This is a genomic window from Lysinibacillus sp. KCTC 33748 (assembly GCF_002237755.1).
GTDB lineage: Bacteria > Bacillota > Bacilli > Bacillales_A > Planococcaceae > Lysinibacillus.
In genome coordinates, this window is the sequence record NZ_MWSJ01000002.1 from 1 (window position 1) to 57,671 (window position 57,671).

Sequence of the window (57,671 nt, forward strand, 5' to 3'; positions counted from 1 at the left end):
CGAAACTTTACATCGGAGGCACCTAATGAGAAATGGGTAACGGATATTACAGCGTTTAAATTATTTGGTGAAAAACTTTATTTATCGCCTATTTTAGATTTATTTAATGGTGAAATCATTACCTATACAATTGGCTTTAGACCAACGTACTCTCTTGTTTCAGAAATGTTAGAGAAGGCCTTAAAACATCTACCTGTGGACCATCAGCTACTGATGCATTCAGATCAAGGGTGGCATTATCAAATGAAGAAATATCGTCAGGCCCTTCAATCAAGAGGTATCGTGCAAAGTATGTCTCGTAAAGGAAACTGTTACGACAACTCGGTGATGGAGAATTTCTTTGGGATTCTGAAATCAGAATTCCTTTACCTAAAGGAATTTAAAAGTGTCGAGCATTTCAAAAAAGAATTAGAAAAATATATTGATTATTACAATACGAAACGGATGAAGGCAAAATTAAAAATGAGTCCGGTTCAATACCGAACTCATTTTACTCAAGCTGCCTAATGAAATAACCGTGTCTAACTTTTAGGGGTCACTTCAATGATTGTGGAGGGCTTTTATTATGCAAAAAAGGAAGGTGACAGATGAAAACAGACACATTATATACATCATTTATTGGCGGTGCAATGGCATGGATAGGATACCTTATCGGAGGTATTGACCACTTGATAAAAGCGTTAGTTATATTCATGACTATCGACTATGCACTAGGTTTTATGGTTAGTTTAGTCTTCAAGAAAACAGAAAGTAAAAAGATGTTTAAAGGCTTAATCAAAAAGACAGCAATGATATTGATGGTCTTTGCAGCAGTACAACTCGATTCAGCAACAGAGAGTGGAAATTTTATGCGTAATGCAATGATTCTTTTCTTAATCGGTATGGAAGGTATAAGTATGATTGAAAATCTAGGGAAGTTAGGCATTAAAGTACCTAAGTTTTTAGCAAATGCTTTTACACAGTTGCAAATAGATAACGATGATAAGAAGGGTGATAAATAATGAGTACAAGTGTAACTACTACATGTCGAGACATTAATGAGCTGTTACCACCAGCTAGATTAGCTATGCAACTCTTATTCCAGGAGTGTTGTAAAGCAGGCATCAAAAATATCTTCATTACTGAAACCTATCGCTCACAGGAACGGCAGAAATATCTATATGAACAAGGACGTACACGGCCGGGGCAAATTGTTACTTGGACTTTAGATAGCAATCATAAGTCACGTCTAGCATGGGATATTGCTGTTGGCCCTCCACAATCTTTATATGATGTGACTATACTTAGTCGAGTTGGAGCCATTGCACATAAGCTAGGCATTACATGGGGCGGTGATTGGATAGGAAGCATTGACCGACCTCATTTCGAGGTTAAATCATCTTGGGTTATCCCTAAAGGTTATAAGCTTGAAGGACAAGTAATTGTACCAACTAGTAGCGCAATAAAAGTTCAATTAATTGTGGAAGACAATAAGCCAAATGAAAAGGATGATGATACAATGCAATTTACAAACGAGACAACTAAAGCTGCAGTACGTGACTACCTTAAACAGGCGGTTGATAAAAAGCTAATTGATAAGTCGCACCTAGAAAAGTTTGATGCTAGAACATTGACAGGCGGAGATTTTGAAGGTCTGAAAATCATCATTGCACAGCGTAATAACTAAAATGTAAAGACCAAGATAGCTTAATTGCCGTCTTGGTCTAATTAGTGTTTATGTAAATCAATGATTAATCTAATTCAAACGGGGATCTTTCAATATTTTGTGACCAATACTTCGATATTAGTGCGATTTCGTGGAACCCTGCCATTCCTCTTAATTTACGTGGTTTTTCAGTAATACCAAACTCAATAAGTAGATCTTCTGCCTTAACATCATTCAAAGGTATAAACTTTACGCGTGCGATTTGTCCATCTTTGAATATAACACTAGCATTTTTATAACGATCAGTATCAGCCAGAGCATAATAATCCGCTGTATCTGTTTCACCATCAACAAATATATATGGGCCGTCTATGTATGGATCAATATCTGGATCAATTGTAAATTTATTTAATACCTCTTCTTTTGTTAAAGGTTTAATTTCGGATGGCTTAGATTCCTTATCTTTCGTAATCTCAGCATCTTTTTGTGATTTTTCTTCGTCCTTTACTATGGACGCTTTATTTTTATCTTGTTGTTCATCAGGCGCTTTAGCAACCTCTTTAGCTTCGGATTTTTCTTGAGGTGGTTCTGGTAATATTTTTCCTAGTAAACCTAAAGCAACAATTATACCTAACCACACTTGCCATCGCTTGTACCACGGTTTTTCTACATTATTCATAATACATCCTCCATTGATACTATTTAATATTTCCCATCAAATTTCCTTTGAAAGATTATTTTCCCTTAAATATATTACCATTTTAAGTGAAGCTCTGGTAATAAAATAAGTAATTTTTAGTAGTGCAGCGTAGCGAAAAAATTTTCCTTGCCAAAACAGAAACGAATGTTCTAATATAATTACAAACAAATGTTCTTATTTGAGGGGTGTAGAGGTTGAAAGAACAACTGATTAAAGCGATGCAACGTAATCAATTTTTAAATATGATGTACATGGATAAAGACGGTAATATGTCAAAAAGACGTATTAAAGTCATTAAAATCGTCGGTGATTCGTTTCAAGCCTTTTGCTTTACACGGCAGGCAAAGCGTACATTTATGATTGATAGTGTATTGGCAGTTGTTCCAATCATCCATAAGGAGCGCTCAGTAGTATGATAAGTTTTGAGCAAAGACGACTTCTTCATAAATACGTGGTTTATGATATGGCTGTTCAATCATTACAACGTGACTACAAGGTGATTGAAAACCTTAAATTAAGCAAAGTATATTTACCGATACTTGATAAGCTACTGAACGACATATCTCAAGAATGTTACAACTCAAAAAGGCTGTTGGCCAAAGATAAAATCAGAGTGGTAAAGTGGATAAAGACTGATGAATATTTTAGTGATCTCGTAGTTGCGACAGCCGGTGAGGACCTAGTTTTGACATATGCTAACATGGCATTGAAAACGCAGGTTGAAAAATTATTATTAAGTCACCAAAATAAATGACAGGCACTGATAAAAGAGTGCCTATTTTTTATGCAATGAAAAAAGCCACTCATTTGAGCGACTTATTTTAGTTTAGCTTGCAATATTGCAGAATCATTTTCAATGCTACTGTGGTATGCATACGTAACATTATTAAGAGTATAGACTTCTGTATGGTCAACCAATTTTCCGTCACTTGTAAAGCCGAGTTTCTCCATAATAGCTGATTGTTGCTGAGTACTTAAAGTTTTATCTGCACTCTGCAATAATGCTTCAAATGCTATTTTAACTTCTTTGTTTTGTGTCGATAGTGCATTCGAGGAAACTGCTGCGCTAATTTTTTCGATGTTATTTTCTTTATTCACATCTACAAAGATAAAAATATCACTTGTTAATTCAATGCTGTATTTTCCAGCTTCAATTATTTCTTTGTCTTTCATACTGATATTAGAATTACCCTTAGTTTTGGTGATAATTTGTTTTAATGTAGTTTCGTATTCATCGATTGGATCTGCTGAAGATTTACTTATTGCATTTGCTACGTTTTCAGCAATCTGTTCCTCTTGCTCTTTAGTGAACTTTATTTTTTCTTTCATTAATCCATTTTCCGAAATGCCAGTTAATTTTCCATCTTTAAAAGAAAGGGATACAGTAGATTCTTTGTCTACTCCATTTTCTCCATCATATTCTAAAAATAAATATAAATCGTCATCTTCTTTTGCATCTGGATTTTTCGATTTGCCACCTACAATTTCTTTTACCTCATCAGGACTCATTCCGTTTTCCAACTTTTTAAACTCGTCTGGAGTAACTGTAGCAGTTTCTTCTCCACATGCTGAAAGTAATAATGCCGATAATGCTCCGACATAAAATAGTTTTTTCATATATAAAATCCTCCCTCTATATTTCCATTTTAGGAAACTTGGTATCGAATGTACATATAAAAAAACAGACAACTGTATTTAGTTATCTGTTACTTGATCTCAAACATTTCGTTCATATCTGTAATCTCAAGAGCTTGTAAAACTTTGGTGATGTGTTCACGATTAATTGATGTTCTTCTATTAGTTGCGAGTTCACTAATTACTGTACGTGTTAGTCCTGTCTTTTCTGCTAATTCCACTTGTGACATTCCTCGTTCGTTTAACACTTCTTTTAATTTTACTTTCAGTTCCATGATTTCACCTCTTTAATTATATTCTTCTTAAATCCCATTATACACAAATCCATAAATTTAATAAATAATTTTTACGAAATACTTGAATTATTAAATTTAATAATTTATACTCAAATAAATAAATAACTAAATTTAATTATTTTGTATTCTGCAATGAAGAAGAGGTGAAAAACAAATGGCATTCGAATATCTAGCACAATACATAACATTCGACTCAGTAACAGATATGGATAAGAGTGTGGAGGACCACATGGCAGCACACTACTATGACTTAACAGAATCAGAACGAGCTATCGTTTTTAAACTTGCTTCACACAGCTTGGAGCATACAGGAGTCTGCCACTTAAAAGCTTCAACAATTGCTGCATCATTAGAGATTAGTACAAAGACTGTTTATCGTTCAATGAAAAAATTAACTGAGTTAGGCATCATTGAAAAAGTACCAGGTACAAAACTAAACGGCATCAAAGGGGCTAGTATTTATCGTATTTTACCTTATGTCCCATCGAGCGTGTCCCAACGAGAGACAGTCGATGAATCTAGTAATGACGAGGTTTGCCGTCCACAATCTGAGAATCAAGCATTTAACTCTTTTAATCTTTTAAGTTCTAAACAAGCAAATAATATTATGAGTCTTGGTAATGAATTAGCTTCGCAAGCTGAAAAGAAAAAAGAATACATGAATGAGTACCAAGTGATGCTATTTGATTTCATGAGTAGTTTGCCATTAGCAGATAACTTAAAAGATGAATTGCACAAAGTTGTATTAGCTACTCAGGTTCAAAGTGCACCTGACTTCATTAGAGTTAAGAACGTACTATTTAAAATTGCTATGGACATTAAAGAAGGTGTACTGACGGTTACAAGTACATTAAGAGCTGTATTTGTAGGTGCGTATAACAAGACTGTAGAGCGATTAAGTAGCAAGTTGAATAAATCGTTATCTATAGAAGAAACTCCTTCTAAAGAACGTCCAGTACCTTTTTATAACTGGATCAACGAGCGTAGCAAGTACCCACAATCTGTGGGGAGTAGAACAGGTAATTTAGAAAACTGGCTTGAATGGTAATCGCTATGAACTATGGGGATGCCAGAAAAAGGGGTTTAGTCAAAAATTATGTTCATAGCGATTCCCCCTTACTAATTTCAGTATTTACTTAACCGTTGTAATTTAAACAATTTAACATGACAGGAGAGGTAGATAAGAATGGAAGAACAAAAACAAATGACTATGGATGAATTTTTAGAACAACCAATTAAACAACCTTCCACAGATGTTAATAAAGCTGTTGATAAGAAGAACCCCGTAATAGAGTCTCGTATAAGAGTGTGTATTGTGCGGAGATAAGAAAAAGAGCACTTTTACAAATAGCACACTCATTAAATAAGGATACTGAAATGAAAAATAAAAATAATTAAGATGTTATTTATAATATAAGACCTCTTATATCTATTTTATTACCACTTATTGTGTGATGAGCAAATCTTATAAAATTTAATGTTATGTTATGAACAGAGAATAGAGTTTCTTTGATAATTCATTTAAAAGAAAGGGGAAGGACTCGTACTAGTAATAGGGATGTTTTATATAAAATTAAATTTTAGGAGACAGTAAAATGAATAAAAAGACTTGGTTTATATTTAGTATATTAGCTATTTTAATATCTGGATATTCCATTGTTCAGTATTTGATTATGGATGCACATCAAGCAGGGTTTGTTAGATTGAAACTTATGTTTATTTCTACATTAAATTCGTTTTGGTACATTATGCTTTATATACATATTGTTTTTAGTGTAGTGGCGTTAGTAATAGGTCCCTTTACACTATTCTCAAAGTTTAGAGAAAAAAATATCAATCGGCATCGAATTTTAGGGAAAATCTATATGATAGGTATTTTATTCGGTGGTGTTTCAGGGCTTTATTTAGCATTTTATGCTACAGGCGGATTTGTGTCACAGTTGGGTTTTGGCTTCCTATCTATATTCTGGATGATAACGGCATCCCAAGCGCTTGTTAAAATTAAACATAAAAAAATTCATAATCATCAAAAATGGATGATAAGAAATTACTCCTTAACTTTTGCAGCCGTAACATTAAGAATTTGGCTTGTTTTGTTTACTTTCCTATTTGGATTTGAAAATTTTAATCTTAGTTACGCTATGATAGCTTGGCTTTGTTGGGTGCCTAATTTAATCGTTGCGGAATTGCTTATACAACGAAAACTTCAAGTAACAGGTGTTTTAACTGAATAAAGTATAAAAAGACCACTCCGTGATGGGTGGTTTTAATTTATGTGTCTTACATAGGTGGAAGCGTTCCTCCTCCAACCCAGATCGCTGTTATTTGCCCTAAAGCTGTTAAAGTTGCAGTACCTCCATCAATAGCATTACCGAACAAACTACCGACTGAACCTGCTAAAGAAATACCTGAGAAACCAGAGCCATCTAAGCCTGTGATAGCGCCAACGACTGCTAAAGTGACGACTGCAATTTCCTTCGTTAATGGAACTACCGCAGCTAGACCCACACCAAGATCGTTGACGATACCATGCGAAGCGGCTGGTAAGTGATCACCAATAATTTGTGTAAATCCGGAATCTCCTAGATAGAAAAAAGCTGCAATGGGAATAACCGGTCCGAACACTTTAAAACCGAATTGGAATCCTTGAATTAAATAACTTGTTGTCTTTTCAAGCCCTTGTTTTTTGTGGGCTACAACGCAAAGCAACAGTAGGATAAAGACAGAGGTTCCTCCTATTAAAGCTGTTGCATCTCCACCTTGTAATTTTAATATAGACATTGCAATGACATCGAGTATAAAGGCAATTGGAATAAGTACTGCAAAAAAGCGTTTTTGTCCGAGAGTTAGCAGATTTTCAGGAATTACTGGTTCTACGTCTTCATTTGTATCGTTTGTAGCGTATAAATTCACTGATCCACGCTTCATATCCCGTCGTAATAAGATATAGGCTACTACTGTAGTAACAACGCCCATTGTAATAACAAGGGGGATACTAGCAGTCATTACCTCACTAACCGGAATACCAGCAGCATCAGCAGTTAACTTCGGAGCTCCTTGTATAACAAAATCACTCGAGAGAGCAATTCCGTGACCAAATAAGTTCATCGCCATCGCAACTCCAAGTGCTGGTAAGCCTGCACGTAGAGCAACAGGTAACAAAACCGCCCCTAACAGTGCCACAGCCGGTGATGGCCAAAAGAACCACGAAATAAACATCATTAACAGACCAATCGTCCAATAAGCGAGCGCAGGTGATTTAATGATTTTCGTAAAAGGAGCAATCATGACCTCATTAATACCAGAAATCATCATAACCCGACTCATGGCGACGATAATAGAAATAATAAGAATGATCGATAACAGCTCTGTAATGGCATAAATAAAACTGTTAAAAACACCACTAATAGATGCAGTTAAATCGCCTGTAGCAAAGATTGCTAGCATGAAGATGCCAAGTACACAAATGAGGGTGGTATCGCGACGTTTAACCATAAAGCCAGTGATAAGGACAATAAAAACAACGTAAATCCAATGGAGAGCTGTGAATTCAATCCCCATACGTTTCCCCCTCAATATTCAATCTGATTCTATAGAATATGAAGGGGGAAAAAAGTTGGTGATGATTTCGGGGAAGTTTGACACAAATAGAATTGTGAAATAAATTGATAATTGAAAAAGTATAAAGCTTAAATAATATTGTAGGTAATTTTTAAGATATGGGTCTATGTCTCAATAAAGAAATATACTATTTGATTTATCCTATGAAATGACACCTGAACTGCAAAACAAGTCTATAATTAACGTGTGGTAACTTGTAAAGCCAAATTAGCAGATTTTTCGCTGTTCAAGTTATCTATAGTATGAAGGAGAAGTGACCCCCCCAACAGTTAGTACAAGAATATTGTTTTATTTAAAACAAATACTACCTTTTAAAAAGGTAGGTAATTAGATGAAAAAGATATCAGTAATATCTTTATTGTTATTAATTAGTTTAACAAATGTTTTATATGTAACTTGGAAACCGCAGATAGCAGAGAATGTCAGTGCCGAAGAAATACATTCCGATTTTTATGATGTATTATTGGTTTTATTAGACCCATATGCAGGGAAAGTGATTAATAAGGAATATACAAGTCGTAGTTATGCATTTTGGGATGCAGGAATATAATCTACATGTAATGGCGGTGGCACTAATCAACCTTTAGTCTTATTAAGACGTAGTAGTTTAGCGCCGAGTTGGGCTTTCGAGCTTGCGCATAAGCAAGGTGGTGGAGTCTGGAAAAAGAATCACTTGTAGAAAGTAATCCTCATGCAATAGATTTTATTATTTCTTAAATTAAAAAAGCGTAAAAGCTTATGCCCTTACACTTTTTGTATGAATAATTAATTACTTTCTTTTGTTGATGTATCTGCATCTTCAGTCGTTGTATCTGTTTCAGTTGGTGTTTTAGTAGCAGCTAAAAACTTATCAAACGCTGTTTTTATATCTTTATCTTTAATCTTGATATCAGCATCTTTCATCATTTTCGATACTTTTGTTAATAGCGTTGAAGTATCCGCTTTTGCTAGCTTTAATTGCTTTTCAATCTCGGCTTTTTTATCTTCGTATGATTCTTCAATCTCACGCTTGTCCGTCACTTCAATGATATGATAGCCAAAGCTAGATTGAATTGGATCGCTGATAACATTTTTCTTCAATGCGAAAGCACCTTTTAAAAACTGTTGATCCATTTTAGTTGCTTTGTTAAACCAACCTAAATCCCCACCAGTTGTTTGTGCTGCTTGTTCAATAGAATACTTTTTTGCAACTTCTGCAAAAGCTTTTCCAGATTCAAGTTCCGCTTTCACCTTTTTAGCAGTCTCTTCATCTTCTACTACTATATGACGAGCTTGGATTTCATTTTTGATATTTTCGAATTCAGCTTTAATTTCATCTTCTGTTACTTCCACTTCTTCAACTAATACCTTTTCTTGCATCAATTTAAGTTCTAGGGTTTTTTTGTACGAAGATTCTGTATATCCTTGTTGTGCAATGAAGGTTTCGAAGTTATCGCCAAATTGCTTTTTGTCAGCTTCTAATTGAGCGTTTACTTCATCTTCTGTCACTTCATATTTCGCTGATAGTACTTTTTTAATCATTAGAAGTTGGAATGCTTGATCTCCCATAGATGCTTTCATTTCTTCATATAAATCATTTTGAGTGATATCTCCAACTTTAGAAGTAGCGATTACTTCGTCATTAGTTGCTGAATCATTACTACAAGCGCCTAATGTAAGAACTGATGCTGCAAGTGTGAATGTTAATACTGTTTTTTTCATGGAATATTCTCCTAACTTCTTGTTGGTTCAGTTGTAAAACAAAAACCCAGCTAATTATATTTCAGGACAACCGTTAAAAATTACCAGTCATTATACGATTTTCCATCCAAAAAGGTTTCTTATAAAAGATATTTTAAGGTTATTTTAAGATTACGGGGTTAGGGAAAGTTCAAAAGTTTAATAGTAGTGGAATCTTGATGGATGGGAATTCTAAGGCTGGATGGCAACACATAGAAACAAAATGAATGATATCTCAGTACTTCTACCTTAATTGGATACTGACATTATAAAGGTCAGATAGGTTAAAAGTATAAACTACCTCTAATCGAAGCTTTTGATAGGTAATTAAAAATAAAGGGTCACTTGAAAAAAACGTGACCCTTGTACAAAAAGTAGAAGAAAGGCTAGACATTTTCAATTTGCGATTAGTTAGAAATTAATCATTAAGTTTGTGTAACTATTTCTACAGCTTCTACTACTAATGGAGTTCCGGCTGAGATTGTGCCATTAACACCGTTAAAAGTTAACTCTGTTGCAGAAATTGTATATGATCCACCTTCTTGTAATACACCGTTGATATAGAAATTATAGTAGCCGTGTGTAACTACTGGAAAAGCAGTCGCAACAGTTCCACTATCATTTAGAAAGGCAGTTGCAAGGATTGTAGTACCATCAGCAACTGTTAAATCTGCTGCTAACACATCAAAAAATCTTGTGGAAGTACCATTAACGTTTACATGAATATTAATAATTGAAAGTGCCATTTTTTCACCTCCTTTCATGGGAAAAAGAATAATTAGCAGCTTCTCATATCACATTTGTTGGAAACCAAATGATTCAATAATGATTGGAGTTCCGGCAAAAATAGTTGCATTAAATGGATTAAGGATTAACGAATTTGGGATTACTTTATAAGCACCGCCTTCTTGCATCACAGCATTGATGTAAAGATTGACATATCCATTGGGATTAAAAAGTTTGAATTCTGTTACTGGATCGCCATTATCATCTGTAAATAAATTAGCAGGAAGAGTGGTTCCGTTTGTTAAATCAATATCTTCTGTAACAATATAGAAATATCTATTTATTGTTGGAATAATAGTTCCTTCAGGGATAACCACTGGCGGAGGTTGAATAGAACATATGTCAACAGCTTTTATACGGGGCAAAAATACTCGGTTATTTTCACAACAACTGTCACAAATCAAATTTTGTGGATCCATTTGTTTCATTATTTGTCACCTCCATTTCCTAATATGTTGGTAACCCCGTAAGTTATAGGCGTTTGTTACTTATTAATTAATAAAGCTAATTCACAAATATTTTATGAATTAATGTTGGAAGGTGATTGGTAATATGTCTATTAAAGAGAAATAAATAATTTTTTTTTAAATGAAAAGATGGGATTTTTTAAATACCTAAAATCAAATGAAAGCTATGAAAATGGAATTTTGAAGAATACGGGGAGATAGATTTTTACCTTGTTACTGACCAATCTGAGTTTAGAGCTAAGGGGAAAAAGTTGGTGATGGTTTTGAAAAATCTCACCTTAAGTTGAAATGTTATATGAATTGATAATTGGAAAAGTATAAATAATATATAGGGTAATTAAGTGGCATCGTACACTAAGACACATGGGGAAATATTTTATCTCAAAGTGGCTTCCATCAAACCCTACTGCTATCCTGGCTATTGTAGCGCTGTACAGGCTACACTAAGTTGGACAGATAAAATAAGGGGTTGTAAACTTTTATGCCAAACAAACCAAGTAAAAATTCAAAAAGGTTCCTTTGATACCGTTCGGTACTGAAGTGATCCCTAGAAGTTAGACGCGGTTATTTCATTTGGCAGCGGTTTGGGCATGAGTTCGATACTCGTGAAAATAACATGCGCATCTGTAGTAGTTTTTTAGATATATATAGCTCAATATCCAGAAGAAGCTATACAAAGAATAGGTGATTAACAACTGTTGAAATATGAAATTTAATATAAATAGTTTTATTAAAGTTGGTTATTAATATAATACTTAATTGTGATTTTGATGTGCTTAAAGAGAAAAAGAAGTGATTATATATAGTAAATTTACTTGAAATATATTATTATAGGTAATTTTTTTGTAGATTTGTGTAAAGATGTGTCATATGATAACTTGATAAAAAGGAGGAATATTATGAAAAAACTGAAAAGTAAGAATTTAACATTAATAGCCATTACTTCTATAGGTACTTCGTTTGCGATGACATCACCAATTTCTGTAAGTGCTACACAAAACACCGGCGAAAAAATCTATGCAATGCAAACGAAATATGAATTCAAAAAGGAGAGTATTAACCTTGCTTCGTAATCTATCCATTTTTAATAAACTAGTTCTTTTAATGTCTATAGCAATTTTAACGGTTGCTCTTATCCAAGTAAGTGGATATATTACTATGAAAAAATTGGAGAATAATACAGAGAATATTTTTATAAATCGTCTAGAACCAGGTATTGTTTTGTCGGATTATAGACTTAATAATCGGATTATTGTATCAGATATGTATCGTTCTTTACTTTTTACTGATGAAACAACTATTACTCAAATTAAAAATGAAGTAACTGATGCGTTTCAAGATAATGAAAAGAATCTTAAAATACTTGAGGCAGCCAATATGCAATCGGATGAGGATAAAATAATAAGTGAATTGATTCTGCTATATCCAAACTTTAAAGAAAGCATGGAGCAAGTCTTTCAGTTAAGTCTTGCTAATAAGAATGAGGAAGCAATAAACCTCTTTAATTCAAGTGCCGAGCCTGTACTTGACGAAATTATGTCAAAAGGTTTAGAGCTGACAGAATTGAATAAAAAAAATGCAAGTATATTGAATATGGAAAGTAAGGCCGAGGCAAGTGAAGGGGTCACGAACTCTCTAATTATATCCATTGTATTAGGAATTTCGTTTGTGGCAATCGGTTTTATCGGTGTACGAAAATATCTAATTTCTCCAATTGAAAAATTAAAATATGCTGTTCAACGAGCAGAGGCTGGAGAATTAAATTTTAGTGTAGACTATGATTCAAAGGACGAGCTAGGCGTCTTAACGTCTACTTTCAGCCACATGATTGCTCAATTACGGGATCTAATTGGTCAAGTGCAACAATCGTCCGAACAGATGGCAGCATTTTCGGTTGAGCTTTCGGCAAGTGCGGAACAAACGAGTGAGGCAAGTGAACATATTGCATCTGTTACGTTAGAGGTAGCAAGCGGCTCAGATGACCAGGTTAGAACGATTATAGAAACATCGGATGGTGTAGATCATATGGTAGAAAATGTCCGAACAATAGCTAAAAATTCTACTAACGTATCAGAGGCAGCTACACAAGCAAAACAACTTTCTGTAGATGGAGATGATATTATTCAAACTGCAGTTCTACAAATGAACTCGATTCAGACATCTATTGGTAGTTTAAGTGATGTTATTAGTGGTCTAGGTGAGCGTTCAGCTGAAATTGGAGATATTGTTGAAGTTATTACAAGTATTGCAGCACAAACCAATCTACTGGCATTAAATGCAGCGATAGAAGCAGCAAGAGCAGGCGAACATGGGAAAGGCTTTGCGGTCGTTTCGGAAGAAGTGCGAAAATTGGCAGAAGAATCATCGGAATCGGCACTGAGAATTTCTGAGCTTATTATAAGAATTCAAGGAGAAACGAAAAAAGCGGTAGACTCCATGCAGTTCACTACGAATGAAGTGAGAACGGGTATTAATAATGTGAACAGCGCAGGTGAATCATTTGAGAAAATTCTACATGCCATCAACGAGGTATCAGTTCAAATTCATGAAGTGTCTAGTTCTGTAGAGCAGATGGTTGCGGGTGCAGGTCAAATGTCCAAATCCATGGAACAAATGAATGGAATCGCCCAAAGCACCGCAGAAGGGACACAAAATATTTCAGCGGCTACGGAAGAACAATTAGCCTCTATGCAGGAAATTACTGCATCTACTTCGGCACTTTCTAAAATGGCGGAAGACTTACAAGAAAAAACGAATATGTTTAAAGTATAAGGATGCCGAATTATAATCACTAAGGATAACAATCGGCTAATATTTGTTTAAAAAGTAAATTCGTTTGCACAATTTGTCTTAAAATCAGCAGAAGAATGATCTGCTACTATGATATTGAGATGACTTTTAGAGCTGGTGTATTTTATATTTTAAAACATTAATTGATATTACAGGTAAACTTCACATTAAATTCATGCTAACTACAGATTAGCTTTATAAAATATTTAAAAAAGAAACTAATTTTTTGATAGAAAATGGAGGAGTAAACCGCCCTATTGGAGGAATTAGGATGGAGACTGGGATAACAAAATTTGAATCAAATCGAAAGTCTGTGTTAAAAAGTATTGAAGATAAAAAATCTTTCGCCTTAGTATATATTACTATTTCAAGTTGGCATAATTTGAATACTTCTAAATGTATAGATGTGGTTAAGAAGAAATTAGCTATGTATCAAACAGAAGTTGAATGTTATAGAGTATTTGATAAGGAATATATATTAGTCTGTAATGTTCAGTCGCAAGCTCATTTGATTATTCAAGATTTATCAAATATTGAATATTTGAAGATACATTATCTATCTGTTCAAGATAGAAAACTTCCAGCGTTAAATTACGTTAGACAAGTCTATTTGCAAAACACGAATAGTAATGCGATAAAAGAGTACATTTCACATAAAGGTTTATTAATGGATGAGTTTGAAATCGTTTTTCAACCGATATTACACAATAATAGACAAGTATCCTTTGAAGCGCTAAGTAGATGGAAATGTGAAGAACTCGGTCCAATGTCACCAGGTATATTTATGCCGATTTTAGATATAGAGAATTTGGTGGAATTAACCAAAAATATTATTAATAAAGCTGTGGATTTGTTGAAAAGGTATAATGATATAGTTTATGTCTCTATTAATCTAACAGCTTCATTAATAAAAGATATATCTTGGCTAATCAAGCATCTTAATGAAATTAATTTTAATAACAATAGCCGAATTGCTTTTGAAATAACCGAGGAAACCCTAATGGGGATAGAAGTAAGAGAAAATTTAAAAATTATTCGTGATCGTGGTCATATTATATTTATTGATGATTTCGGCTCAGGGAATCTGAATTTTCAATATATCTCTTTGTTCCCCCTTGATGGGGTGAAGCTCGATAGGTTGTTTATTAGTGGGCAATCAAATAAAAAGGTAATTGAAATGCTAACAAAGTTTATCAAAGCTTTAAATCTAAAGGTTATCATAGAAGGTGTAGAAAGTGTTGAGCAGTTTAATTCCTTATCAGAAGCCGAATATGATTCTATACAAGGTTTTTACATATCTAAACCACTAACTATGAATGATTTGTCAATATTTATGAATGAGATTAGATAAACTATTACTATCTATTATTTAGTTTAAGTATAGGAATTACATCTGATTTTATAATAAAAAGAAAGTAAATACACGGGTCAATAGTTCTGAAGTAATTCTTTAGGGAAAATTATCTAAATATTCAGATATATGTAATTTTCCTTCCTTTCTGTAATTTATTTAATGTATTGTTGTCAAAAAGAATTGTGAGAGTTATCTTAGGAAGATTATTAAAATGTTTGAAAAATGCATGTTAAAAATAGATATACATTAATCAAGAACACGATGTTAGATGCAAACTAGAGCCATATCAAAACAAGGTATGGCTTTTTGATATTTTTTGAGAGGTTGAGTCTGACATAGAAAGAAGAAAAGGTAGTGACACTGCAATGATAAGGACAATAAAAACAACGTAAATCCAATGGAGAGCTGTGAATTCAATCCCCATACGTTTCCCCCTCAATATGCGATCTGATTCTATAGAATATGAAGGGAAAAAAGTTGGTGATGAATTAGAAATATTTCGACCTAGGTGAAAGGCAGTATGGATTGATAATTGAAAAAGAATTAATAGAATAAAAGCGGTGGAATATGAAAATCGTAATTCTAGTGATTTTACTTATCGATAAAGGCGAAAGCAGACCACTTGGTACATACAGATTAAACCACCAGTTATACAGGTGATTCTGGTTTTTATTGACAATGATAATCATTATCGATATTGTGAAAGTAGACTAGAATCCAAATGTCCACCTATTCAGATTCCAGCGGTTATTTGATCAATTTATACTAGCATGAAGATGCTTAATACACAAATGAGTGTGGTGTCGCAACGTTTAACCATATCCAATGAATTTTATACATATCCGTTGTAAATTATCCCAAATTTATCCTTATGAGTTGTTATAATAGTTTTTAGAAATTTAAGATTTATAAATCCGATATTCTTTTTTGTGATAAATAATTTTATGAATGAAGCAGAGGTGAACTATAGGTGAAGCAGGTGTTGGTAATTAAGAATGAACGGTCATTAGCAAAGAAGATCGTAAGTGGTCTAAAGCAAGAGGGCTATTTCATTTTAACACTTCACAATGAAAAAAAAGGTTTAAATATAGTATATGAGCAAGATTGGGATATTATCGTATTGGATTGGGATTCGTTAAGTATATCTGGACCGGAAATTTGCAGACAAATACGGGCTGTTAAAACGACCCCAATAATCATAGTGACTAACAATGTGTCCAGCAAGGACTGCATAGCAGGATTACAAGCAGGAGCAGATGATTATATAAGAAAACCATTTGTGAAAGAAGAATTAGTAGCAAGGATAGAAGTTGTTTTAAGAAGAGGGGACTGTATCCAGCCAATCGAGAATGATTACTTTAGATTTAAAGATCTCTTCGTTGATGCATCCCGTAATATTATGACAAAAGGTGGCGAAAATCTTCCGCTTACTAAGCGCGAATATGACTTACTTGTATTTTTAATCAAGAATAAAAATACAATATTGAGCCGTGAAATGCTTTTGAATCAGGTTTGGGGATATGACGTAGCAGTAAATCCAAATGTAGTGGATTTATATATTGGGTATTTAAGAAAAAAGCTAAAGTGCGAGAAGAAAAACAGATATATTCAAACAATTCATGGCAGGGGCTATTCAATGATTGAATAGTCTACAGTTTGTCCCAGTAATTAATATTAAACATTATCGAAAAAAAACGAGTAAAAACAGTTTCAACCAGTTTGCTCGTTTTTTTGTTCTATTAAATCAGATAACCAAGCAGTTTCTGGAAGATATTGAAGAAAAGGAAACTATAAAAAGATTACTTCAGGTATTACTTTTTTGTATCCAATACTTAATGTGAAAAATTAACTTTATTTATTATCTTACATTTTTCACAAGATTTTCACAGAATTAAAGACTATACTGATTCACAGAACGGTTAATTGAAAATGATTATCAATAGCATTTGAGGTGGCTAGCAATTACTATCCAATTCAATCTATAGACTTCATCGTTTTCGAAATAAATTACATAATAAGGAGTATGAGTATGAAGAAATCTATGTTTTTAAAATTTGTTGGTATTATCGCAGTTTTGACATTGATGTTAGTAGCTTGTTCAGATTCAAGTAATAAATCTAATCAAGAGTCAAAGTCTAATGAAGATAATGGAAGTAAAGAGGTTGCTAAACCTGCGACAGTAGAAATCACTGATGCCCATGGAACTGTTACTGTTCCTGTAAACCCAAAGAATGTAGTCGCTTTGGATAATAGAACTTTTGAAACTTTAGCTGATTGGAAAATTGAACTAGCAGCTGTTCCAAAGGATGTAATGCCTGCGGATTCACCATACGTAAGTGATGAATCAGTTCAAAATATTGGAAATCACCGTGAACCAAATCTTGAAATTATAGCGGCTGCAAACCCTGAACTTGTAATCGTCGGTCAAAGATTTGCAGACTATTACGAAGAAATCAAAAAATTAGTACCAAATGCAGTTGTTATTGATCTTAATGTAGATGTTTCCGAGGAAGCTGCTACACCTGGGGAAAACTTAGTAAATGGACTTAAAAATTCTACAATTGCTTTAGGGCAAATTTTCGATAAAAATGAAGAAGCTAAACAAGTGGTAGCTGATTTTGATAAAGTTATTGAAAATGCTAAATCTGCTTATAATGGAACAGATAAAGTGATGAGTGTTATCGTTGGTGGTGGGGATATTGGTTTTGCTGCTCCTCATTCTGGACGTGTTTGGGGACCGATGTATGAAATTTTCGGTTGGGCACCAGCATTAGAAGTTGCCGATTCTAGTTCAGATCATAAAGGTGATGAAGTTTCTGTTGAAGCTATTGCACAAAGTAATCCTGATTGGCTTTTCGTATTAGATCGTGATGCTGCAATATCTGGTGAAAAAGATGCAGTTCCTGCTCAGGATGTTATTGCTAACGCACCTGCTCTTCAAAAAACAACTGCTGTTTCTAAAAAACATATTATTTATGCACCAGCAGATACTTACACAAATGAATCAATTCAGACGTATATAGAGTTGTTTGAAAACCTTGCAAATACTTTAGCTAAGTAGTGTAAAGGAGTATAAAAAGTGCTGAAAAATGTAACTTCTAGGGTTGAGATAAATTCTCAACCCCAGTTTTATAACTACAATAAAATATGGACAAGACCTTTTATATTAGCGATTATAGTTGTTATTATTTTAGGTATTATATCACTGTTTACTGGAGTTTATGATATACGTGGACAAGAGGATGGAATGGAGATGTTTTTCATAACTCGTGTTCCGAGAACAGTTGCATTAATGCTTACTGGAGCTGCAATGTCAATGGCAGGACTCGTAATGCAACTGATTACACAGAATCGTTTTGTTGAACCTACAACAACAGGGACTATTGAATGGTCAGGTTTAGGGCTGCTTTTTGTTTATTTATTATTTCCTGCCCCGACTTTAGTTCTAAGAATGACTGGTGCAATCATTTTTTCTTTTATAGGAACTATGATTTTCTTTTTATTTTTAAAAAGAGTTAAACTTCGTTCGTCTTTAATTGTCCCGATTATTGGATTGATGCTTGGAGCAGTCATTTCTGCAGTGTCCACTTTTTTGGGGCTCCTTTTTCAAATGACACAAAGTATTGAAACTTGGTTTGTAGGTTCTTTTGCGCCTGTTCAGGTGGGAAGATATGAATATTTATGGCTAATTGTTATCGTTACTTTGTTTATTTTTATTTATGCGAATAGATTGACTTTAGCTGGACTAGGAGAAGATGTCGCAACAAGCCTTGGCGTTAATTACAATAGGATTGTTCTTGTGGGGACTGCCCTTATTTCTCTTGCAGTTGGAATTGTTGCAGCTGTTATTGGAAACTTACCTTTCTTAGGTTTAATTGTCCCAAACATTGTTTCAATGTATAGAGGCGATGATCTTAGGAGTAATTTACCTTGGGTATGTTTGATAGGAATGGGGACTGTAACTGCCTGTGACATCATTTCTCGAACAATTATAATGCCTTTTGAAGTACCTGTTTCTTTAATACTTGGAACAGTGGGGTCAGTCGTGTTTATTACTATTTTATTGAGACAAAGAAAGCCAAGGAGGCACCGATGAACACATTGGAATATAGAAATAAAGAAAATGTTGAAATCGATTCTAGCCTTCATAATGAAAATAGATCAGCTAGGGCTTTTCGTTCTAAGAAGGAAGAAAGACGTTATTGGATTTTGCTAATAACATTGATTGCTTTGGGGGTCCTTTCTTCATATGGACTTTTAGTTTATAACAATCCAGTTCCAGTAGACTCACCTTCTTTTATCCCAGTTGTTATGAGAAGGATAGTAGCTCTTGTTGCAATGATTATTGCTGCAGTTTGTCAGAGCTTGTCAACGGTTGCTTTCCAAACGATTACGAATAATAGGATTATAACTCCTTCACTTTTAGGTTTCGAAGCACTTTACTCAACCATTCATACTAGTACAATATTTTTCTTTGGTGCTAGTGCATTGATAAATTTTACTGGGATTGGATCATTTTTATTTCAAGTTGTTATTATGGTCTTGATGAGTTTGATACTTTATGGGTGGCTCCTTTCTGGTAAATACGGGAATTTACAACTTATGCTTTTAGTTGGAATTATTATTGGCACTGGGCTAAATTCTGTGTCAACTTTCATGAGAAGACTACTTGCGCCTTCTGAATTTGATATTTTACAGGCAAGATTGTTTGGTTCTGTTAATAATGCGGATTCAGCATATTTTCCTATCGTAATTCCTATGGTAATAATTGTAGCACTATTACTTCTTGCTCATTCTAAAAATCTAAATATATTGTCACTAGGAAAGGATGTTTCTACTTCATTTGGAGTTAAATATCAATCTAGTGTAATTTATACGCTTGTATTAGTTGCTATTTTGATGTCAATTTCAACAGCTCTGATTGGGCCACTTACTTTCTATGGCTTTTTAGTAGCAACTTTGAGCTATCAGGCGGCATCAACTTATGATCATAGATATATTTTTCCAATGGCTCTTGCTATAGGATTTTTGATATTAACGAGTGCATACTTTTTGATGTATCACGTATTCCATGCTCAAGGTGTAGTTTCAGTTATTATTGAATTATTTGGTGGAATAATATTTTTAACTGTAGTTTTAAGGAAGAGGGCTTTATGATAAAAATTGATAATGTTAAAAAGTTCTATACTGATGAGGTAAAAATAGGACCTTTGGATATTGAAATACCAAAAGCGGGTGTTACTTCTTTAATTGGACCAAATGGCGCTGGAAAGTCTACAACACTTTTGATGATTGGAAGACTTTTGGATATGGAGGAAGGTCAAATTCAGGTGGCAAATATGGATATTGCTGAATCCAAATCAAAAGACTTAGCAAAAATTTTAACTATATTGCGTCAAGAAAATCATTTTGTAACTAGGCTTACTATTAGACAACTAGTTGGATTTGGACGATTTCCTTATTCAAAGGGAAGATTAACGAAAGAAGATGAGGAAATTATTTCTAAATATATTGATTTTTTAGATTTGACTAATTTAGAAGATAGATATTTAGACGAGCTTTCAGGTGGTCAAAGACAAAGGGCATATGTGGCAATGGTTTTATGTCAAGAGACTGAATATGTACTTTTGGACGAGCCTCTGAACAATCTTGACGTTGCTCGTTCTGTTCAAATGATGGAGCATTTGAGACGTGCGGCGAATGAATTTGGAAGAACAATTCTGACTGTTATGCATGATATCAATTTTGCTGCCAAATATTCTGATAGAATTTGTGCTATGAAAGATGGACAAATTGCCGCTTTTGGGACTGTAGAAGAGGTTATGGACTCAGAAATTTTGACAGATATTTTCGAAACAAAAATAGAAATTATCGAAGGTCCTTATGGGCCACTGGCTGTTTATTAGTGACAAAATTTTTAAAAAAGAAGCAGCTTAAAAAATGAGTATGCCAAAAACTAATAGAGAATTAAACTGTAGCTTGCATAGTTCATAACTGCTACTCTAGTTGAAGTTGCTGTCTGTATTTTACAGGCGGCAGCTTTTTTATATGCCATTGCCTACGAGAAAGATTGAAGTATGTCATAACGAGAAATTTAGTGAATTAAATATACTCTGATGTTTTTCAAGGAGTAATATAGAAAAAGGGTTACAAAACCAAAGTAAATAATTAGAAAAAACAAAACTAATAATTGAGGAGAGAGTGAAAAGGAATCTGTTTATGCAGTTTTTATTAGAGGATGGATTTATTAAATTATATTGAAAGTACTCGACCGTATAGTGCCATCATCATTTTTACTTGTTGCGAGAAAATGGCTATGATTTTGGTGACCCTTATTTATAATCTTTCTTTATTTAGCAAAAGACATAGTGTCTTATTTTGTATTGGACAAATAAATGTTTATTTTACAGAATCTCCAGACGATACATTTTGGCGAATATATGCCCTTTATCAGCAATGAATATCGTCTCTATGATTGTGTGGACGAAAAAATATGATGAACAATCTTTTGGTGATGCATTGGAAAGAATCCATCTCATTTTAGCAAATCATGATTATTTTAATTTGGTTCAACCATTACGGTATAAGTCCATATCTTGAACTAGATGAGTTGCTGTAATAACGGAATCTTTCGTTTCATGTGGTTGAGCACCTTGCCAAAATTTATTTTGTAAACGTATAAACTGAGAGCACAATCTTATCTATAATTGCACTCTTTTATTGGAATAAAAAATATGCTCAAACTACAAAATGCAAATACATTAACTCCCGTTAACTGCTCAAGAAACGAGGTTTAATTTATAACTTTTACCCATTTGATTTTGACTTATTCCTAGGTGCAAACCACCCGATTAGGGCAATACCTACTAATACGCCATAGAAAATCATAGTCCAGGCAGTACCGTGAGGGAAGTGAGGATCTAAAATACCTATATCCTCATGGGCGAGCGTTATTATAGCTAGTTTGACACCAACCCATGCAACTATTGCATATGCTGTTATTTCTAATGCTGGACGTTTTTCAAGTAGTTGCACAAACCAAGTTGCTGCGAATTTGATTAGGACTAGTCCAGCAATCCCTCCAAGAACAACAACAATAAATTGCGCTCCATCCATACCTCCAAAATTACCTAAGGGAGAATCGGGAAGACCGAGAGCTAAAGCAACTGCAGCTAGTATTGAATCGATTGCAAAAGCAAGGTCTGCTAATGCAATCTTCCCAACAGTTGGACCAAAACCTTTACCAGCGGCTTCCTTTTCATCGTCCTTGTGAATATTCTTATTATCTTTCCCAAACAGTGCCTTAATGACATGTTTTAATCCTAGATAAAGAAGATAGGCTGCTCCTATTGCTTGAATCTGCCAGACATTCGCAATAAAGGATATCGCAAAAAGTGCAGCAATTCTGAAAACTATAGCCAAAATGATTCCGTAATTTATTGCTCTTTTTTTCTGTTCTTCGGGTAAATGCTTGGCAATAACTGCAAGTACAAGAGCATTGTCTGCCGATAATAATCCTTCTAATCCAATTAGAATTAGCAATGCCCATGCATACTCTAACCATATTGACTCCATTTAAATAATCCCCAACCTTTTAAATATAATGACAGGTATAGTCTCGATAATTATAGAATTTCCTAATTAGCAACTAAGTATACTTAGAGAACATTGAAAAGAAAACAAAAAAGTGTGTTTAGATTATAAAGAGAATTAAAAATTGGAGGGATATCTGGACTGATCCAAAGATAACGGTTGCCTTATTAAAAAGATGGCAAACAAACTGAACTTTTATTGGAGGACTTTATAGAATTTCAATTTCCAACAGAAAAGAAAATTTTGTTTTAGAAGTTGAATTTATTAGTTCAGCAGGTAATGTCCAATACTTAGGGAATGTTCTAATTTAGCGATTAAGACATACTCATACTTTATCTTCAGATTTAAATCGAGTATTACACAATAATAGAAAGATTGAAAGGCTTAGGAGTTATTCCTAAGCCTTTTTGAAGGTTTTCAATGATGAAAATTATAAATATAACATTGGCGACCTCATTAATACCCGAAGTCATCATCACCCGATTCATGGCGAAGATAATAAGAATGATCGACAACAGCTCTGTCTGGTAATATGTCTCTCCGATATTGTCGGTAGATTAGACACCCATTTTTCTACGGGTATTGCTTGTTTTTTTCGTTTGCTGGCTTTTCATTTTTTTTGTTGAAAGGTCGGCATGCTTTTTTCCTTTATTAGCAGTGGAACTGTTCTTTTTGTTTTCAAGCTGCTTTTTCACTGCCTCTTGCAGGCTGATTTTTTTTGGTACTTCAGATTGATTATTCTCGGTCATAGGAAATGCTCCTTTTTGAATATGATAGTTAGTCCAGTATAATCTATTTTTTATTATTTGTGAAACTTTCCACTTTAACTTACAACAAGTGAAGACATTTTTTTACTAACAGAGCAAAATAGTTCAAGAAGGTCTTCGGTTTTGATGGTAAAATATGTTTATTTAGGAGGGGTTAAATGGATAGTATTTTCTTAATACTTATGGGCTTTTTTATTGTTAGTGCAAATATTATTGGATTTATATCCTATAAGAAAAAGAAAAATCTATATTTTGCTGCTTTTACAATATTATTACTAGCGGTTTTCTTTGGTACAATAGGAAGTTTATTAGCGCTATTTATTATCCGAGATGCTTTTGCAATATTTTATGGCATGCAACTAGGATAATTTTTAATAATGAATAGTATGATTGTTTTTATTATTGCAATTTCAGTAACTTTAGTAAAAAAATATAGTGGCCGAAAAATGTGATTTACGAATCTTCAACTAACTAATAAAGGGGAAATTATGAAGATTGAAAAAGGGACGAAATATAATACAGTCGAAATTGAATCTTTATATAATGATTTAAATGATTATCTTGATTCCCATATAAATTACCCTGGATGGAAAAAAGTAGTATATCCTGTAAAAGAAACTGCGATAAATGGCGTACAGGAAGGGAATTTATATGTGATTAGAGATGCTAAACAGATTGTTGGTACTGTCATATTACGACAGAACAAGGATTAGGTTATTCTAAAGCTAATTGGAATATTGATTTAGATTATAAAGATATATTGGTTATATATACTTTTGCTGTACATCCTACTTATCTCAAAAAGGGAATTGGGAAAAGACTAATGGATTTTATTATTCAGTATAGTAAAGAAATGAATATTAAAGCTATTCGTTTGGATGTATATGAAAAAAATAAACCTGCTATAAAACTTTATCGAAAATATGGGTTTGAGTACATTGATACAATAGATTTAGGATATAGTGAATATGGTTTAGATAATTTCGAACTTTATCAGAAGATTTTATAAGTTCTAGTTTTAAAAGGCAGTTAGTCTATAAAGATTGACTGCTTTTTTGTTGTCTAGAAGGTAGTGTAGAGCTATTTCTTTCAGTATGTAAGATAGGTTGAGTTGTGAATCAAATCATCTAAACAAACGGAGTGCGTTAGGCAGCTCGTTTTTTCTTATTGAAAAAACGAGGCAGTACTTTTTATCAATTTCTAAAATTGATTAAGTAGCCTTCTTTTTGGTCGTTGTGACGGTTGGACGTTTCAACTAAAGACTTGAATATTTATTACCTCGAATTCATTCTAGCAGGAACTAATATGCTACAAGTAAAATAAGCTGTGCTTCAGTAATTTATATGCTAGTGCGAATGATTGATGCAATTGCTATATATGATTAAAAGGTGATCAGTACAAACGTTAATCGTAATAATAAAGTGACGCTAGAAAATGTTCAAAGAATTTTATAAAAATGAAAAAACCGTATAAACTAAAAGTTAATACGGTTTTTAGTGTTTATTGATTTTTTTTATCAAAGAATAAATTTAAATCTGTTTTGTCAGTATCTTCAGCTAAAGCTGCGTGGATATACTGGTTTAATTCTTGTATTTTTGCTTTTTCAAAAAATGGCACACTTATATAATATGGTGTCCCTGATTTTTCTATGCTTAATATTGTTTGAATTCCACTTCCGGCAATTCCGATACCAATAATTAACCAAAATAAACCACCGATAAGGCTTCCATCCATAGATGAAAATCCAAGTGAAATAATAAATAGACCAATTATTATTGCTTTAAGATTATATTTTGAGGATAACATTGATCCCGAAATATTCTTTAGAGGTATATTTTGTTCATCTTTTCCTGCTGGAATAAATCCTAGAATTGTGTTTGATAAATTGGTTTTTACAAATCTGTTATCAATTTCTACGGCTCCTTTCACCCAAAAAAATAATAGACTTGTTGAAAAAATAATTTTTTTCATGTTAAAGCTCCTTCTTTATTATATAAAATATAGAAATACTATTATATTTTCTCTCAATTTTATATTTATGTAAATAGTTTTAGTGAAAATTTACTATATTTTTTTGTTCAGGGAGATAAATATAGTGCTCTTAGTTGTGGTTTTGTTTGTGGTAGATTGATTCTTAAGGCTGTTTAGTATAGATTGTTGCCCTTTCCAAAGTACTGATTATGGTGAATGCAATGCATTTTCAGAATGGTTTTCAATGAAAAAAAGTTATGAAATAACTTACAACCATATCTTATATATAGTATAACTCGTATTGATTAATTCGGTGCCAATAGATTATGTATGTTTTGCCGAATATATTATCAATGATGAAATGATACTTATTGGGATTTGAAAAATAGGCTTGAACCTATATCGGGTGCGAAAAACAACTACAATTTAAAACCTTTGACAATCATAAATCTTAAAAAACTATGTTAAACTACCAATTAAAATCTGTATTTGAGACACACATTAAACACTTTTTAGGCTGCTTGATTCCCATATATAATGGGCGTTAAGTAGCCTAATTTTTCTTGTACCGTTTCTCATGTTGATTTGAAATTTAGTTCGATAAGAATTTTTTGTGAATTTCTGGGCATTTAACGAAATTGAATAAAAGTTTTTTTGAAAAAATGAACTATTTATAATGCTAAATTGTTACTTGTGTAGAAATCGGAAAAGGAGGTGGGATTGTGGAACAAATTAGCGATGAGAGGGTATTGTTTCAAACATATTATAAAGACGTTTTCAGAGCTTGCTATTACATGCTTCAAAATAAATACGATGCAGAGGATCTTTGTCAGGATGTATTTGCAAAAGCTTTGAGTGAAGATTTTCAAGCTATACAAAATCAAAAATCTTGGTTGCTTAGTATTGCTATGAATATGTCTCGAAATTATTTAAAGAAAAAGAAAAGACTGCTATTAAAAGAAAATTTTGATTTCCTATCATTTATACGAGTTGACAATACCCAAAATATTGAGCGAACAATACAGCTCAATGAAAATAAAAGTGAGTTAGTCGATTTAATGAACAATCTGCCTGTTCGCATACGGAAGGTAATGGTATTGAAATATGTGCATGATTGTAAAGATAGAGAAATCGCTGAAATTCTAAAAATCCCTGAGGGGACGGTTAAATCGAGACTTTATAAAGGTAAAAAATTAATGAAAAAGTTTATCCAAGTAGATGAAAATTTGTTACTCGAATGGAGGGATCATCATGAGTAATATGGACGATTTAATAAAAGAAAAAGTGAAGTACGATGAAGTAGAATATCCTAATGAGAATGAAATGTGGAGTAAAATCATCCGTAAACAACGAAATCATAATTATAAAATTAAAAAACATAGCTATAAACCCAAAATTATATTAACTGCCATTATGTTTACAATTGTTTTATCAGCCACACCTGTATTTGCTAAATATACAACAGAAATCTTGGACTGGATGCGAAATATGAATAGAACAGGCGTTATTACTTCTTTAGAAAATGGCTTTGGACAGGAAATCAATAAAACTGTAGAAAACGAAGCTGGTGTATTAAATATTCATAATGTAATTTCAGATCAAAATGGGACTACTATTAACTTTAGCTTAGACATTGATCACGATTATCCAATAGATTATGCAGACTTCGAACAAGCATTACTCAAAATAAATGACGAAAAAGAAATACAGATGGAAACAAGTGCAGTATATAATCAGGAATCGGATAAATTAGTAGGGATCCTACATACAAATGAGGAAATCCCACATAACAGCCATGTTACACTTCAACTTGGTGGTGTAAAGGAGATACAGCTGAAAAGTGTAGAGTTAAAAAATGTAGTTCAATCGAACGCGTTCCCTGAAAAGATTACTATTAATCAAGATGGAGTATCACAAATAGAATTCACTTCAAATGGATATCAAAACGGGCAATATACATTGGATTATCTTATCGACCTGGAAGAGTCCAATAACATAGAAGACGCATATGTATCTTATAAAATTCAAAATGAAACCATTGCGAGTTTTGGCGTCACTCATAAACGTCCTCAAGCAAATGTCATTAAAAGAAGTGATTCACTAGAGATACAAAAAGAAGCGGTAGAAAAATTAGGGATATTTTTAAGTTATACTGATACAGTAAGTTATAAACCAGAAACGTGGAACCTGGATTTTAAATACAATCAAGATCTTGCTAAAAAGTCTACTTTTGTTATGGATATAGACGAAAAAGTTGAGGTAGGCTCACAGCAACTTCAATTTAACGAGCTTGTGATTACACCGAGTAATGTGAAGCTTTATTTTGATGAAAAATATACAGATTCTAACTCTAATATAGCTCATTTCAATTATCGTCAGATTAAATTACGAATTGGTGAACAAGAATTGTCAGGAAATTATTTTGATGATTATCTTTCCTTTGAAACACAGGAGCTAATAAAAGATATTACGAATAAAGAAATTTCACTTACTTTAAATGATGCGAAGGTTTCTTATGAAGCTGAAAAGCAAGACAAAGTAGAGCTAACAAATATTTCTGATGTGCCAAAGACTATAAAAACAGAATTAAACGGGTATCCAATTGATATTACCTACTATACAAAAGGTAATGATTTAATTGTTGAATCAGAAAGTAAGAACGAGCAATTTGGTGGTATCACACAAAATGTTATTTATCAGAATGGCAAAAGAATCTTTGCTGAAACTCGTTCTAATGATGGGGTGTTAAGAACACATAACCAAGTAGAAACATTTAAAAATATAAAGGAAAAAGATATTACATTAAACTTCTTCCTTTATACTGTCAATGAAGATCGAGCTAAAACTATTGTTTTACAGTAAATCGTTTTAACTTCTTTCAGTACGTGTTTTATGTAAAGAAAGTGAAACGGCAGTTACAAGTGTTTTCGTAGCGACAGTACACGACTGATTGATGTTTTATGGCAGATTAGCGAAACTGTTTGTACGACATCCAAAGGTAACGCTACTTTAAGGCACTTGATAATAAAAGGATGATTCAATAGAGTATAGAAAAAGCGTGTTTTGAATAATTCAAAACACGCTTTTCTTTTCCTTATATAGCATTAAATTCACTCCTCTCAGTTGCTGCCATTACTATTCATTGAAAAAGTAATAATAATATATTATAAAGGAGCAATAAAAAGATAGGAACTTAGATCTAATGAAAATTGAAATTAGTGATATTACCCAAATGCGATATGAAGAATTTCTTCAGTTTAAGATGTTAGGAAACCCTAATTATGTATTTGATATTATCTTTCCGGACACGATGAGTTTGCACATGGAAACGATTCAAATTTGGATGGAGAAAATTGATGCATTTCCAATATACTTTTGTATTCAAATTATAAATATTCATACGAATGATTTTGAATTAATTTGTAATGAAAACAGTTTAGATTTTGAATATATTGGAAAATGCGAAAATTTGAAGGTTGCTATTCTTGAAATTTTAAATAGTGAATCATTTTCTGTTCTTTTCCCTTTTATAAAATTAACAGGTAGTATGGAAGATTTAGTTTTTTGGTCTTCTAGGAGGGACTGCTTTTCAGTTGATAAAAAGAGACGTCCAAGAGGATTGTTTGATCTTGTAAATATAAACTTCGATGTTGAAACGACTGTCTTTAGTCTAATTCAAGCTGGTACTTTGTTAGAAGTTTATTCTAACAGTTCTTTTTTTAATTCATATGAAGATATTGTTAACTCGCTACCAGATTTCTCAATACCAATAAAATCAGAAGAATAATAAATAAAAAATACACCTATTGAATGATGCTATTCATCTAAACGTGAGTAATAAATTATTTAAGAATAATTTTTTTCTCAATGTGGAACCTTATTAGGGTTAAATTATTCTGCACCATTTACTCGAATTTTTGAATCTGTGCTCTAGGACATCGCTTTTTTAACTCAACGATGAACTCGAATGTATCCTTTAGTGAAATCTTGATACCTATTAAGAATAGTTAGCAAAAAACTTTTTATAGATATTTCACCAACATTTAGAGAACTAGTTAAATATTTTTCAAATAAAGAATAATTGTGATATTATTTTAAGAAACATGATTTTAATAGCGGAGGATAAATTTTTTATGAAAGTACTTGTAGTAGATGATTCCGTGTTTTCTCAAAAAACAACAATACAAACATTAAAATCTATTTACCCTGATGCTGTTTATGAAACAGCAAATGACGGTGTTGAAGGTATTGAAGTATTTGCAACTTTTCTACCTGACCTTGTATTTATGGATTTATTAATGCCTAAGATGAGTGGACAAGAGGCAATTAGACAATTATTAGAGAAATATCCAACGGCTAAAATTATCGTGCTTTCAGCTGACGTACAATTGGCGGTTCGTGACGAGGTTTTATCTGCTGGAGCGTTAGCATTTATTAATAAACCGATAAATGTTGCGAAACTGAAGGAGATAGAATTATTGATAGAAGGGTGATTTAGTTGTTGACAACAACACAAGAGGATATATTGAAAGAGCTGTATAATGTATTTGTCGGTGAGGCAGCTAACTTATTATCAGAAATTCTTCAAAAAAGAATTTTTTTGTCAGTACCAGAGATAACTTTACTAGGGTTACAAGAATTAAAGTCTGGCAATCAAGAAGAGCTGACTCCTGTAATAAATGGTACAGTACTATCTACCTCTTTAAAGTTTGGTAATGTCTTTTCTGGTAGAGCAGATTTTATTTTTCCGGCAGAGCAAATTAAATATTTGACTGCGCTTTGCTTAGGGGAAGAATATACAGAAGAGATTGAAGAGCTTTCATTTAATGATGAGGATTTTGATGTTGTAAAGGAAATAGGCAATATCATTCTAAATTCTATTATGGGTGGTATGGGAAGCCTGCTGAAGATGAAACTAGAGTACGATGTGCCACAGGTAATTTTACATAATGAAGGAGAGTTTTATAAAACACTGACTAGCTCCGGGGATAGCAATGTATTATTACTTTATGTAAGTTTTGATGTAGATGATTCAAAGGTTCTAGGCATCATTTTAATTAAGTTTTCATTAGAATCAATCGAATTTTTAATTCAAAAAGTGGACGAGATTAGTAGGGATTTGGATGAATGATTTATATGTGGCAATCGTCAATCAGCTAGATAATGGCATTATTTTATTGGATGAGCAATTGAACATTCAATTATGGAATAAATGGTTAGTCAAGTACACAGGTAGAAGTGAAGAAGAGGTTAAAGGTTTACCGATCACAACAGTTGTTCCACGTTTTGATAAAAAGATTTATGCCTATATGTTTGAAAAGGCTTTGTCGGATAAACAAAAAAGCTTTTGCTCAGCAGCGATGCATCAATATTTTGTGGAAAATAAGTGTGAAAAGATGAAGCCACCTCGTCAAAATATTTTAATTCAACATATACAAATAGAACATACATCGTATTTAATGATAGAACTTTATGATGTATCTAATCACTATAAGCGCATTCAAAACTTAAATAAGTATTTAAAAAGTTCGATTGATTTTTCCAAAAATCTGGAGCACTTTGTTTATTATGATAGTTTAACGAATTTACCGAATCGTAAATTTATGTTAGATCGTTTAGAGCGTTTAATCGAAGAAGAGGATCAGGTATTTTCGCTATTTTTCATAGATTTGAATGGCTTTAAAGCAGTAAATGACCAGTTTGGACATCTACAGGGAGATTTATTACTGCAAATGTTTGCGGAACGGTGCAAGCAATTTACTCAAAAGCAGGAAGTTTGGGCACGTCTTGGCGGAGATGAATTTGTGTTATTAGTTGAACATATCACTACGGCAAATGAAGTTGAACCGTATACAGAAAAAGTACACGAGTTATTACGGGAGCCGTTTAGCATCGAGGAACAGCAAATTGTGATTTCAGCAAGTATCGGCTGTGCGCGTTTTCCACAAGATGGGGCTACAGCGAAGCAATTATTGAGTGTAGCAGATAATCAAATGTATCTTCAAAAAGCAAAAAAAGCATAAATAAATAGATTGTCGAGCTTCATCAAGGTACAATTTTGGCATAATGCGGCACTCTTGGTTTTGATACGTATCAAAACCAAGAGTGCTTTTTGTTTTGATTAAGATCGATGTTACATATTTAAAAGGTGATATTGTTTTATGATTACAGAAAGTTTCAATGAATTAATAACAAGCGGATTCCATGTCTAATTAAGATATGATATCCGCTTGTCTCTTTCATTATAATGCTAAAAAAGGACGAACAAAATGCTAGTACACATAAATAAAGGTTCTGCTAGCAATTGATTTACACAGCAAAAGGACACAAAATAGTTATCTAATTAATAAACGTAATAAAAATGTCGGAAAATAACACAGAAATGTCACAAAAATAATAAAGATATCAGTACATTTAAAAGATAATATTCCGATATTTAATAATATCTAACGTCTATATTCATGATACATCCATTATTTAGAATAAAAAAGTAATTTCAAAATCCAGAGTAACTTTATACAAAAATTTGAATGATAAATTAATCCTCTTTTTTAAAAAAGTAAAAGCTCTATTAAACCAAATGTTATTTGAATAGTAATACTAGAATAACATTAGGAACTCCCGAAAATATTATTGTAATAGAGCAATTGAGAAATAGTGGCAGGAGGAACAAAATGAGAAATTTTTTCGAAGATCAGTACATAAATATTGATCAGCAACTAATAACCTTAGTCAGTGAAATTAGTGAATATAAAGGTATGTTGACCGCTTATAAAGAGCAAAGACCTGATATATTCACTAGCCTTGAAAAAGCTATACCCCTACAGTACATAAAAAACTATATTTCAGTTTATGAGGACATAAAAGTTTCAAATAAGCGATTAAAAGAAATTATTTTAGATGATATGATACCCCAATCAATTTCGGAAGATGCGATTTTTTGTTATTATGAAACTTTGACTCTTGTACATAAACAATCTCGTACTTTTTCTATAAGTCCAGATACTATACAAGAATTGCATTTTCAATTAATTCATTATAATACCTCTGACAGCGCGAAATGGCGCCAAAAGCCATTTTCTATTCCAGGAATTCCTGAAAAAGGGATGCACACGATTTGTTATCGTCCTCTTCCACCTGAAAATGTTCCACAGGCTATAGAACAATTATGCAACCAGTACAATTTATTAAACCGCAAAAAAGAGATGCCTACACTTATATTGATCGCTCGTTTTATATTCAATTTTTATTGCATAATCCCTTTTAGTCAAGGTAATGGTAGATTAACATTAATGTTCTTGCAATTACTATTAGTAAAAAGCGGACATACATTTGTAAAATACGTTTGTTTAGATGAATATATAAAGAAAAGAGAATCTGAATACTATGAAGCTATATTTAAATCATCGGTTAATTGGTACTGTAATGGACACAATATGAACTTTTGGTTAAAAGAGTTCTTGATGATTATTTTAGAGGCTTATAAAGATTTACATAGCAGAGTACTGGATTCTATATGTAAACATACTAAGGTAGAACGAATTCAGAATTTCATTCATAATCAACAACAACCTTTTACAAAAGATTGCATTCGGAGCATTTATCCAGATATAGCCGAAAGTACAATTAGTAAAGCTTTAACTGATTTACAATTATTAGGCGAAATTAAGCTTATCTCAAAAGGAAGAAATGCGCGCTGGATGACAGTTCAATCTTAGTCTATACCTTTTTAGGTAGGCTAATAAGTTTTTACAAAACTAAATAAAAATCTAATTAAAGAACCGATTGCCAATCTTCAATAAGCAATTGGTTCTTTACATTTCAATCTAGAAACATGAAAAATCTCAAAAGTGCCTTGTAACTACAAAGTCAATGATACCCCTCAATAATGAAAATTAAGTAGGTACCATCTCACAGCTAATATCTATTACCAGAAGAGTCTTATTGGGAATCAATATATGTAAACTTCAACTTATTTCAGCGGGTATCCAAACACCCGCTAAAATATAGGAACTCAGTCTAAGAAAACCACGCTATGGCATTACCGAAATGACCGACAACCTGCTGGCCCATGCCTAAGTACAAAGCCGATTCCAGACATAATTAAGCCAAGGAATAATTAATAGAATTATTCCAATTCACATAATTCATCCATTATTAACAAAAATATGTCATTATTTAGTCGTCAGACGACTGAACTTCGTTATATTGTGACACATTCAGATGAATATTGTTAATATTAATCCATTTTCAGACTCGGAATTACAGTGAAATAACCTATTTTAGCGTGAAATAGGTTAATTCCGTCGTTATTTGCTAAAAAATGTGTACATGACTAAAATTTACATCATAGGAAATAGAAAGAATTTTTCCTAAACTCAAGTAAATTGGGGGTGCTCAAACTAAATAAAAAATCGTAGGAATTATTTTGAAAAATATCATATAGGGAGGAAAATGGAATGAAAAGGAAATTAATTGCAGGATTAATGATAACATCCATTGTTGCTACAGGAGTTGTTCCTGTACATACTTTTGCAACGCCTATTGCTCAAGCAGAACTTCAAGAAGAGAACATGACTCTTTCTTCATCTTTAAGAAAATTAGGTGCACAATCTAAGTTAATCCAAATGTATATAGACCAATCTTTAATGAACCCGAATGTACAGCTAGATGAAGTACCAGCTTTACATACAGATCAATTCCTAATAAAACAAGATATGAAAGAATGGACATCGGAACTCTATCCAAAGTTAATTCTAATTAATTCAAAAAGTAAAGGATTTGCCACTAAATTTAATAGCTATTATCCAACATTAAAGGAATATGTAGATAATAAGGAAGATAAGGAAGGTTTCCTCGATAGGCTAGAAGTCCTTCAAGAAATGGTTATGACAAACCAAGAAGGTATTCAATATCAGATTAATGAATTAACAGATCTTCAATTACAGCTTGATAAAAAACTTAAAAATCTCGATACTGATGTGGCAAAAGCTCAGGAAGTACTTAGTTTAGAAGGAACAGGGAAGATAGACAAGCTAAAAGGTGAATTACTAGATACTAAAAAATCAATTCAAAATAATTTGCAAGAAATAGCGTTTCTACCGGGAGCTTTAAATGAACAAGGACTAAAAATATTCCAAGAGATCTATAGTCTTTCAAAAGATATTATTGAACCAGCTGCTCAAACAGCGGCAGCAGCGTATAACAAAGGAAAAGAAATTAACAACGCTATTTTAGAAGCAGAGAAAAAAGCAGAGCAAGAAGCAAAAGAAAATGGTAAAACTGCTTTAGAGATTGAAGCTGCTAAAAAAGAAGCGCGGGAATCAATAGAAAAAAATAATAAAGGTGAAATTGCAGCAGCAGCAGCTACAAAAGCGAAAGAGCATGACCTTATGAAAGTAATTGACTCAGAAAGAATCAAGAAAACATATAGTACCTTCGCTGAAGTAAATAATCTAAAGGCAGAACAACGAGCGTATTTAAATGATTTAGAGCAGCAAAACCAAAAATTATATGATTTAACAACGAAACTATCGATAGCAGATTTACAACAATCAATGCTTCTACTTATGCAACATGATTTACATACATTTGCTAGCCAAGTGGATGTAGAACTTGATCTATTGAAACGCTATAAAGAAGATTTGAATTTAATAAATAGTAGTATCACAAAGTTAAGTACTGATGCTGATACTGCTAACAATTTATCTCAAAAAGATACATTAAGACGATTAAAAAATTGTATTGGTCAACTTGAAGAACAAGTTCATAAATTTTGATAGTTTATCGAAAAAATTAGGAGGGATTAGATTTGAAGAAATTTTCATATAAGGTGTTAACCGTGGCCACTTTGGCAACGGTTATAACTGCAACTAACAGTGGTACTATTCAGGCACTTGCGCAAGAACAGAGCGTTCAAGAACAGAAAATTGAGAGTTATTACACATTAGGACCTGAAGGACTGAAGAAAGCGTTAGCTGAAACAGGTTCTCATATTCTTGTAATGGATTTGTACGCAAAAACAATGATTAAACAACCAAATGTAAATCTATCAAATATTGATTTAGGTTCTGAAGGGGGAGAGTTAATCAAAAATATTCACCTTAATCAGGAACTGTCGCGAATCAATGCGAATTATTGGTTAGATACAGCGAAGCCAAAAATTCAAAAGACAGCACGTAATATTGTAAATTACGATGAACAATTTAATAATTATTACGACACATTAATAGACACTGTAAAAAAGAAAGATAAGGAAGGGCTAAAAGAAGGTATTGGTGATTTAATCAGTTCGATTGATACAAATTCAAAAGAAGTTACAGAAGTCATAAAGATGTTAGAAGCCTTCAAAACAAAGCTATATACAAATACTATAGATTTTAAAAATAATATTGGTGGTCCAGATGGGAAAGGTGGATTAACGGCAATATTAGCGGGCAAACAGGCATTGATTCCACAACTTCAAGCTGAAATTGAGAATCTACGTTCCACTCAAAAAGCACATTTTGACAATGTACTAGCATGGTCAATTGGTGGTGGATTGGGAGCAGCTGTTTTAATTATTGGAACTATTGCAGGAGGGGTAGTAATTGTTGTGACAGGCGGAACAGCAACTCCGCTAGTTGTCGGCGGCCTTACAGCTCTCGGTGCAGCTGGTATTGGTTTAGGAACAGCAGCTGGTGTTACAGCATCTAATCATATGGACTCCTACAACGAAATTTCCAATAAAATCGGAGAATTAACGATGAAAGCCGATTTCGCTAACCAAGCAGTTATTTCACTTACTAACGCCAAAGACACTTTGACATACTTATATCAAACAGTGGATCAAGCGATCATGTCTCTAACGAATATTCAACAACAATGGAATACGATGGGGGCAAATTATAAAGACTTATATGATAATATCGATCAAATGCAAGACCATAAGCTCTCTTTAATACCTGATGATTTAAAAGCGGCTAAACAAAGTTGGAATGATATTCATAAAGATGCGGAATTTATTGCAAAAGACATTGCTTTTAAACAAGAAGATAAAAATTGAAAATAAAAAACATATAGGAGGAATATTAAATGAATAAAAAATCTCTTTACAAAGTACTCGCTGTATCGACGTTTTTAACTTTGACAACAACTTCTGTAGTCTCTCCAGTAGCAGCATTTGCAGAGACAAGTAAAATTGAGCAAACAAGCAATAGTGATACGTCTCTTTCAGCAAATGAAGTGAAGATGAAAGAAACTTTGCAAAAGGCGGGGCTTTTTGCAAAATCTATGAATGCTTATTCGTATATGTTAATTAAGAATCCAGATGTGAACTTTGAAGGGATTAAAATTAATGGATATCCGGATTTACCAGGTAAAATTGTACAAGATCAAAAGGATGCTAGAGCACACGCCCTTACATGGGATACAAAGGTAAAAAAACAGCTTATAGATACATTAACAGGTATTATTGAATACGATACAAAGTTTGAAAATTATTATGACATAATTGTAGAGGCAATAAATACAGGAGATGGAGAGACGTTAATAGAAGGGATTACAGATTTACAAGAAGAGATTCAACTAAATCAAAAGTATGCTCAACAATTAATAGAAGAATTAACGAAATTAAGAAATGATATTGGACAAGATGTTAGAGCATTTGGCAGTAATAAAGAGCTTTTACAGACAATTTTAAAAAATCAAGGGGTTGCAGTTGAGGATGATCAAAAGCGCCTAAATGAAATTTTAGAATCAGTAAACTACTATAAGAAACTAGAGTCTGATGGCATAATAACAATATCTGTGCCTTCTATTCCTACGTGGATTGCTGGTGGTGTTATGCTGGGGATAGCGAGAGATCAATTAGGTCAATTAGAACCGTTATTAGCACAATTAAGACAGACAGTTGATTATAAAACAACATTAAATCGTGTAGTTGGAATTGCACATAGTAATATTAGTGAGATGTACAATGCACTCGATGATGCTATTAATGCCCTTACTTTTATGTCTGCACAATGGAATGATTTAGACTCTCAATATTCAGGAGTATTGAGACATATCGAGAATGCATCTGATAAGGCGGAACAAAATAAATTCAAATTTTTACTACCTAATTTGAATTCAGCTAAAGACAGCTGGAAAACATTAAAAGTGGATGCAGATACATTAAAAGCAGGGATAAAAGAGTTGAAAATATAACTCGTTGTCACTCCTGCTAATTAATAAAATAAGAGGAAACAAAAGAGCGAGAAGTTAGTCCTTCTCGCTTGCTTTGCGTGCCCACTAAAACGTAGCGTGATCTAGATTAATAAATCTGATACGACCTGAACAATTAGCAAGAAAAAAATGATTGGTAATAAAATTTGAATCCATCTTGTTTTGATATAAGGGATGATCTTTAAACCTAAGAATGAGCCAACGATAGAGCCAATTGAAACAGGAATGGCGATTCCCCAATTAACTATGCCCGTAAAGTAGTAAAAGAGAAAGGCACCTGTACAACTTGAAAACGTAATCATTCTTGTTAACTCAACTGCTTTTATATAGGTATATTGCTTTTTAAGGTGATAGGTTACATTCATTAGAGCTGAGCCTGGTCCAAAACCACCATCATATATTGAAACCGCAAATGGAATAAATTTATTAATTGGTTGTTCCTCTGTCTCTTTAATATCCTTTACCATAAATTTATTACTGCAAATCACAATGAAAAATGCGAAAATTAAGAAAACACAAGCTACAATATTCATGATTTGTTCTGATAATCGAGTCGCTAAAAATGCGCCCAATACACCTCCTAAACTAGATATCATCATTAAAGATGTGAATTTTTTTAACGATAAATGACCTTTAATTATAAACGACACGACATTTGATAGAGCTGAAAGTCCTGTCGCGAATTTATTAACAGCTACGGTTGCATGAATCGGAATGCCAATAAGTAACATTGCGGGTAACAAAACGAAGCCTGCAGCGCCGAAAAGAACACCAATGACTGCTGCGAGTAAGCCAATTGTAAATAAAATAAATCCATTTACTGAAAACCATTCCTGTAGTAAAATTTCCATCAAATCACCTCTACACCTAAATTACTGCTAAACAATACATAAAACAAATATATAAAAATTGCTTATTCATAAATTAAATTTATGGATAGGGAGGAGTGAATGAAATGAATTTGCATGCATTAAGGATTTTTACGAATGTAGCAAAGCTTGGTGGAATTACTGCAGCGGCTAATAAAATGCTGCTTAGTCAACCAGCTGTCACAATTCAAATACGGAAATTAGAGAGCGAAATAGGGGTAAAATTAATTGAAGGAAAAGGGCGTGGCATTCAATTAACGCCTGAGGGGAAGTTTTTGTATGAGCAGGGAATACGTCTATTTTATTTAGAAGCACAAATTGATGAAAGGCTCGGTAAATTTTTAGCGAAAGAAGAAAAAATACATATTGCTTCTTCCTATATACCGATAAACTATATACTCCCGTCTATTATAGCAGCGTATAAGCTTGCTAATCCTTACATTGAATTTTTTGTGTCGCTAGGTAATGTAAAATCTGTGGAAGAGCAAGTTCTTAATTATGAAGTAGATTTTGGTTTTGTCGTGCAAAATAAAATGGGTCACCCTGATTTACAGTTTGAAAAAATAGTAGATATCCCTTTTTGGTTTGTTGTGCACCCATCACATTCTTTGGCAAATCAAACTGTCTCCATTTATGAATTATCGAATGAGGACTTTATTTATCGGGAACGTGGTAGCTCGACGCTTGATTTATTGGAGTCAGTTTTCTATACGTATAATTGTCCATTACCTAAATTAGGACTTCAAATGCAAGGCTTACATGAATCGATTAAAGTAGTGGAAGCAGGGTACGGTATGACTTTAGCACCGTCCTACAGTGTAACTGAAAGTATATCAAATGGAAAACTGGCTAGGGTGTATGTAGAACGTGCAAATATTCAGCAAAGTTTATTTATATGTACACGCAAATCAGATATAGAAAAGCATCCATTTATTCAGTATTTAAAAGAGCATTTAAATGCTATTAACTAACTAGTTTAAAAGAAATAGAACCAAAATCGGGAACTAGTATTTGAATGCTTATTCGCGATTTTTTTCATAGAATTGCTCTTCTTTTTTATTTCCATTCCTTGTCATAATAATATATAGTAATTGTACTCAAACACAGTGAGTAAATTAGTTCTTTAATAATAAGGAGGATATCATGGGGAGATTAGTTCATTTTGAAATTCATGTAAGTGACATGGAACGAGCAAAGAAATTTTATGGAGAGGTTTTCGGATGGTCATTTCAAGATTGGAGTGATTATGCAGGAATGCCTTACTTTGGAGCGGTGACTGGTAATGCAGACGAACCAGGAATCGATGGTGCTTTAATGCAACGTCAAAGTGCTTCTCCAGAACCAAATCAAGCTTTAAATGGATTTGCTTGTACAATGGGTGTGGAAAATTACGATGTAACGGAAGCTAAAATTATTGAGAATGGCGGCACGGTTGCAATGCCGAAATATGCTCTTCCTGGAATGGCGTGGCAGGGATACTATATTGATACCGAGGGCAATATATTCGGTATTCATCAGCCTGACAAAAATGCAAAATAGCACCATTATAATTTAAAATTATGTTTTTAAATTCAAATATAATTGATTAACTCAGAACGCTTGGTACTAGAAACCAAGCGTTTTTTGTCACTTCACAGATATTATTAATAATGATTGGCAGAAGAAAAGACGCGTAAATGATAGAAGTAACCTTATTTATGCTGATGCTCAGCAATTGTTTTTAAAAAACATTCCATCGAATTTGTCATATATGCATCTTTTCGTCGAATAAAGACGGTTGAAATAGTACCGTATTTTTTAGGAATTGGATGACAATAAACCTTGCCTGTAGTAGAAAGATGTTCAGCGGCTGATTGTGGTACAAGTGTAACCCCAAGACCGATGGCAACACTGTTTAAAATTGTCTCTAAAATATTAAATTCCATAATTCTTTTTGGCAATAAACCCTCATTTTTGAGCCAAAGTTCTAGCTTGGAACGATAGCCACAACCTTGATTAGAAACAAGGATAGGTGTAGTCATAAATTCTTCTATGCGAAAGGATTTGTTTTGTGAGATGAGAACGAGATTCTCGGTAAATACATCATATTGTTCTAAAGCAGGATGTTTAATCGGCCCAGTTATAAATGCACCATCTAATTGGTGATCCGCTACTTCTTTAATAAGTTCCTCAGTTAAACCAGCTTGTAGTGTTAAGTCGACATTCGGATATCCTTTATAGTAAGACGCTAGAATGGTAGGTAATATACTTACTGTTTCGACTGTACCGATTTTTAAAGTACCAGTTGGTGTATCACTATCTAAAAATACTTGTTTCATTTCCTCGACATCCTGCAAAATTTTATTAACGTAAGCAAGCATTTTTCGCCCTTCTGGATTTAATGTCATCCCTTTCTTATGGCGATAAAATAGCGGCGTTTTGAGCTCCTTTTCTAATAGCTTTATACGTGCAGTTACATTGGATTGTACATAATTTAATTCTTTTGCAGCATGGCTAACGCTCCCATTATTTGCGACGCTTTTGAAAATCTGTAAATCTCGTAGTTCCATCTAGCTTTCCCCCTTAAAACCTATCATTATAAATGATAGTTAACATCACTTTCAATCATTTTACGTGATGTATTTTCTTTTTTATAATTCTCATTGTGCATTTAATTTCTTTCAGGGATGTCCAAACATTCGCTGAATTAGAGGAACTCAGTCTAAAATCGCCACGTCCTGTGGCAACGACTGAGTGACCAACATCATGTTGGCCCAAAGTCTCCGGCGGATGTCACGTGATCGGAAAGGAGTTCTGAGGGGATGTTAGCCTAAAACCATCGCATCTATGCGATAACGGCTAACTGACCTGCATCGGTAAAAACGTCACGTCCTGTGGCATTACCGCAATGACCGACATCGTGTCGGCCCTCGTGTTGCTGACGCTACGTTAGCACTGCGCTTTCGCACAAAAAACATCTGCAGCCCTATGCACAAAGCCGATTCCGGACGCAATTATGCCTTGGCATAATTGATAGTAGTTATATAGAAACGAGGAAAAACAGTGAGAAGAAATCAAATAGTAGTAGGCATGATCGCATGTTTAATTGCAAGTATGTCATGGGGAGCCATGTTTCCAGTAGCAGATCATGCACTTGAATATATAAATCCGCTCTATTTTTCAACTATTCGATATGGAGCGGTATCGATTGTATTAGTCATTTTATTATGGGTGAAAGAAGGAAAGAAAGCATTTCGTTTAGAAGGGAAAGGTAAATTGCTCGTCTTTTTTGGGACGATGGCATTTACAGTTTATAATGTGCTTGTTTTCTTAGGCCAAATGTTAATGGGGAAATCTGGCGTTATGGTAGCGTCGATTATGGAAGCACTCATGCCGATGATTTCGATTGCAATTCTTTGGGGCTATAAACATGTGAAACCGAAGAAGTATATGATTAACAGCATGATCATTGCTTTTGTTGGAGCTATTTTTGTTATTACAAAAGGCGATATGGGTTTCTTTCTTACACTAAAACATAATCTAGTTTCGCTCGCACTCATTTTAATTGGTGTTGTAGGGTGGGTTATCTATACAATGGGCGGTCAAACATTTAATGATTGGTCTACGCTCCGTTATTCTACATTAACATGTGTATTTGGCACAGCTGTAACAGGTATCATCACAATAATCATGACGATACAAGGGGTTGTATCAGTCCCAAGTACGGAAACGATTTTTGCTATTAAATATGATTTATTGTTTATGATGACATTGCCGGGTATTGTAGCATTGCTTAGTTGGAATTACGGTGTGAAAATCCTATCATCCATTAACGGGATTTTATTTATTAATTTCGTTCCAATAACTACATTGGTCATTATGATGATACAAGGATACAACATAACAATTTTTGATATAGTAGGGACCTTACTTGTTATTTCGGCTCTTATTTGGAATAACATCTGTCAGCGTAGAGAAGAAAACACGATTTTGCAGGTTATGCATGAGGAAGAAGAATTGCGGCAGGCTGTTTAATATTCAATACTTGTATTTTTGCACATTTTTTAGTAAAAAATTTTTTATATAAGAGAGCATGTTTTTATTAATTTAAAAAACATGCTCTCTCTTTATTGGATCTGTAATAGATTATTTTCATTGTTTAATATATGGATACACTCTTTATTTCATTGCCTTATTAGAAAATAAACTTTATGATGGTAATGATAATCATTTTCAATTAGAAAAGGAGAGTGTAAATTGACAAAAAGACATCTTATAATTGGGATGCATTTAGCAGTGAATGGTGAGCAAGGCAAAAAAGGTGCGTTAATTGATGAACATATTGCATTTGCAAAGCGTGCTGAGGCAGCGAAATTAGATTTTGTATTTAAGGCAGATTATTTAATAGCGCATCCAGAATTAATAGCTAAAATGAAAGGAACAGTAGGGCTAGATCCAAGTTTTTTAATGGCGACGGTGGCAAGAGAAACTAAACAAATTGGTTTGGTAACAACAGTTTCAACATCATTTAATCCACCTTATATTATTGCGCGCCAATTACAATCCTTGAATTGGATTAGTGAAGGGCGTTTAGGTTGGAACCTAGTAACTTCAATTGATGGAGCATCTAATTTTAGCAACGAGTTGATGCCTACGTCAGAGGAGCGTTATGCAAAGGCAACAGAATGTAAGGATGTTGTACAGCGACTATGGCACAGCAACCCTTATGAAATATTAGAGGCAGATGGAGATTTAGAGAAAATTAAAGAGCTTGTGAAGCCAATTAACCATGATGGAGAGTATTTTCATGTAAAGGGACCATTAAATATACCTATGCATCCAGCAGGTGATATTCCTCTATTCCAAGCAGGAGCATCGGATACAGGTCGCCAATTTGCAGCAGCAGTTTCAAATGCTATTTTTGCTGCCACGCCAGATATAGAAGTGGGTATTGAATTACGTAATGACTTGCGCAAGCGAGCTGTTGAGTTAGGGCGTTCAGCAGATGACATACGTTTATTACCAGGATTGTATTTCTTTATTGGTGATACATATGGGGAAGCATTAGAAATGCACCGTAAAGCACACGAGCATTTAACAATTGAACGTCGCTATAATGCCCTAGAATCCGTAAGTGGAATGGATATTCGTCATTTAGCTCTAATGGATTGCGTAACAGCAAATATGTTACCGCCTGAAAATCAAAAAGTACGTAGTAAAACGCATGCACATCTCGTGCGCCGATATATTATAGAAAATGAGCCAACTGTTGAAGAATTGTTAGAACGTCCAGAGGTAATTGGCTCTGCACATCTTGTAGCAATTGGTACACCACAAGATATTGTGAATCAAATTGTGAATTTTTATGAAAAAGGAGCAATGGATGGCTTTATAGCTGTGCCGGGTGGTCCTGCAAAATCTTTAGATTTATTTTTTAGCGATGTTATTCCGAACTTAGTAGAACGTGGTTTATTCCGAGCTGATTATGAAGGTAGCACATTGCGTTCACACTTAGGATTAGATGTATAATGAACGATCGAAACAATCGAAAGTAGAAAAGAAAAGGGCAAGACGGTGTGAATAAATACGCTTGGTCCTTTTCTATTATTTATACTGAATTTTGTTTGATATTCTCTAATAGATGTATCGCATGGAACACATTTTTTGTTATAGTGTTTGAAAAACTAGAGAAAGGGAAAGTGCGTTATTATGATGGGAATTTTAGATTTAGAACGATTAACAAATTTATCAAATGAACAGTGTGAAATTATTTTAGATGTAGCCCAAAACCTTCAAATAATAGCTGACCTTTCTCAAGCAGATATTTTTATCAACTGTCTTTTAGAAGAAGATAACGCCTCTTTAATTGTAGCTGAGGCAAAGCCTACTACTATAGCATCTTTATATAAAAAAAGTTTGCTAGGGAAAATAGCATTTGAAGAAATGGAGCCAGGTGTATTATTTAGTTTGAAAACCGGGAAACCAATTTTTGGATCAAGAGGAATTACGGAAGAGCGTGGAGTCATGCAACAAGATATTGTTCCTATAAAAGACCTTTATGGGGAGACCATTGGGGTATTAATAAAAGAAAGAGATATTTCACAGGTAGTGCAGAACGAAAGAAATATAGAGAAGCTTATGAAAGCGACTAATAGCGGAGACAAGCAAGGTGTCTTTCAAGCCATTGTCGTTCAGGAAATTCATCATCGTGTTAAAAATAATTTACAGGTTATTTCTAGTTTATTGAGATTACAAATGCAACGTACTCACTCGGAAGAAGTGGCTGAGGTATTTAATGACAGTATATCTCGAATATCTAGTATGGCTTTAGTTCATGATTACTTGGCCCAGCGTGGAATTGAGGAAGCTGATATTAAACTTTTAATACAACAAATTTCTACTTTGTTAGTTTCCTCGTCTATTATTCCAGATCAACATATTGCTGTGTCTGTAGAAGGAGAGTCGATATTCTGTCCTTCAGATAAAGCAACAGCTGTAGCACTGATTGTTAATGAGTTAGTTCAAAATAGCATTAAACATGCTTTTCCTTCAAGTAATTTCGGGAGAATTGCTATTAATTTGAGACAACGAAAGCAAATGGTTAAGATTACAGTAACGGATGATGGATGTGGAATTGGTAATCCTTTTTCGATAGGCGATCTTTCATCTTTAGGATTACAACTTGTAGAAATGTTAGTTGAAGAGAAGCTACAAGGCGTTTTTTCATTCCCTATTTCTGAGAAAGGGACAAAAGTTTCAATAACCTTTCCGATTGTATCTACCGAGGCTAAATAATACTAATCAGGGAAGCTGATATTGTTTTCGAACTATTTACAAAATATTTGCTAGTAGTGTAGAATGAACTAAAATAATAGCTAAGGCAAAGGCGCCTTTCACGCCCGAAGAAAATTTCTTCAGGGATACGTGGAAGCGCTTTTTTTGTTTAATTGCAATCTTTAACATAATAAAAAGGGGTGTTAAATGATGAAATTGTCTTGCGTAGTAAAGGGAACTCATTATACGTTTTCGTCAGTAAAGGAGGTACTTGCAAAAGCCAGTGAAGCAAAATCCGGGGATGTGATGGCTCGTGTAGCAGCAGAATCATCACTAGAGCGTATGGCAGCAAAAGTAGTACTTAGCGAGATGCAACTGAAAGAAATTTATGAGAATCCGGTTATTCCATATGAGATCGATGAAGTAACACGCTTAATTTATGATGATATTAGCAACACGATTTATAAAGATATTCAAAATTGGACAGTCGGTGAACTAAGAAATTATATTCTGTCATCTGATACAGGTACAGATCAGTTATTGAAACTTTCAAGAGGACTAACAAGTGAAATGATTTCAGCAGTTGCTAAACTAATGTCAAGCATTGATCTTGTTCTTGCTTCACAGAAAATGAAATATCAAGCACATTGTAATACGACAATTGGAGAGCCTGGTCGTTTAGCATTTCGTTGTCAACCCAACCATCCAAATGATGTCCCGGAAGGCATTTTGTATTCAATAAAAGAAGGATTATCCTATGGAGCAGGTGATGCAGTTATTGGTATTAATCCGAATGTGGATACAATTGAATCTGTCAAAAAACTTTTGACACTTTCACATGAATTTATTGAGAACTGGAAAATTCCAACACAAAATTGTGTATTAGCCCATATAACAACACAAATGGAGGCTTTAAAACAGGGGGCGCCTATCGCACTAATGTTTCAAAGTTTAGCAGGTACACAAAAAGGGAATGAAGCGTTCGGTATATCTTCAAAAATTCTTGATGAGGGTTATGAGATGATGGCTCGATATGGTACATCTGCTGGCCCAAACTTTATGTATTTTGAAACAGGACAAGGTTCGGAAGTATCTTTAAATGCTGATTTTGGGGTAGATATGCAAACGCTTGAATCAAGAAGTTACGGTTATGCACGTCACTGGAAGCCTTTCATGGTGAATACTGTTTCAGGCTTTATTGGACCGGAGACACTCTATGATGGTCGCCAATTAATTAGAGCGGATCTCGAAGATGGATTTATGGGGAAATTACATGGCTTACCAATGGGTATTGCACCCACTTACACAAATCATATGGATGCCGACCAAAATGATCAGGAAGTTGCAGGTATCATAACAGCAGTTGCAGGTGCAAATTTTTATATGGGAGTACCGGGTGGAGATGATGTCATGCTGAATTATCAAGATACAAGCTATCACGATGATGCTAGTTTGCGTGAGATTCTAGGATTACGACCACTTCGAGAGTTTGAAAAATGGTTGGAGAATATGGGCCTAATGGAAAATGGGAAGTTGACAAAACGAGCAGGAGACTTATCAATTTTTGATTGAGGAGGGGGAATCAAAATGGATATTCAAGAAATTCGAGATATTGTTCAAAGAGTAGTAGAAGAAGTACAGAAAAACATGAATTCGCCAAAAAACGATACCGCTCAAACTAAAGAAGAAGTCATACATTTTCCAGAAGGACGTATAAAAGGGGTAGACAAGCCGCATAACGCGGCATCCATTGAACGAGCACAAAGTATTACACCTGCACGTATAGGTATTGGTCGAACTGGCACTCGAATGTTGACGACAAGTTATTTGCAATTTTTAATTGACCATGCAGCCGCACAGGATGCTGTATTAAGAGATGTCAGTGATGATTTTCTTCAAAAGATGGGTTTACACAAGCTGGAAACACAAGCAAATGATATGAAATCTTACTTAATGGATTTAGATGCTGGCCGAAAGTTATCAGATGAATCTATGAAGTATCTTGAACAAAACGGGGATAAAGGAAAAAATGTTCAAATTATTGTTTGTGATGGATTGAGCTCCTCGGCAGTAGAAGCCAATGTAGCTGATTTACTACCTGCTTTAATACAAGGATTAAAATTAAAAAATATAAGCGTTGCAACTCCATTTTTTATTAAGCGGGGGCGTGTGTGGGTGCAAGACGAAGTGGCTGCTATTGTTAATTGTGACCTTGTTATTTCGTTGATTGGCGAAAGGCCAGGTTTAAATACAGATGAAAGCCTGAGTGCTTACATGATTTATCGGCCGACCGAAAAAACAGTTGAAGCCGATCGGACGGTCATTTCAAATATTCATAAAGATGGGCTGACTTCACTTGAAGCGGGTGCTTATTTATCTGATTTAATCGAACAAATGCTTTTAGCAAAGTGTACAGGCGTTTCATTTGCGCAACAAAGGAATATCAACATATAGAAAACTTCCTGCAAGAAAGGTTGTGGTGTGATGAAAAAACGGATTCTAATTGCTGAGGACGAACCAATTATCAGGCTGGACTTAAAAATATTGCTTCGGAAAAACGGTTATGAGGTAGTCGGGGAAGCAGGAAATGGTGATCGAGCGATCGAGCTCGCTTTTAAATTAAAGCCAGATCTTGTGTTAATGGATATAGAAATGCCAAAATTAAATGGGTTAAAAGCAAGCGAAGTTATTGGGCGGCAGTTAGATATACCAGTGTTGTTGATTACTGCATATAGTCAAAAAGAATTTATAGAGAAGTCTAGGCAAGATAATATTATGGGCTATTTAGTGAAGCCCGTTTCTGAAGGCAGCTTAATTCCCGCAATGATGATTGCATTACAACAAGCTAAGAGGACACAAACATTAAAACAATCTTTACGATTAACACAAGCAAAAATTCAAAAGCGAAAGATGATTGAACGAACAAAAGGGCAACTTGAAGGATGAGGTTTTTTATAAAACGCTACAGTTAAAGCAAGTGATGAAAATATTTTTCTACTATAACAAACTTAATCTCACTTAAACTAGAAAGGTTAAAACTTTCTATATTTAGGTGAGATTTTTATATTCAAAAATAATACAGGTCATTGTGGTGGAGTACTTGAATGTATAAAAGTTTCTCTCTACTTAACCTAATGATACATAAGGTTAAGTTTAGTAGAATAATATGAAACTATTTATAAATCTCAGTCGTATAAAAAAATAAGGAGCTTCTGGATAGAGAAATCTACGTGAATATAAAAACAATATTTATAAAGGGAAGTGTGTTATGCAATTCGAAGGTGCAATGTTAGAATATCGTTTGCAAAAAGGTAAAGACAAGTTTGAACCAATCTATTATTATACTAATATTGACTTGCCACAAATTTTAACAAGAAGAGAATGCGAATTTTTTATTAAAGAAGGTAAGACTTATAAACAATTGTCTTCTGCTATTGAAGATGAATTATTCGTGATTTATGTAGAATTGTATGAAGAAACACCAATGGAAATGCAAGAGCTCTTATGTGAAGGTATTAAACTTGAAATTCGTGAGTTAAACGCCTATAAAAATCATCCGTTAATAACATTTGAATATATGGCGAATCATTTAGATATTTTAAGCATGATCGGCAGTATATATACATATATCGAAGACAAGGAATGGGAGCGGGACTCAGCTGAAATTGATGAAGACCGAGGTGTGTATGTTTTATATGTTACGCCAACAGGATATATGCTTGCAACATAGGAAGGTGGATTTTTAGCATGAAGAAAACAAAGAAGATGATGACAGGAGCATTAGCAGCGGCGGCTTTGGTAACGTTAACTGCTTGTGGAGAGGAAAGGGGCTATGCAGAGCCAGCAGGGACGGATTGCGATGATTGGGATTGGGATAAGGAGACAGGTACGTATTATTGCGATGATAATGATTCAACTTATGCGCGTAGTTACTACCATGGTGGGAAATATTATGGAACAAAAACATCATTACAAAAAAGTGCTGACTATAAAACATATGTATCGAATTACAAGTCAGGAATAGGCAGTGGTTCAAAAGGCGGTTTTGGAGGGTAATGATGAACCGATTTCGAGAAAATCGACAACATTTTTTTAGCCAAATAAAGGATTTTTGGCATGACATATATGGGATGGAATATGCTCTATTTGATATTAAGAGAGAAAATGCAGAAACGATTAATAGGATTCGCCAAGCAACTGACCAGATAGGCCATATTTTTTATAAGTCGGCTGCTTTGTTGCGTATGGTAGATGATGAGACACTTTTGCGCCTTGGATTTCCCACTGAAACTCACTCCTTCATCCGTTTGCAAACACTACCAGTTGAAAGTGTCATTGCTCGTTTAGATTTAGTAGTGACCGATGAACAAGTAAAATTGCTTGAAATAAACGCAGATACACCTACATTTATAAAAGAAACTTTTTTTGTGAATGGAAAAGTGTGTGAACAGTTTGAGATGCAAAATCCAAACGAAGGCTGCGAAGACCAGTTAAAACAAGCAATTTTGAAAGCTGTAACGTCGTCGTTTCGTACGAGGAGAAAATATGAAGCTAGCAATATTGTTTTCGTAGCACACTCGGAACATGAAGAAGATAAATTGACAACAATGTATTTAAAGGACCTCTCTGGATTACAAAGTCAGTATATGGACTTTAGTCACCTACAACTTGTAGATGAGCCAATTCTAGAAAATGAAGAAGTTGTCCTACCACAAGGTCTTTATGATAGAAGCGGAGAAAAAATCGATGTTTTATATCGACAGACGTATCCTATTGAACATTTGATATATGATGAAGATCCAATAACGAAGGAAAAAGTGGGTCAATCGTTAATGAAGCTAGTGGAACAGCAAGACTTAGCCATTGTGAATCCACCTTCTGCTTTTTTACTACAATCTAAGGCAATAATGGCACTCATTTGGGGGCTACATGAGGAACGACATTCTTTTTATACACCTGAAGAACATAACGCAATACATAAATATTTTTTACCAACTTATCTAGATCCAGATGTTTTTTTACAACAAGGACAAAGTTTTGTGAAAAAGCCTTCATTTGGTCGCGAAGGAGACACTGTTGAGATTTTTTCAAATACAGGTAAAAAAATTGCGGAAGATATTCATAAAACATTTAAAGATGAACTTCCTGTTTATCAACAATTTATAGAGCTACCACAAACTATGATTCAAACAGAACAAGGTCCCAAACAAGCACATTATATGTATGGTTGCTTTTATATTAATGGTAAGGCAAGTGCAATTGGTATTCGCGCAGGGGGACAAATTACAGATAACGGATCTTATTTTCTACCAATAGGCTATTAGAAAATTGTAAGAATTTAAGCGTAAAGTAAAACAAACTGAAGCACGATAAAAGGAGTGTGTATTGGAATGGGATATTTCTCATTAGATAGTTTTTTAAATTTTTTATTATATACAGGGACAGGGTTAATTCTCATTTTGATTGGGATTGTTGCATTTGCTTTTACAACAAAATTTTCAGAGTGGAACTTAATTAAAGAAGGCAATATGGCAGTTGCATTAAAGCTATGGGGAAAAGTGATTGGATTAGGCATCACATTATATACAGTATGGTCTTCAAGTGTTCATATACTTGATGCTTTTATTTGGGGGTTAATCGGAATTGCTACACAAGTAGTTGTGTATTTGATTATTGAATACGTGTTAACACCAAAAACAAGCTTGGAGAAAAAAGTGGAAGAAGGAAATACTGCAGTAGGCTTCAGTTTATTTGCAGTGGGCATTACGGTAGGATTAATTATAGCAGGAAGTTTATCGTATTAATAAAGTATATTTGATAAAACTATAATAATGCATTAAAGGGAGCATGTTTTTATGAATGAAAACATGCTCTCTTTATATTTAATGTTCACATCTGACGCCGCCTAGTCGGAATGAAAATCAACGACACGTTATGGTGATGAGTAGAAATATAGAAGGGATATTTCCTTGTATGCCGAAATAAACAAGAGTACAAATAGAGAGCAATATTTCTATATAATTGTACAATTTAACGGTGACTACCATCTTATAAGGAGTGATGTAGTATGTATATAAAAATAACAGGTTGTTTTATTAGTAGGGGAATACTTATTTAGTAGAGAGTTCGTGATCAAGGATTTCTCTACTACTAGAGGAGGAATCGGAAATTTGATTAGTTTAAGATCAATTGATCAAAGTAATTGGGAAGCTTGTATTCAACTGAAGCCTAAGCAAGAACAGGAAGCATTTATTGCTTCGAATCTGTATTCAATTGCAGAAAGTAAATTTTTACCACACATGAAGATCAAGGCAATCTATTGTGAAGATATACTTATCGGTTTTGCAATGTACGGGATCGATTCGGATGATGGAAACTATTGGGTGTATAGATTTATGATTGATGAGCAATTTCAAGGGCGTGGACATGGCAAGAGCGCAATGGAATTGATTATTGAAAACATCCGGAGTAGAGATGATCGGACTGACGTCATCTGGCTCGGGTATCAGCCAGACAACGAGCAAGCAAGAAAACTATATGCCAGTGTGGGTTTTAAAGAGTCAGGAATGGCACCTTGGGGAGAAATGCTAGCAAAATATAGTTTTCATTAGAATGTCTAAATGAATAATAAATGTTGCGTAACTAATGTTTACTTTGCTCCCATGTCGCAATAGTTTGAATTACAATTTATAAATCTATGTCAATATAAAAAAGTAGCATTTTACACAATGTAAAATGCTACTTGGAAAAAGGAAAACTATGCTGTTTTCTTTTGTTTGGATACGGGAACAGAACGATTTAACTTCTTTTAGTGGGTGTCCAAACATCCGCTGAAAAAGAGGAGCTCAGGCTCAGAACTTCACATCCTGTGAAAACGCCTGAGTGACCGACATCGTGTCGGCCCTCACGCAGGCCTAAGCACAGAGCCGATTCTGGACGCAATTATGCCGAGGCATAATTGATAATACTGTTAGCTATCATTCCAATCATGATAATGATCATTCCGATTAAAGATAATCCAATAGGCCAAGAACCGTTTAAAAAAAGGATTTCACCTAGAACAGTAAATATCATTGTTCCAGCTTGTGTTGCCTCTACTGCCCCTAACAAAGAAAGGTTATTTTTCGCTAAGTCCGTAGCGAAGAAAAATGTCATTGTGGCGATAACACCCGAACATAAAGCTAATAAGAATCCTTGCATGATTTGCCCAGATGTTGGTATGCCAGTTGTAGTCCAACCATAAATCGCTAGTATAATACTAATAGGAAGGCTACCTATTGCCATGCCTAACACGCGTTGAAATGTATCTAAGCGACCCGCAACGACTTCCATCATTTTTCGATTACCGAAAGGGTATAAGAATGCAGCGATGACTACAGGGAGGAAGCCAGATAAAAATTGAGAAACAGTAATATCCCCAGCTTCTGTTAATTGCATACAAATGACACCTGACAAAATAAATAAAGAAACGAGTAAGCTTCGCATAGGGATTTTACCGCGAACTTGTTTAACCCCAGACTTCGTCTCCAATGTAATAAAAAATAACGGAGATAATAACAAACCAGCTAAAATAGTTATTTGCCATGTACCTGCTACGAGCCATGCAGGACTAAACACAGCAGCATAGCTTAATAATGAATAAAATCCAACCCCTGCTATTGTGCCATAGCCAATCCAGGCCAAAGGATGTTTACGCATTTCTACCCATAGTGGACGAAGGTTTTTGCGAAATAGGACGATAAAGAATAAAATGGGTAAAGCGAATAAAAATCGGAAGGAAGCAGTCCAAGCCCAGCTTGTTCCTGATACGTTCATAACTCGATTTATAATAAATGTAGCTGAAAAAAACGCAGAAGATAAAATACCTAATAAGATAGCACGCATTTCGTTCGCTCCTTTCTAAATATATATTATAATATAATTATTTAGATGGAAAGTAAATTATAATATACCGAAAGTGGGGTTTGTATGAAAGAACAAGAGGATATGCAAACAAAAGAAGTAATTTTGCAAGTTGGTCAACTGTTACGACAAATAAGGAATGAACAGAAATTAAGTTTAGAAGAGTTAGCGAAAAAAACGGGTGTTAGTAAATTAACATTAGGAAAAATTGAGAGAGGAGAAACGAATCCTACATTAGGCGTCATTTGGAAGATTACAAAAGGATTATCTATTCCGTTATCACGGCTTATGGTTATAGAAGATATAGTAAATGTCGCACGCTGCGGAGAAGGATTTATTATAGAAGAAAATCAAATGTGGCGATTAGAGACTATATTTCGTTACAAAAAAGAAACAGGATTGGAAATGCATCGTGCTTGTTTGCAACCGAATAGCAAATATGAGGCAGAACCTCATCATGAAGGAGCTATCGAATATGTAACAGTAATGAAAGGGGAAATTTCCATTCAAGTTGGACAAGAAATATATGTATTAAACGAGTTTGATTCGATTCAATTTGAAGCAAATAGAAAGCATAGCTATGAAAACACAGGAGATGAAGTTGCAGTTCTCCATTTAACCATGAAATATTTATCTTAAAAGCTGGAAGAGGTAGAATCCATAATCGTAGTTGATGGTAGTAAACTATATAATATTTCAATAAACAAAATCCCGAATATTGAACGTTATTCGGGATTTTGCTTTTCTTATTATATGTCTTTCATTTTCCAAAAGCTGCATTCATCATTATAAAGTGAATTTTTTAAGCTCTACAGACAATGTATTTGTCATGTCTTGAAGTTCTGAAACCTTTTCACTAATTTTCTGGAAGGAGTGTAGCTGCTCTTGGGTAGAAGCAGATATTTCCTCTGTTCCTGCAGCAGTTTCTTCCGTAATAGCTGAAATGTTTTCAATAGCACTGTTCATTTGCTGGCTCATTGCACTTGTTTGTTCCATATCCTCGGTAAGATGCTGTAACTGATCATTAATGTCTAGCACATGAGTTGCAATTGCTTCAAATGACTTCTCTGTATCCGTCATCGATTGTAATTGTTCTTTTGATAGCTGATGTCCCTGCTCTGCCGTAGAAAGAATGAGCGTAATGCCATCTTGTATATGTGTCACCATAGAAGAGATGAAAGCCGTTGCTTTTTCGGTTTCATGAGATAGTTTTTTGACTTCCTCTGCTACAATTGCGAATCCTTTTCCGGCTTCTCCAGCACGTGCAGCTTCGATGGCAGCATTTAATGCTAAGAGATTTGTTTGATCAGCAATAGCATGGACTACATTAGCGGCACCTTCAATTTCTGTTGTAAATTGAGAGAATTGAGTAACAGCCTCTTTGATGTTAATCGAAGTGGATGAAATATCCTTCGCAATAGAGGATTGCTTTTCTAGTGAACTACGACCATGTTGGACAGCAGTAAGTGCCTGGTTGCCGTTTATGGCTGATTGTTCACTTGTCTGCTGAACAGTAGTAAATTGATCAGCCATCGTATTCATAAGGACAGCCGTTGATTGGATATCTTCTGATATCGTTAGGCTTCCTTTTGCCAATTCGTCTGTTGATACAGCAATTTGTTGATTGCCCTCGTTAACGGTTTCAATATAGCTTGTGACATCCTTTGTGAAGAGACCAACATTTTTTCCTACATGATCAATGGATTGTACGGTGTTTTTTAAGTTAACAATCATTGTGGAAAAGTTCTCAGTTAATTGATCAACTTCATTTCGACTGCCTTTTTTAAAGGATAGGGAAGAGGTGTCAATGGTCAAATTCCCTGCAGCCACCGATTGTGCATAATCTACAATTCGGTTAATCGGATTTGTAATTTTTTTCGTTGCGACATACGAAAAAATGATAGTAGCAATAATTAGAAGGATACTACCAATTATTGCTGTTGTAGTAATGAAAGATATTTTTTGCTTTGCCAAATCATTCGTTTCTTTATACCATTCATTTGTTTCTTTTTTTAGTAGATACATATCATTCAAAATACCAGATATTCTTATTGCTTGTTTTTTTATTTCAGGACGATTGTGAGCAAGGAACCCTTCTTCTGAAGCCTTCGCTAACTCGTCATATTTATTATCGATTTTTTTGATGATAGCCTTATGCTCAGCGACTTTTGAAATCGTTGAGAGTTTTTCTAAATTTACTTTCGTTTCTTTTAAAATGGAAAGAGCTTCATTTTTATTGGCCTCACTATCTAAATAGGTGTAATTATTTAGTGATTGGCTCGCTACAACTAAACTTTGCTCAAGTTCTTTCACTGCTAGTAATAGTTCTGTATCATCTTCTGCAGTTGTTTGTATATCAGATGTTTGAACGATAATAAAGCCAATCATAGCCATTGCGAGGACAATAGGTATAAGTATGTTCATAAATAACTTTTTTCGAAGTGTCACTGGCTGTTCCCCTTTTCTGCAGAAACTTTTATTTTACCCGAAACAATATCTTCTTTTGCTTTTTCAATAGCAGCCTGTTGCTCAGGTGTAAGTTTAATCACACGTATATCCGCTAGGCCCACTCCGTTATCAGATAAACCGAATGAAAACGATTTTTCAGAGATTTTCCCGTCCTCATCTAATGTTTTAGCCATTTTAAAAACAGCTTGGTCGACATTTTTTAGCATCGATGTTACGACCGTTTTTTCGGCTATGTAAAATTGGTCAGTATCAACTCCCGCTGCATATACGCCCATTTGTTCAGCTTTTTTTATGGCGCCAAAGCCTGTGAAGCCCGCTGCATGATAGATAAAATCTACGCCGTTCTTTATGTAACGTTCTGCGATTGCGGCACCTGCCTCGGTATCATCAAATGTGCCAGCATACTCACTAACAATTTCAATATTTGGATTAAAATATCGAGCTCCCTCAATAAAGCCGTTTTCAAAATGATGGATAACTGGAACACTTACACCACCAATAAATCCTATCTTTCCAGTTTTACTCGTCATTGCGGCAACCATTCCAAGTAAAAAGCTACCTTCCTGCTCTTTAAAAGTGATTGAAGTGATATTTGCAACATCTGATTGACCATCAATAAGGATAAATTGCTGATCAGGATATTTTTTCGCAGTCTTTTCTAAAGCTTCCTGTACAGAGAATCCAAGACCGATAATGACGTTATACTTTTCAGCGACCAGTTCTTCTAGCCTCTGTTCGTAATTGCCATCAGGCGCTTCTTTATAATCGAACAAAATACCAAGCTCATCTCGTGCTTTCTCAAGCCCTTTAAAAGCTGAATCATTAAATGATTCGTCTCCAAGCCCTGCATCTGAGAGTAAGATCCCAATTTTATAGTCATCTAGCGCTTTTTCTGATGGAGTTGTTGAACAGCCTGCTACTAGTAACAAAACTATTAAACAAAAGCCAATCATTAATTTTTTCAAAATGAGTACCTCCAATTGTATGTATGATTTATATCGGCAAAAAGTTATTCTAAGTCAGATGTCAGACAATGGTTTTTTTATTTTACCATTAAATACTATCAGATTTTTTGTAATTTACTACAGGGATTTGGGTTTAAATCATTCTCGACATTTTCAATGCACTGAGTATTTAGTTCGCTTTTTGATGAATTTTCTCTATGAGTATAGTGAAAAAGGTAGGGGATGTTGCGAAATATTTATATATTTTGCAAAAATAACCCTTTTCTTTGTCAATCAAAATAGCCTCGCAAACATTTAAAGTGTTTGCAAGGCCAATTGTTTCTATTAAACTGCACCAAATAATTTTAATATATTTATAATTATGATTCCCACAATGCCAAAGTCTGAATCGCCAAATGTAGTGCCTTCGTAGCCGATATCACCCATAAAGATCAGTAGAATTGCAGGGATAAAGCTAATAATTAATCCATTGGCAAATGCTCCTGCCATAGACCCGACTCTACCACCAGTTGCATTACCGAATACTCCAGCAGCCGCACCTGTGAAGAAATGTGGTACAAGGCCAGGAACAATCACTTTTAGCCCTATGAGGGGGAGTATAAACATCGATACTAGGCCAGCTACAAAGCTAAACAGAAAGCCGATAATAACAGCATTTGGTGCGAACGGGAAAATCGTAGGGCAGTCTAATGCAGGCTTTGTGTTTGGCACAAGTTTATCTGCAATCCCTTTAAAAGCAGGAATTATTTCGGCAATTAGCATCCTTACGCCAGCCAAAATGATATAGACACCAGCGGCAAAGGTAATAGCTTGAATAATGGCAAAGACGATAAAGTTTGAACCGCCAGATAATTGCCCCTCAATATAGGTTTGACCTGCGAATAGGGCAACGATAATGAAAAATAGACTCATAGTTAAGGAAACAGCGACAGATGTATCTCTTAAAAAACCTAGAGATTTTGGGACTTTTATATCTTCGGTAGATTTTGCTTTGTTTCCAAAGATCTTTCCAATTTTAGCAGATATATAATAACCAATGCTTCCAAAATGACCGACAGCAAAATCATCACTACCTGTTATTTGACGAACAGTTGGTTGTAAAATGGCAGGGAATATGACCATGCAAATACCAAGTAAAATAGAACCAACGATAATAAGAGGTGTG

Annotated in this window: 60 protein-coding genes (1 of these 60 running past the window's edge); 44 read left to right on the forward strand and 16 right to left on the reverse strand. The window is 34.1% G+C overall.

The window, feature by feature from the left end; genetic code table 11:
* The 3 genes from B1B04_RS02740 to B1B04_RS02750 all read left to right on the forward strand — a co-directional run.
* A partial coding sequence (locus B1B04_RS02740; RefSeq protein WP_139376934.1) for an IS3 family transposase occupies window positions 1-507 on the forward strand: 507 nt, incomplete at its 5' end.
* A gap of 80 nt (window positions 508-587) precedes the next feature.
* Window positions 588-1,001 carry a phage holin family protein gene (locus tag B1B04_RS02745; protein WP_079559815.1) on the forward strand — a complete coding sequence of 138 codons (414 nt, stop codon included), beginning with the start codon at window positions 588-590 and terminating at the stop codon, window positions 999-1,001.
* A complete protein-coding gene (locus tag B1B04_RS02750) occupies window positions 1,001-1,666 on the forward strand; it encodes a M15 family metallopeptidase (RefSeq protein WP_079559816.1) in 666 nt (221 codons plus the stop codon). Before B1B04_RS02745 ends, B1B04_RS02750 begins: the two co-directional genes overlap by 1 nt.
* Before the next feature lie 64 nt (window positions 1,667-1,730).
* Here B1B04_RS02750 and B1B04_RS02755 read toward each other — a convergent pair whose 3' ends face one another.
* Window positions 1,731-2,324: a hypothetical protein gene (locus B1B04_RS02755; RefSeq protein WP_079559817.1), complete on the reverse strand. Its 594-nt coding sequence runs from the start codon at window positions 2,322-2,324 to the stop codon at window positions 1,731-1,733.
* A gap of 215 nt (window positions 2,325-2,539) precedes the next feature.
* On the opposite strand from B1B04_RS02755, the gene B1B04_RS02760 reads away from it, so the two are divergent.
* A complete protein-coding gene (locus B1B04_RS02760; RefSeq protein WP_079559818.1) occupies window positions 2,540-2,761 on the forward strand; it encodes a transcriptional regulator in 222 nt (73 codons plus the stop codon).
* Window positions 2,758-3,099 (forward strand): YhjD family protein, encoded by a 342-nt coding sequence (locus tag B1B04_RS02765; RefSeq protein ID WP_170938881.1) that lies wholly within the window; start codon window positions 2,758-2,760, stop codon window positions 3,097-3,099. Before B1B04_RS02760 ends, B1B04_RS02765 begins: the two co-directional genes overlap by 4 nt.
* A gap of 62 nt (window positions 3,100-3,161) precedes the next feature.
* Here the strand turns inward: B1B04_RS02765 and B1B04_RS02770 are convergent, their stop codons facing one another.
* Together B1B04_RS02770 and B1B04_RS02775 are read right to left on the reverse strand one after the other, a co-directional pair.
* Window positions 3,162-3,962 carry a hypothetical protein gene (locus B1B04_RS02770; protein WP_079559819.1) on the reverse strand — a complete coding sequence of 267 codons (801 nt, stop codon included), beginning with the start codon at window positions 3,960-3,962 and terminating at the stop codon, window positions 3,162-3,164.
* Window positions 3,963-4,051: 89 nt separating this feature from the next.
* Window positions 4,052-4,255 (reverse strand): helix-turn-helix domain-containing protein, encoded by a 204-nt coding sequence (locus tag B1B04_RS02775; RefSeq protein ID WP_036127261.1) that lies wholly within the window; start codon window positions 4,253-4,255, stop codon window positions 4,052-4,054.
* Window positions 4,256-4,430: 175 nt separating this feature from the next.
* Between B1B04_RS02775 and B1B04_RS02780 the strand changes: the two genes are divergently transcribed.
* The 3 genes from B1B04_RS02780 to B1B04_RS02785 all read left to right on the forward strand — a co-directional run bounded on the left by B1B04_RS02780 (window position 4,431) and on the right by B1B04_RS02785 (window position 6,510).
* On the forward strand, window positions 4,431-5,324 hold the full coding sequence (locus tag B1B04_RS02780) for a helix-turn-helix domain-containing protein (RefSeq protein WP_176166742.1): 894 nt from the start codon (window positions 4,431-4,433) through the stop codon (window positions 5,322-5,324).
* Window positions 5,325-5,462: 138 nt separating this feature from the next.
* Entirely contained in the window at window positions 5,463-5,603 is a 141-nt protein-coding gene (locus B1B04_RS25505; RefSeq protein ID WP_170938882.1) for a hypothetical protein, read from the forward strand.
* Between the two features lie 268 nt (window positions 5,604-5,871).
* Window positions 5,872-6,510: a DUF2306 domain-containing protein gene (locus tag B1B04_RS02785; RefSeq protein ID WP_079559820.1), complete on the forward strand. Its 639-nt coding sequence runs from the start codon at window positions 5,872-5,874 to the stop codon at window positions 6,508-6,510.
* A 46-nt stretch (window positions 6,511-6,556) separates the two neighbouring features.
* Here the strand turns inward: B1B04_RS02785 and B1B04_RS02790 are convergent, their stop codons facing one another.
* The gene (locus B1B04_RS02790; RefSeq protein ID WP_079559821.1) at window positions 6,557-7,837 is read right to left on the reverse strand and encodes a hypothetical protein; all 1,281 of its coding nucleotides are present in this window, start codon (window positions 7,835-7,837) and stop codon (window positions 6,557-6,559) included.
* A 391-nt stretch (window positions 7,838-8,228) separates the two neighbouring features.
* Here B1B04_RS02790 and B1B04_RS02795 point away from each other — a divergent pair, with 391 nt between their 5' ends.
* The gene (locus tag B1B04_RS02795; RefSeq protein ID WP_079559822.1) at window positions 8,229-8,447 is read left to right on the forward strand and encodes a hypothetical protein; all 219 of its coding nucleotides are present in this window, start codon (window positions 8,229-8,231) and stop codon (window positions 8,445-8,447) included.
* 215 nt (window positions 8,448-8,662) lie between these two features.
* On the opposite strand, the gene B1B04_RS02800 is transcribed toward B1B04_RS02795, so the two are convergent.
* The 3 genes from B1B04_RS02800 to B1B04_RS02810 form a co-directional block, all read right to left on the reverse strand.
* Entirely contained in the window at window positions 8,663-9,598 is a 936-nt protein-coding gene (locus tag B1B04_RS02800; RefSeq protein ID WP_079559823.1) for a peptidylprolyl isomerase, read from the reverse strand.
* Window positions 9,599-10,041: 443 nt separating this feature from the next.
* Window positions 10,042-10,362 carry a DUF4183 domain-containing protein gene (locus tag B1B04_RS02805; RefSeq protein ID WP_079559824.1) on the reverse strand — a complete coding sequence of 107 codons (321 nt, stop codon included), beginning with the start codon at window positions 10,360-10,362 and terminating at the stop codon, window positions 10,042-10,044.
* Between the two features lie 48 nt (window positions 10,363-10,410).
* Complete coding sequence (locus B1B04_RS02810; protein ID WP_240518178.1) at window positions 10,411-10,830, reverse strand: DUF4183 domain-containing protein; 420 nt, start codon at window positions 10,828-10,830, stop codon at window positions 10,411-10,413.
* A gap of 938 nt (window positions 10,831-11,768) precedes the next feature.
* Between B1B04_RS02810 and B1B04_RS25510 the strand changes: the two genes are divergently transcribed.
* From B1B04_RS25510 to B1B04_RS02850, 8 genes are all read left to right on the forward strand, one after another.
* The gene (locus B1B04_RS25510) at window positions 11,769-11,942 is read left to right on the forward strand and encodes a hypothetical protein (protein WP_170938884.1); all 174 of its coding nucleotides are present in this window, start codon (window positions 11,769-11,771) and stop codon (window positions 11,940-11,942) included.
* Complete coding sequence (locus B1B04_RS02815) at window positions 11,932-13,641, forward strand: methyl-accepting chemotaxis protein (RefSeq protein WP_170938885.1); 1,710 nt, start codon at window positions 11,932-11,934, stop codon at window positions 13,639-13,641. Before B1B04_RS25510 ends, B1B04_RS02815 begins: the two co-directional genes overlap by 11 nt.
* Window positions 13,642-13,930: 289 nt before the next feature.
* A complete protein-coding gene (locus B1B04_RS02820; RefSeq protein WP_079559826.1) occupies window positions 13,931-15,010 on the forward strand; it encodes an EAL domain-containing protein in 1,080 nt (359 codons plus the stop codon).
* 973 nt (window positions 15,011-15,983) lie between these two features.
* Window positions 15,984-16,661 carry a response regulator transcription factor gene (locus B1B04_RS02825; RefSeq protein WP_079559827.1) on the forward strand — a complete coding sequence of 226 codons (678 nt, stop codon included), beginning with the start codon at window positions 15,984-15,986 and terminating at the stop codon, window positions 16,659-16,661.
* 381 nt (window positions 16,662-17,042) lie between these two features.
* A complete protein-coding gene (locus B1B04_RS02835; RefSeq protein ID WP_079559829.1) occupies window positions 17,043-18,074 on the forward strand; it encodes a siderophore ABC transporter substrate-binding protein in 1,032 nt (343 codons plus the stop codon).
* 18 nt (window positions 18,075-18,092) lie between these two features.
* Window positions 18,093-19,109: an ABC transporter permease gene (locus tag B1B04_RS02840; protein WP_079559830.1), complete on the forward strand. Its 1,017-nt coding sequence runs from the start codon at window positions 18,093-18,095 to the stop codon at window positions 19,107-19,109.
* Window positions 19,106-20,170: an iron chelate uptake ABC transporter family permease subunit gene (locus tag B1B04_RS02845; protein ID WP_079559831.1), complete on the forward strand. Its 1,065-nt coding sequence runs from the start codon at window positions 19,106-19,108 to the stop codon at window positions 20,168-20,170. Before B1B04_RS02840 ends, B1B04_RS02845 begins: the two co-directional genes overlap by 4 nt.
* On the forward strand, window positions 20,167-20,919 hold the full coding sequence (locus tag B1B04_RS02850; protein ID WP_079559832.1) for an iron ABC transporter ATP-binding protein: 753 nt from the start codon (window positions 20,167-20,169) through the stop codon (window positions 20,917-20,919). The genes B1B04_RS02845 and B1B04_RS02850 overlap by 4 nt, the downstream gene beginning before the upstream one ends.
* 901 nt (window positions 20,920-21,820) lie before the next feature.
* Here B1B04_RS02850 and B1B04_RS02860 read toward each other — a convergent pair.
* Together B1B04_RS02860 and B1B04_RS02865 are read right to left on the reverse strand one after the other, a co-directional pair.
* Entirely contained in the window at window positions 21,821-22,588 is a 768-nt protein-coding gene (locus B1B04_RS02860) for a TerC family protein (RefSeq protein ID WP_079559833.1), read from the reverse strand.
* Between the two features lie 575 nt (window positions 22,589-23,163).
* Entirely contained in the window at window positions 23,164-23,355 is a 192-nt protein-coding gene (locus tag B1B04_RS02865) for a hypothetical protein (RefSeq protein ID WP_079559834.1), read from the reverse strand.
* A 176-nt stretch (window positions 23,356-23,531) separates the two neighbouring features.
* On the opposite strand from B1B04_RS02865, the gene B1B04_RS02870 reads away from it, so the two are divergent.
* The 3 genes from B1B04_RS02870 (at window position 23,532) to B1B04_RS26005 (ending at window position 24,382) form a co-directional block, all read left to right on the forward strand.
* Complete coding sequence (locus B1B04_RS02870) at window positions 23,532-23,741, forward strand: 3-isopropylmalate dehydrogenase (RefSeq protein ID WP_240518179.1); 210 nt, start codon at window positions 23,532-23,534, stop codon at window positions 23,739-23,741.
* Window positions 23,742-23,861: 120 nt separating this feature from the next.
* Window positions 23,862-24,086, forward strand: a complete 225-nt coding sequence (locus B1B04_RS26000; protein ID WP_240518180.1) for a hypothetical protein — start codon at window positions 23,862-23,864, stop codon at window positions 24,084-24,086.
* Window positions 24,065-24,382 (forward strand): GNAT family N-acetyltransferase, encoded by a 318-nt coding sequence (locus B1B04_RS26005; protein ID WP_303048852.1) that lies wholly within the window; start codon window positions 24,065-24,067, stop codon window positions 24,380-24,382. The genes B1B04_RS26000 and B1B04_RS26005 overlap by 22 nt, the downstream gene beginning before the upstream one ends.
* A 491-nt stretch (window positions 24,383-24,873) precedes the next feature.
* On the opposite strand, the gene B1B04_RS02880 is transcribed toward B1B04_RS26005, so the two are convergent.
* Complete coding sequence (locus B1B04_RS02880) at window positions 24,874-25,344, reverse strand: hypothetical protein (protein ID WP_079559835.1); 471 nt, start codon at window positions 25,342-25,344, stop codon at window positions 24,874-24,876.
* A gap of 722 nt (window positions 25,345-26,066) precedes the next feature.
* On the opposite strand from B1B04_RS02880, the gene B1B04_RS02885 reads away from it, so the two are divergent.
* From B1B04_RS02885 to hblA, 10 genes are all read left to right on the forward strand, one after another.
* Window positions 26,067-26,603, forward strand: a complete 537-nt coding sequence (locus B1B04_RS02885; protein WP_079559836.1) for an RNA polymerase sigma factor — start codon at window positions 26,067-26,069, stop codon at window positions 26,601-26,603.
* Window positions 26,596-28,206: a DUF4179 domain-containing protein gene (locus B1B04_RS02890; protein WP_079559837.1), complete on the forward strand. Its 1,611-nt coding sequence runs from the start codon at window positions 26,596-26,598 to the stop codon at window positions 28,204-28,206. The genes B1B04_RS02885 and B1B04_RS02890 overlap by 8 nt, the downstream gene beginning before the upstream one ends.
* 340 nt (window positions 28,207-28,546) lie before the next feature.
* The gene (locus B1B04_RS02895; protein WP_079559838.1) at window positions 28,547-29,131 is read left to right on the forward strand and encodes a hypothetical protein; all 585 of its coding nucleotides are present in this window, start codon (window positions 28,547-28,549) and stop codon (window positions 29,129-29,131) included.
* A gap of 346 nt (window positions 29,132-29,477) precedes the next feature.
* Complete coding sequence (locus tag B1B04_RS02900; RefSeq protein WP_094075061.1) at window positions 29,478-29,837, forward strand: response regulator; 360 nt, start codon at window positions 29,478-29,480, stop codon at window positions 29,835-29,837.
* 8 nt (window positions 29,838-29,845) lie between these two features.
* On the forward strand, window positions 29,846-30,475 hold the full coding sequence (locus tag B1B04_RS02905; RefSeq protein ID WP_139376935.1) for a chemotaxis protein CheC: 630 nt from the start codon (window positions 29,846-29,848) through the stop codon (window positions 30,473-30,475).
* Window positions 30,468-31,367: a diguanylate cyclase domain-containing protein gene (locus tag B1B04_RS02910; RefSeq protein ID WP_079559841.1), complete on the forward strand. Its 900-nt coding sequence runs from the start codon at window positions 30,468-30,470 to the stop codon at window positions 31,365-31,367. The genes B1B04_RS02905 and B1B04_RS02910 overlap by 8 nt, the downstream gene beginning before the upstream one ends.
* Window positions 31,368-32,018: 651 nt before the next feature.
* A complete protein-coding gene (locus B1B04_RS02915; protein WP_079559842.1) occupies window positions 32,019-33,062 on the forward strand; it encodes a Fic family protein in 1,044 nt (347 codons plus the stop codon).
* Between the two features lie 741 nt (window positions 33,063-33,803).
* A complete protein-coding gene (gene hblC / locus B1B04_RS02920) occupies window positions 33,804-35,123 on the forward strand; it encodes a hemolysin BL lytic component L2 (protein WP_079559843.1) in 1,320 nt (439 codons plus the stop codon).
* A gap of 32 nt (window positions 35,124-35,155) precedes the next feature.
* Complete coding sequence (gene hblD, locus B1B04_RS02925; protein ID WP_079559844.1) at window positions 35,156-36,388, forward strand: hemolysin BL lytic component L1; 1,233 nt, start codon at window positions 35,156-35,158, stop codon at window positions 36,386-36,388.
* A 29-nt stretch (window positions 36,389-36,417) separates the two neighbouring features.
* On the forward strand, window positions 36,418-37,530 hold the full coding sequence (gene hblA / locus B1B04_RS02930; protein ID WP_079559845.1) for a hemolysin BL binding component B: 1,113 nt from the start codon (window positions 36,418-36,420) through the stop codon (window positions 37,528-37,530).
* A 101-nt stretch (window positions 37,531-37,631) separates the two neighbouring features.
* Here hblA and B1B04_RS02935 read toward each other — a convergent pair whose 3' ends face one another.
* Window positions 37,632-38,399, reverse strand: a complete 768-nt coding sequence (locus B1B04_RS02935; RefSeq protein ID WP_079559846.1) for a sulfite exporter TauE/SafE family protein — start codon at window positions 38,397-38,399, stop codon at window positions 37,632-37,634.
* 104 nt (window positions 38,400-38,503) lie between these two features.
* On the opposite strand from B1B04_RS02935, the gene B1B04_RS02940 reads away from it, so the two are divergent.
* Together B1B04_RS02940 and B1B04_RS02945 are read left to right on the forward strand one after the other, a co-directional pair.
* Window positions 38,504-39,388, forward strand: a complete 885-nt coding sequence (locus B1B04_RS02940; RefSeq protein ID WP_079559847.1) for a LysR family transcriptional regulator — start codon at window positions 38,504-38,506, stop codon at window positions 39,386-39,388.
* 172 nt (window positions 39,389-39,560) lie between these two features.
* Window positions 39,561-39,956 carry a VOC family protein gene (locus tag B1B04_RS02945; RefSeq protein WP_079559848.1) on the forward strand — a complete coding sequence of 132 codons (396 nt, stop codon included), beginning with the start codon at window positions 39,561-39,563 and terminating at the stop codon, window positions 39,954-39,956.
* Window positions 39,957-40,108: 152 nt separating this feature from the next.
* On the opposite strand, the gene B1B04_RS02950 is transcribed toward B1B04_RS02945, so the two are convergent.
* Window positions 40,109-40,966, reverse strand: a complete 858-nt coding sequence (locus B1B04_RS02950) for a LysR family transcriptional regulator (protein WP_079559849.1) — start codon at window positions 40,964-40,966, stop codon at window positions 40,109-40,111.
* A gap of 520 nt (window positions 40,967-41,486) precedes the next feature.
* Between B1B04_RS02950 and B1B04_RS02955 the strand changes: the two genes are divergently transcribed.
* The 11 genes from B1B04_RS02955 (at window position 41,487) to B1B04_RS03005 (ending at window position 51,781) form a co-directional block, all read left to right on the forward strand.
* Complete coding sequence (locus B1B04_RS02955; RefSeq protein WP_481817174.1) at window positions 41,487-42,431, forward strand: DMT family transporter; 945 nt, start codon at window positions 41,487-41,489, stop codon at window positions 42,429-42,431.
* A 249-nt stretch (window positions 42,432-42,680) separates the two neighbouring features.
* Entirely contained in the window at window positions 42,681-43,925 is a 1,245-nt protein-coding gene (locus B1B04_RS02960; RefSeq protein ID WP_079560348.1) for an NtaA/DmoA family FMN-dependent monooxygenase, read from the forward strand.
* Between the two features lie 180 nt (window positions 43,926-44,105).
* Complete coding sequence (locus B1B04_RS02965) at window positions 44,106-45,191, forward strand: sensor histidine kinase (protein WP_079559851.1); 1,086 nt, start codon at window positions 44,106-44,108, stop codon at window positions 45,189-45,191.
* Between the two features lie 189 nt (window positions 45,192-45,380).
* A complete protein-coding gene (locus B1B04_RS02970) occupies window positions 45,381-46,742 on the forward strand; it encodes an ethanolamine ammonia-lyase subunit EutB (protein WP_079559852.1) in 1,362 nt (453 codons plus the stop codon).
* A gap of 15 nt (window positions 46,743-46,757) precedes the next feature.
* Window positions 46,758-47,624, forward strand: a complete 867-nt coding sequence (gene eutC / locus B1B04_RS02975; protein ID WP_079559853.1) for an ethanolamine ammonia-lyase subunit EutC — start codon at window positions 46,758-46,760, stop codon at window positions 47,622-47,624.
* Between the two features lie 30 nt (window positions 47,625-47,654).
* Window positions 47,655-48,116, forward strand: coding sequence for an ANTAR domain-containing response regulator (locus B1B04_RS02980; protein ID WP_094075062.1), 462 nt, complete (start codon window positions 47,655-47,657; stop codon window positions 48,114-48,116).
* Between the two features lie 322 nt (window positions 48,117-48,438).
* Window positions 48,439-48,900 (forward strand): hypothetical protein, encoded by a 462-nt coding sequence (locus B1B04_RS02985; RefSeq protein ID WP_079559854.1) that lies wholly within the window; start codon window positions 48,439-48,441, stop codon window positions 48,898-48,900.
* Window positions 48,901-48,917: 17 nt separating this feature from the next.
* Window positions 48,918-49,226, forward strand: coding sequence for a hypothetical protein (locus B1B04_RS02990; protein ID WP_079559855.1), 309 nt, complete (start codon window positions 48,918-48,920; stop codon window positions 49,224-49,226).
* A 2-nt stretch (window positions 49,227-49,228) separates the two neighbouring features.
* Window positions 49,229-50,494 carry a glutathionylspermidine synthase family protein gene (locus tag B1B04_RS02995; protein ID WP_079559856.1) on the forward strand — a complete coding sequence of 422 codons (1,266 nt, stop codon included), beginning with the start codon at window positions 49,229-49,231 and terminating at the stop codon, window positions 50,492-50,494.
* A gap of 66 nt (window positions 50,495-50,560) precedes the next feature.
* The gene (locus B1B04_RS03000; RefSeq protein WP_079559857.1) at window positions 50,561-50,974 is read left to right on the forward strand and encodes a DUF350 domain-containing protein; all 414 of its coding nucleotides are present in this window, start codon (window positions 50,561-50,563) and stop codon (window positions 50,972-50,974) included.
* A 366-nt stretch (window positions 50,975-51,340) separates the two neighbouring features.
* Window positions 51,341-51,781, forward strand: coding sequence for a GNAT family N-acetyltransferase (locus B1B04_RS03005; protein WP_079559858.1), 441 nt, complete (start codon window positions 51,341-51,343; stop codon window positions 51,779-51,781).
* A gap of 331 nt (window positions 51,782-52,112) precedes the next feature.
* Here B1B04_RS03005 and B1B04_RS03010 read toward each other — a convergent pair whose 3' ends face one another.
* Window positions 52,113-53,054: a DMT family transporter gene (locus B1B04_RS03010; RefSeq protein WP_079559859.1), complete on the reverse strand. Its 942-nt coding sequence runs from the start codon at window positions 53,052-53,054 to the stop codon at window positions 52,113-52,115.
* Between the two features lie 84 nt (window positions 53,055-53,138).
* On the opposite strand from B1B04_RS03010, the gene B1B04_RS03015 reads away from it, so the two are divergent.
* A complete protein-coding gene (locus B1B04_RS03015) occupies window positions 53,139-53,711 on the forward strand; it encodes a helix-turn-helix domain-containing protein (RefSeq protein ID WP_079559860.1) in 573 nt (190 codons plus the stop codon).
* 147 nt (window positions 53,712-53,858) lie between these two features.
* Here B1B04_RS03015 and B1B04_RS03020 read toward each other — a convergent pair whose 3' ends face one another.
* From B1B04_RS03020 to B1B04_RS03030, 3 genes are all read right to left on the reverse strand, one after another.
* On the reverse strand, window positions 53,859-55,520 hold the full coding sequence (locus tag B1B04_RS03020) for a methyl-accepting chemotaxis protein (protein ID WP_079559861.1): 1,662 nt from the start codon (window positions 55,518-55,520) through the stop codon (window positions 53,859-53,861).
* Entirely contained in the window at window positions 55,517-56,506 is a 990-nt protein-coding gene (locus tag B1B04_RS03025) for a BMP family lipoprotein (RefSeq protein ID WP_079559862.1), read from the reverse strand. The genes B1B04_RS03020 and B1B04_RS03025 overlap by 4 nt, the downstream gene beginning before the upstream one ends.
* A gap of 324 nt (window positions 56,507-56,830) precedes the next feature.
* Window positions 56,831-57,671 carry the 3' portion of a PTS ascorbate transporter subunit IIC gene (locus B1B04_RS03030; protein WP_079559863.1) on the reverse strand. The gene runs 428 nt beyond the window's last position, so 841 of the gene's 1,269 nt are visible here — the last part of the coding sequence; its start codon lies off the right edge, out of view; it ends in the stop codon at window positions 56,831-56,833.

Excerpts from the sequence above, each read along its gene's own strand:
- B1B04_RS02745 (WP_079559815.1), top strand. The coding sequence starts at position 588 with ATGAAAACAGACACATTATATACATCATTTATTGGCGGTGCAATGGCA.
- B1B04_RS02750 (WP_079559816.1), top strand. The coding sequence starts at position 1,001 with ATGAGTACAAGTGTAACTACTACATGTCGAGACATTAATGAGCTGTTA.
- B1B04_RS02755 (WP_079559817.1), bottom strand. The coding sequence starts at position 2,324 with ATGAATAATGTAGAAAAACCGTGGTACAAGCGATGGCAAGTGTGGTTA.
- B1B04_RS02765 (WP_170938881.1), top strand. The coding sequence starts at position 2,758 with ATGATAAGTTTTGAGCAAAGACGACTTCTTCATAAATACGTGGTTTAT.
- B1B04_RS02770 (WP_079559819.1), bottom strand. The coding sequence starts at position 3,962 with ATGAAAAAACTATTTTATGTCGGAGCATTATCGGCATTATTACTTTCA.
- B1B04_RS02775 (WP_036127261.1), bottom strand. The coding sequence starts at position 4,255 with ATGGAACTGAAAGTAAAATTAAAAGAAGTGTTAAACGAACGAGGAATG.
- B1B04_RS02780 (WP_176166742.1), top strand. The coding sequence starts at position 4,431 with ATGGCATTCGAATATCTAGCACAATACATAACATTCGACTCAGTAACA.
- B1B04_RS25505 (WP_170938882.1), top strand. The coding sequence starts at position 5,463 with ATGGAAGAACAAAAACAAATGACTATGGATGAATTTTTAGAACAACCA.
- B1B04_RS02785 (WP_079559820.1), top strand. The coding sequence starts at position 5,872 with ATGAATAAAAAGACTTGGTTTATATTTAGTATATTAGCTATTTTAATA.
- B1B04_RS02790 (WP_079559821.1), bottom strand. The coding sequence starts at position 7,837 with ATGGGGATTGAATTCACAGCTCTCCATTGGATTTACGTTGTTTTTATT.
- B1B04_RS02795 (WP_079559822.1), top strand. The coding sequence starts at position 8,229 with ATGAAAAAGATATCAGTAATATCTTTATTGTTATTAATTAGTTTAACA.
- B1B04_RS02800 (WP_079559823.1), bottom strand. The coding sequence starts at position 9,598 with ATGAAAAAAACAGTATTAACATTCACACTTGCAGCATCAGTTCTTACA.
- B1B04_RS02805 (WP_079559824.1), bottom strand. The coding sequence starts at position 10,362 with ATGGCACTTTCAATTATTAATATTCATGTAAACGTTAATGGTACTTCC.
- B1B04_RS02810 (WP_240518178.1), bottom strand. The coding sequence starts at position 10,830 with ATGAAACAAATGGATCCACAAAATTTGATTTGTGACAGTTGTTGTGAA.
- B1B04_RS25510 (WP_170938884.1), top strand. The coding sequence starts at position 11,769 with ATGAAAAAACTGAAAAGTAAGAATTTAACATTAATAGCCATTACTTCT.
- B1B04_RS02820 (WP_079559826.1), top strand. The coding sequence starts at position 13,931 with ATGGAGACTGGGATAACAAAATTTGAATCAAATCGAAAGTCTGTGTTA.
- B1B04_RS02835 (WP_079559829.1), top strand. The coding sequence starts at position 17,043 with ATGAAGAAATCTATGTTTTTAAAATTTGTTGGTATTATCGCAGTTTTG.
- B1B04_RS02845 (WP_079559831.1), top strand. The coding sequence starts at position 19,106 with ATGAACACATTGGAATATAGAAATAAAGAAAATGTTGAAATCGATTCT.
- B1B04_RS02850 (WP_079559832.1), top strand. The coding sequence starts at position 20,167 with ATGATAAAAATTGATAATGTTAAAAAGTTCTATACTGATGAGGTAAAA.
- B1B04_RS02860 (WP_079559833.1), bottom strand. The coding sequence starts at position 22,588 with ATGGAGTCAATATGGTTAGAGTATGCATGGGCATTGCTAATTCTAATT.
- B1B04_RS02865 (WP_079559834.1), bottom strand. The coding sequence starts at position 23,355 with ATGACCGAGAATAATCAATCTGAAGTACCAAAAAAAATCAGCCTGCAA.
- B1B04_RS02870 (WP_240518179.1), top strand. The coding sequence starts at position 23,532 with ATGGATAGTATTTTCTTAATACTTATGGGCTTTTTTATTGTTAGTGCA.
- B1B04_RS26000 (WP_240518180.1), top strand. The coding sequence starts at position 23,862 with ATGAAGATTGAAAAAGGGACGAAATATAATACAGTCGAAATTGAATCT.
- B1B04_RS02880 (WP_079559835.1), bottom strand. The coding sequence starts at position 25,344 with ATGAAAAAAATTATTTTTTCAACAAGTCTATTATTTTTTTGGGTGAAA.
- B1B04_RS02890 (WP_079559837.1), top strand. The coding sequence starts at position 26,596 with ATGAGTAATATGGACGATTTAATAAAAGAAAAAGTGAAGTACGATGAA.
- B1B04_RS02895 (WP_079559838.1), top strand. The coding sequence starts at position 28,547 with ATGAAAATTGAAATTAGTGATATTACCCAAATGCGATATGAAGAATTT.
- B1B04_RS02900 (WP_094075061.1), top strand. The coding sequence starts at position 29,478 with ATGAAAGTACTTGTAGTAGATGATTCCGTGTTTTCTCAAAAAACAACA.
- B1B04_RS02910 (WP_079559841.1), top strand. The coding sequence starts at position 30,468 with ATGAATGATTTATATGTGGCAATCGTCAATCAGCTAGATAATGGCATT.
- B1B04_RS02915 (WP_079559842.1), top strand. The coding sequence starts at position 32,019 with ATGAGAAATTTTTTCGAAGATCAGTACATAAATATTGATCAGCAACTA.
- hblC (WP_079559843.1), top strand. The coding sequence starts at position 33,804 with ATGAAAAGGAAATTAATTGCAGGATTAATGATAACATCCATTGTTGCT.
- hblA (WP_079559845.1), top strand. The coding sequence starts at position 36,418 with ATGAATAAAAAATCTCTTTACAAAGTACTCGCTGTATCGACGTTTTTA.
- B1B04_RS02935 (WP_079559846.1), bottom strand. The coding sequence starts at position 38,399 with ATGGAAATTTTACTACAGGAATGGTTTTCAGTAAATGGATTTATTTTA.
- B1B04_RS02940 (WP_079559847.1), top strand. The coding sequence starts at position 38,504 with ATGAATTTGCATGCATTAAGGATTTTTACGAATGTAGCAAAGCTTGGT.
- B1B04_RS02945 (WP_079559848.1), top strand. The coding sequence starts at position 39,561 with ATGGGGAGATTAGTTCATTTTGAAATTCATGTAAGTGACATGGAACGA.
- B1B04_RS02950 (WP_079559849.1), bottom strand. The coding sequence starts at position 40,966 with ATGGAACTACGAGATTTACAGATTTTCAAAAGCGTCGCAAATAATGGG.
- B1B04_RS02955 (WP_481817174.1), top strand. The coding sequence starts at position 41,487 with ATGATCGCATGTTTAATTGCAAGTATGTCATGGGGAGCCATGTTTCCA.
- B1B04_RS02960 (WP_079560348.1), top strand. The coding sequence starts at position 42,681 with ATGCATTTAGCAGTGAATGGTGAGCAAGGCAAAAAAGGTGCGTTAATT.
- B1B04_RS02965 (WP_079559851.1), top strand. The coding sequence starts at position 44,106 with ATGATGGGAATTTTAGATTTAGAACGATTAACAAATTTATCAAATGAA.
- B1B04_RS02970 (WP_079559852.1), top strand. The coding sequence starts at position 45,381 with ATGAAATTGTCTTGCGTAGTAAAGGGAACTCATTATACGTTTTCGTCA.
- eutC (WP_079559853.1), top strand. The coding sequence starts at position 46,758 with ATGGATATTCAAGAAATTCGAGATATTGTTCAAAGAGTAGTAGAAGAA.
- B1B04_RS02980 (WP_094075062.1), top strand. The coding sequence starts at position 47,655 with ATGAAAAAACGGATTCTAATTGCTGAGGACGAACCAATTATCAGGCTG.
- B1B04_RS02985 (WP_079559854.1), top strand. The coding sequence starts at position 48,439 with ATGCAATTCGAAGGTGCAATGTTAGAATATCGTTTGCAAAAAGGTAAA.
- B1B04_RS02990 (WP_079559855.1), top strand. The coding sequence starts at position 48,918 with ATGAAGAAAACAAAGAAGATGATGACAGGAGCATTAGCAGCGGCGGCT.
- B1B04_RS02995 (WP_079559856.1), top strand. The coding sequence starts at position 49,229 with ATGAACCGATTTCGAGAAAATCGACAACATTTTTTTAGCCAAATAAAG.
- B1B04_RS03000 (WP_079559857.1), top strand. The coding sequence starts at position 50,561 with ATGGGATATTTCTCATTAGATAGTTTTTTAAATTTTTTATTATATACA.
- B1B04_RS03010 (WP_079559859.1), bottom strand. The coding sequence starts at position 53,054 with ATGCGTGCTATCTTATTAGGTATTTTATCTTCTGCGTTTTTTTCAGCT.
- B1B04_RS03015 (WP_079559860.1), top strand. The coding sequence starts at position 53,139 with ATGAAAGAACAAGAGGATATGCAAACAAAAGAAGTAATTTTGCAAGTT.